Source organism: Dactylosporangium sp. NPDC005555 (assembly GCF_040605635.1).
Taxonomy (GTDB): domain Bacteria; phylum Actinomycetota; class Actinomycetes; order Mycobacteriales; family Micromonosporaceae; genus Dactylosporangium.
Map to the genome: position 1 here is coordinate 1 of NZ_JBEXDG010000044.1, position 57,671 is coordinate 57,671.

Here is a 57,671-nt window from a genome sequence, read left to right on the forward strand (position 1 = left end):
CCGGCGCGGCCTCCAACGCCACCAGGTCCCGATCGAGCTGATCCAGGTTCTCGTGCGACTCCACGAGAAACTCCTGAACGATGTCACCCAAGTCGTCGCTCACTGCCACGCTCCCCTTCTCCGACGGCCCAATCGACCGTCCGAGGGGGAACCTGAGCAAAGCGACCGGCGTGCGGCGCCGGCGCGTTGCAGCTCGACGACCACGCCGGGATCAGCAGCGGGTTACGCTGGATCGGAGGCGGCCCCATGGGCGCCCCGATGTGGAGCGGCAGCACGGGCACAGTCCCCGCGCGTCGACGCCGCGCCTGCACCCCCAACGACAGTCCACAGTAGAGTGAAGCTGGACGACGGGGAGGGCGGCTCCGATGGAGTAGCATTCGCCGCTAGGTGCGCCGGGAAGTCTGGTCGGCAGGACAGGAAGAGTCTGCCCGCTGGAGGTTTTCCGATGGCCCGTGGCACCGCACGCCGCATCGACATGCTGCTGGAGTTCCTCCGTCTGGAGACGACCGGCGGCCGGCTGCTCATGGTGGCGACCGCGTTCGCCCTGCTGTGGGCCAACCTGCCGGGTGGCACCTATGAGCAGTTCTGGTCCCTGCGCCCACCGTCGCCGGCGGTGCTGGACGCGCTGCACCTGGACCTGCCGCTCGCCTCCTGGGTCACCGACGGGCTGCTGACGATCTTCTTCTTCGTCGCGGGCCTGGAGGTCAAGCGCGAGCTGACGGTCGGCGAGCTCGCCGGGTGGCGGGCCGCGGCGCTGCCGGTCGCGGCGGCGCTCGGCGGCATGGTGGTGCCCGCGGCCGTCTCGATCGTCGTGTCCGGCGGCGAGGCCGTGCACGGCGGCGCGTGGGCGATCCCGGTCGCCACGGACATCGCGTTCGCGCTCGGGGTCCTGGCCCTGGCGGGCTCGACGCTGCCGTCCGGGGTGCGCGTGCTGCTGCTGTCCCTCGCCGTGATCGACGACCTCGGCGCGATCGCGCTCGTCGGCGTGTTGTTCGCGCACGACGTCCGCGTGTGGTGGCTGGCCGCCGGTCTGGCGCTGTGTCTGCTGTACGGACTGCTGCAGCGCATGCGGTGGACGCCGGCGTGGCTGGTCGTGCCGATCGCCGTCGCCGCCTGGGTGTGCGTGCACGCCGGCGGGGTGCACGCCACCGTGACGGGCATCCTGCTCGGGCTGCTGACGCCGGTCCGTACACCTGACGGCGCCGGGGAGTCGCCCTGCGACCGGCTGCTGCATCGGCTGCACCCGGTGTCCGCCGGCGCGATCGTGCCGATCTTCGCGCTCGCGGCCGCCGGCATCCCCCTCGCCGCGGCCGCCGACGCCTTCGGTGACCCGCTCGCGCGGGGCGCCGCGGCCGGGCTGCTGCTCGGCAAACCGGCCGGCATCATGCTCGGCGCGTGGCTGGCGGTGCGGATCGGGCTCGGCACGCTGCCGCCACGGGTCCGCTGGGGTGACGTGCTGCCGGTGGCCATGCTCGGCGGGGTCGGCTACACGGTGAGCCTGCTGATCGCGCGCCTGTCGGTGCCCGGCCACGGCTCGGACGCGGCGGCGGCAGCGGTCTTGGCGGCGTCGGTCGTCGCGGCGGTCCTGGCGACGCTGGTGGTGCGGTGGCGGGGCAACACCCGCACGTGAGTCGATGCGCGGGCCGGAGAAATGGTGAGACCGGCATCCACGGGGGAAGACGCCGGTCTCGTTGAAAACGATAAGGCCCGCAGCGGGTTTGCGCCACCCGTGCGGGGCCTGATTCCGCCGTCCTGCGCGCGCTCGTCGCGCCGGAACCGGTTACGGGCCCGGGATCGACACGGGACGGTACTGTGTCGGTCCCGTGTCGATCCAGGCCCCGGACATTGGAGAGTGATGTCGACGTTGCTCGTGGTCGGGCTCGGCCTGCTCGGGCTGGCGCTGCTGACCATGGGCGCCGATCAGGTGGTGGTGGGCGCGAGCCGCCTGGCGACACTGCTGCGGGTCGCACCGGTGATCGTCGGCGTCGTCGTGATCGGCCTGGGCACCAGCGCCCCCGAGTTCGTGGTGTCCGGCACCGCCGCGGTCCGCGACAACGCGGGCCTGGCGCTGGGCAACCTCGTCGGCTCCAACATCCTCAACGTGACCCTGGTCCTGGGCGTCGTCGCGGTCGTGTCGCCGGTGGTGGTGCGCTCGTCGGTGCCGGTGCGGGAGGCGCCGCTGATGGCCGCCGCGGTCGCGGTGTTCGGCGCGTTCGCGCTCGTCGGGCTGAAGTTCGTGGCCGGGTTGCTCCTCGCGGTGCTCAGCGTCCTGACGCTTGCTCTGCTCGTGCGGCTTTCGCGGGTACAGGACGGGGATCCGCTGCCGGACGACGTGGCGGCGTTCGTCTCGGCCCGGACCCGCAGGTGGTGGGTGGAGGCGCTGCGGGCCCTCGTGGGGCTCGCCGCGACCCTCGGCGGGGCGCAGCTCGTGGTCGCCAACGCGGTCACGCTCGCGCACCGGTGGGGCGTCAGTGACCAGGTGATCGGCTTCACGCTGGTCGCGTTCGGCACGTCGCTGCCGGAGCTGATGACGTCGGTGCAGGCGCAGCGGCGCGGCGAGGGCGATCTCATGGTCGGCAACCTGCTGGGCAGCAACATCTTCAACAGCCTGATCGGTGGCGCGGTCGTCGGTCTGGCCGCCGGCAGCTCCACGATCGCGCCGTTCGGCTTCGCCGCGGTGACCGCGATGGTGGCCGCCGCGGTCCTGGCCTGGCTGCTGCTGTGGCGGGGCAGCAGGATCACCCGCCCGGAGGCTTGCGTCCTGCTGGCGGCGTATGCGTGTGTCCTGCCGTTGCTCATCTCCGCCAACCCGTGAGTGTCCGGTGTCCGTGGTGGCGGGGTTTCCGTCAGCGCTGACTGGGTACGCGACATGAATGGGCGACGCGATGGTCCGGACACACCGCTCCGGAGATGCACTTGTGGTGGAAGTGTTAGGCCCCTTGGAAGCCGCGACGGTCGGCGCGCTGCGGTCGGTGGTGCTCGACACGATCGACGTCCAGCGGCCGGCGGTGCTCACCGTCGACCTGCGGCGGGTCCCGTTCATGGACTCGATCGGCATCGGCACCCTGGTCTCGATCAACAACAAGACCCGTGACGTCGGGGGCCGGATGGAGGTCCGCAGCCCCTCACCGTTCGTGCACCGGCTGCTGCAGGTGACCGGGCTGACAGAGCTGTTCGGCCTGCCGGATCTTCCCGTCGACGCGCCGGTGTCGGGCGCCGGGATGATCCTTCCGTCGTCCTAGTACCGGTCCACCACAACGCTGGAGACGCCGGCGGCGTTGTCGATCTCGAACCGGTCCTTCGCGGCGACGTCGCCGCTCTGGAACACGGCACCGCCGCCGACCCCGTCGTGGCGGGTGCCGTCGAGGGTGACGCTGCCGGCGCCACCACCGGCGACGACCTTCACGGGCCGGCCCTGCGGCAGGTGGACGCGGAAGGTGCCGGCGCCGCCGTTCATCCGGACGGGGACGGTGCCCTTCGCTGCGGGCAGGCTCAGTTCGATGCTGGAGACCCCGCCGACGTATTCGACGCCGCCGATCTCGCGCAACCCGCGCAGGTCGGCGGTGTTGCTCGTGGCGCCGGCGGTGAAGCGGACGGTCCAGCGCACGTCGCGGTTGAGCTCGACGGAGACCGCGCCCCGGTCCGGGGTGCCGTTGCCCGTGTCGCTGAGCTGGACGCCGACCCGGTCGTCGAGGTCGGTGACGCTGGGGACCATCCGGCCGTCGCCGGGGGTGCTGACCCGGTAGAGGATGTCGCCGAGGTCCGCGGCGGTGACGGTGACCGCGGTGACGCCGCTGAGCAGGTCCAGCGTCGCCGCGTCACGACCGGACACGGCCGCGGTGACGGTGTGCGAGGCGCGGTCGACGGACGCGTGCCGGACCCGCCAGACGGCGATGGTGACCGCCGCGAGGATCAGGACCGCGAGGAGGATCATCCCGCCGATGAGCCACACGGTGCGTGGGGGCGGCCCGGCGGCGTGAGCGGGAGCGGTGGCGCGCGGACGAGCGGTGGTCACCATGTCGATGTGGTCTCCGCGGGCGCGCATATCGAAACGCGTCAGGCCCGCCGGCTCAAGACCGGGGCCGCCGCCACGGGGGAAGCGGCGGCCCCGGCGTCCTTGGGATGCAACGCAATGTACTCCCAACGTGAGCCACTGCACAGCCCCAAACCGTGCCGTCTTAACGGCTCGGCCCACCTGCGCCGACAGACCGTCCAATGTGGAACATCCGACCCGACGCGATCGCACAGATTCGCACACCACCGTGGTGGTGCCGCTGGTTTTTCAGCGCAGGGCGGCGGCGCGGCGGCCGACCTCCGCGGGGGTCAGCAGCTCGCCGTCGAGGACGACGGCCCAGAAGGCGGACAGCGGGATCCGCTCGAACAGCGGCGAGCCGAGCCCGTCGTAGACCCGCTCCGGCACCAGCTTCAGCGACGTGGTGACCACGATCGTCGGGATGCTCTGTGCGAGCGCCAGGGTGCCCTTGATGTTGAGCACGCTGGTGGGGCTGATCGCGTCGGCGCCGGCGATGCCGGTCACTGGCTGCAGGCCCTCGGTGCCGGGCGCGTCGACGGTGCCGACCGGCAGCTGGGCGGCGACGGCCTTGACCAGCGCGCTGCTGGGGGCGGTGCGGGCCCAGCCGCCGCGCTGGTGCAGCAGGCGCGTCGCGGTGGCGACGCTGGCCTCGACGTCCCGGTCGAGCTGTTCGCGGATCGCGCGCAGGGCCGGGCCCGGGTCGTCGCTGTTGGCGGCGCGGGCGATGTGCCACATCGAGGCGTACCCCGGCAGCAGACCCGGCAACGGCGCGGCGACCTCACGCAGCGTCGCCGGGTCGTGGACGAACTCGGCCAGGCCGTCGAGGACCTGCCGGGCCACTCCGGTCGCTCCGGATGTCCGGTCCTGCACCGCCGCGGTAAGTAGCGGCGACAACGTTGGCGCGCTCATGAAAACCGGTCTCCCCTGTCAAAACGGACAACGACCCCAGATGGACCTCATGTATGAGACAGCCGGGGTCGATCTCCGTCAAGGTACAAACGAGCAAGAACCGGTTGACGCTGCGGGTCTTTACCGAGCAGCAATCGGCGCGTAATCGCGCGCGCCGTAACCGATGTACACCTGCCGCGGGCGGCCGATCTTCGTCTCCGGGTCGTTGATCATCTCGCGCCACTGGGCGATCCAGCCCGGCAGCCGGCCGAGGGCGAAGAGGACGGTGAACATCGTGGTCGGGAAGCCCATGGCCTTGTAGATGAGGCCGGTGTAGAAGTCGACGTTCGGGTACAGCTTCCGGGAGACGAAGTACTCGTCGGACAGCGCGATCTCCTCGAGCTGCATCGCCAGGTCGAGCAGCGGGTCGGGCTTCGCCATCCGGCCGAGGACCTCCTGCGCGGCCTTCTTCACCAGCGCGGCGCGGGGGTCGTAGTTCTTGTACACGCGGTGCCCGAAGCCCATGAGGCGGGTGCTGGTGTCCTTCTTGTCCTTGACCCGGTTGACGAACTTGGCGACGTCGCCGCCGTCCTCGCGGATCACCTGGAGCATCTCCAGGACGGCCTGGTTGGCGCCGCCGTGCAGTGGGCCGAACAGCGCGTTGACACCCGCGGAGACCGAGGCGAACAGGTTGGCCTGGCTGGAGCCGACGAGGCGGACGGTGGAGGTCGAGCAGTTCTGCTCGTGGTCGGCGTGCAGCAGCAGGAGCATGTCGAGGACCTTGACCGCGACCGGGTCGATCTCGTACGGGGTCGCCGGGACGCCGAACGTCATGCGCAGGAAGTTCTCGACGTAGCCCAGCGAGTTGTCCGGGTACAGCATCGGCTGGCCGATCGCCTTCTTGTAGGCGTACGACGCGATGGTCGGGACCTTCGCCATCAGCCGGATCGTGGAGATCTCGACCTGCTCCTGGTCGAACGGGTTGAGGCTGTCCTGGTAGAACGTCGACAGCGCGCTCACCGCGGAGGACAGCACCGCCATCGGGTGCGCGTCGCGGGGGAAGCCGTCGAAGAAGCGGCGCATCTCCTCGTGCAGGAGCGTGTGGTGCTGAATGCGGCTGGTGAAGTCCGAAAGCTGTGCCGGCGTCGGCAGCTCGCCGTGGATCAGCAGGTAGGAGCTCTCCAGGAAGGTCGAGCGCTCGGCGAGCTGCTCGATCGGATACCCGCGGTAGCGCAGGATGCCGGCGTCGCCGTCGATATAGGTGATCGACGATACGCACGAGGCGGTGTTGACGAAGCCGGTGTCGAGGGTGACCTGACCGGTGTCCTTGAGCAGTTTGCCGATCTCGAGACCGGCGGGCCCCTCGGTCGCCTTGCGGGCCGGCAGATCGAGTTCGCCGTCCGGGTATGTGATCTTGTACTCACTCATGCGCGTCGTTCCCGTCTCGTCCCGCAGTCCGGCTTCTGGTTGCGGCCTTCATTGCCCGCGACCGGCGCTTATGGCGCCGACGCGCAGGATTTCAGATGCGCGAGCCCTTCCGCACGGCGGGGCGCTCACGTGCGATATTTCCTACTCGTTGCGACTCTTTCTGGAAGCTTTCCACTCTATCAGCCGAATTCCTACGCCCAGGGTGTTCAGCGGTCACCCCACCGCGACGGCCAATGGGAGCATGCGAACACTCCTGCTGTCCGGCGCCATGCTCGCCGGCACGACGGCCGCGCTCGCCCTTCCCGGCGCCGCGTCGGCCGAGGGCGCCGGTACGGTCACCCCCGGGACCGTGAAACCGGGCGGGCGCGTCACGTTCAGCACGGTCTGCGCCGACGGCGTGAAGTCCGCGGACGTCGCCGGGACCGCGCTCGGGCTGCCCGCTCGCATCCCGATGGAGGCGGGCAAGTCGCCCGGCACGTTCTCCGTGGCCGTCGACATCCCCGGGACGACCAGCGCCGGCACGTTCAACGTGAGCATCGACTGCGCGGACGGCAGTTCCTCGGTGGTCCAGCTCGTCGTCTCACCGACCGGCGGGGTGCCGACCGGCGGCGGGTCGACGGCGCGGGGACCCGACCGCACGCTGATGGCCGCCGGGGGTGGGCTGCTGCTGGTCGGTGCGGCGGGCGCGATGATGCTGCGCCGCCGGACGGCGTGAGTCCTGCCGGCCGGCACCGTCCCGGGCACCGTCCCCGGCACCTCCTGGTGCGGTCGAACGGGACCTGGCGGGCCGGCACGGCCGTCGGCGTGATCACCCTGGCCGTGACCGGTGTCTCGCTCATCGGCGCCGGCTACGGCACCTCTTCGGTGCCGCCCGTCGTCGAGGCCAGCGGCTCGGCGGGGTTCGCCGGGGCCGTCGCGCGTGCTCCGGCGTCGGCGCCGGTCGGGCTGCGCATCGACGCGATCTCCGTCGAGGCTCCGGTGGAGGACGTCGACGTCGACCGGGACGGCACGCTCGTCCCGCCGTCGCTGCGGGAGGCGTCGAAGGTCGGCTGGTACCAACGCGGACCGACACCGGGCGAAACCGGCAACGCGGTCATCGTCGGTCACGTCGACACCGCCGGCAGCGGGCCCGCCGTGTTCTACCGGCTCGGGCGTCTGAAGCCGGGCGATCCGGTGACCGTGACCAGGCGCGACGGCTCGGCGGTCACGTTCGCCGTGGACAGCGTGCGGCTCTACTCGAAGCACGAGTTCCCGGCCGATCTGGTGTACGGGCCCGCCGTCCGCCCCCAGCTGCGGCTGGTCACGTGCGGCGGGACGTTCGACCGGGCGACGAGCACCTACTCGGGCAACACCGTGATCACCGCGACGATGGTGTCGTGGCGATCGTGAGCCGGTCCAGGGTCACGGCGTGGATCCGGCCCGCCGGCACCGACCGCTCCAGCAGCATGTTGCGCATCACGCCGACGCCGAAGGGGGTGCCGCACAGGTAGACGTCGTGCGAGGTCCACTCGGCGAAGTCGACGACGACCTGCGGCAGGGATCCGCTGAGGTACGGGTGCGCCGGGCCCCTCGCCACGACCGCGTGCACGGTGGCGTGGGCGCACTGGCCCGCGTGCTCGCGCAGCGACTCCAGGTCGTACAGGTCGTCGCGGGTGGACACGCCCCAGAACAGGTGCACGACCCGCTCGTCCCCGCGCGCCGCGAGCTCGTCCAGCAGCCCCTTCACCGGTGCGACGTGCACGTCCTCGGCGACGATGAGGATCGCCCGGCCGTGCGGCTCGATGACGAACTCGCCCTCGGCCCGGTGCAGGCGCAGCGCGTCGCCGACCCTGGTGCCGTGCACCAGCGCGCCGCCGGTCTCGTCGCCCGCGCCGGCCTGGACGTGCAGCTCGAGGCGGTTGTCGCCGGTGGGCGGGGCGGAGATCCAGCAGGTCCGCCACGCGCCGGGCACCATCGGGTGCTCGATCACGGCGCGTTGGCCGGCGCGGGCCGGGTACGGCAGGTCGGTGGCCAGGCGGAGCACGGCCACGTCGTCGCGGCGCTGGTCGTGGGCGACGACGGTGGCGGTCCAGAAGGGCGTCCCGTCGGGCTGGAGCGACTTGCCCTGACGCAGCCAGCCGACGACGAACCGCCAGCCGTCGCGCCACGCGCCCGCCGTTTCGTCCCGCCGCTCCGGCTTTTCCCCTTTTCCGGACGTTTCGATCACGGCCTCGACCAGTGCCTCGCCGAAGAGGTCCAGCTGCCGGCTGCGTGGCCCGATCAGCGCGTCGAGCGCCGGTGCCAGCTGAGCGAACTGCGGCACGACGGCGCTCGGCTGGTCGAAGTGCTCCAGCAGCCACACGAACCCACGCTCGGCCGCCGCCGGGTCGGCCGCGATCGCGCTGTGCAGGACGGTGCGCTGCTCCTGCGGCGCCTCGGCGAGCCGCGCCACGACCGCCCGCACGTCGCGCACGCTGTCGCGCAGCCGCTGCTGCAACTGCGCGAGATAGCCCAGATCGCCGGGTTTCGGCCCTTCATCCGGTCCGTCCTGTGCAAGACTGTCCTTTGGCTGATCTTGGTGCCGCCTGGGCCGCGGTGACGCCGCCCGTTCCTGGCCGTTCTGCTCCAGCTGGGCTTGTCTCCATGCCCAGAGCACCGTCAACGGTTCGCCACCATGCCCGACTGGTCCCACGTGCGCCACGCCCTCCAGTCTCCCGGGTTCAGCGCGGCAATGTTGCCAATTCCGACATACCCCCGCGTTTTGCCCGACTGCAAAATGTCGTACCGCTTTCGTAGAGTGCGGTGCATGTCGTTGGATTTGCTCGAGCTGCTCCCCGCCGGCTGGCGGGACCTGATGAAACCGCACCTGGATCTCGAGATCGTGCAGAAGCTCGAGACGTTCGTGGAGGCGGAGTATGCGGCCGGCCCGGTCTATCCCCCGCTTCCGGACCTGTTCACCGCGTTCCGGCTCTGCTCGCCCGAGGCGGCCCGGGTGCTGATCCTCGGCCAGGACCCCTATTTCAAGGAGGGCCAGGCCCACGGGCTCAGCTTCTCCGTGCGCCCCGGCGTGTCGATCCCGCCGTCGCTGCGCAACGTCTACAAGGAGCTCCGCGACGACCTCGGCGTCACCCCGCCGGCCAACGGCGACCTCACCGGCTGGGCCAGCGACGGCGTCCTGCTGCTCAACGCGGTGCTCACCGTCCGCGCCGGCAAGGCCGCCTCCCATGCCAACAAGGGCTGGGAGCACTTCACCGACGCCGCGATCGCCGCGCTCAACGCGATGCCCCGCCGGGTCGTGTTCGTCCTCTGGGGCGCCTATGCCCGCAAGAAGGCCGTCCTGGTCACCGACCCGCAGCACACGATCGTCGAGGCGGGCCACCCCAGCCCCATGAACCCGGCCGGCTTCCTGGGCTCGAAGCCCTTCAGCCAGACCGACGCCGCCCTCGTCGAGGCCGGCCTGCCCCCGGTCCGCTGGGTCTGAGCACGCCATGAAGGCCCTCGAGGGACCGTTGTGGCGGGCGCTGCTCGTCTTCCGCATCGCCGCGCTCGGCTACGCGGCGGTGCTGATGATCGGCAACTTCCAGCACTACCACTGGCCCCTCGGCGGCTGGCTCGTCCTGTCCGTCATGGCCGCCTGGACGGTGGTGAGCAGCCTGGCCTATGCGCGCCCCGAGCGCCGCGGATGGCCGCTGCTCACCGCCGACCTCGTCGTCACCGCCGGCTGCCTGCTAGCCACCCGCTGGATCGTGCAGCCCGACGGCCTCGGCGTCGGCGCACCCACCCTGCCGATGGCGTGGGTGGCGAGCCCGGTCGTCGCCTGGGCCATTTCCGGCGGCCGCCGTCGCGGCGCGATCGCCGCCCTGCTGATGAGCGCCGCCGACGTGGTCGTCCGCGACGGCTTCTCCCAGGCCACCGTCAACGGCCCTGTGCTCATGCTCCTGGCGGGCGTCGGCATCGGCCACATCGCCCGCCTCGCCATCGACGCCGAGGCCCGCCTCCAGCGCGCGACCGAGTTGGAGGCCGCCACCCGCGAGCGCGAGCGCCTGGCCCGCGGCATCCACGACTCCGTCCTGCAGGTCCTCGCCCTCCTCCAGCGCCGCGGCGCCGAGCTGGGCGGGGAGGCCGCAGAACTGGGCCGCCTCGCCGGCGAGCAGGAGGCCACCCTGCGCACCCTGGTCACGTCCAGCGGCCCGCCCTCGGCCACGACCCGCCCCCGCCGCACCACCCAGCCGGCCGCGGGCCGCGGCCCGTTCCGCCTGCCGGCCAGCCTCTCCCGCACCCCAGCCGGCTCCTCCGCCCGCATCGCCAAGCTCTCCGGCGCGCCCGGGCTGCTGACCCGTCGCGACGCCGCCGACGCCGAGCCCGAACTCGTCGACCTGCGCCCGCTGCTCGACCGGCACAGCACCGCCGGCGTCAGTGTCGCCGCCCCCGCCACCGAGGTGCTCCTGCCGGCGCCGGTCGCCGCCGAGGTCGCCGCGGCCGTCGCCGCCGCCGTCGACAACGTCCACCTCCACGCCGGCCCGGATGCCAAGACCTGGCTGCTGATCGAGGAGCTCGACGACACCGTCGCCATCACCATCCGCGACAACGGCGCCGGCATCCCCGCCGGCCGCCTCACCGAGGCGGAGCAGGCGGGCCGGCTCGGCGTCGCCCAGTCGATCCGCGGCCGCATCCGCGACCTCGGCGGCACCACCACCGTCACCAGCAGCCCCACCACCGGCACCGAGATCGAGCTCCAGGTCCCCCGCTGACCCGGCTGCGACGTTTCGCCCCCTCCCCGTCTTCCCCCGCTGCATTTCCGCCGGCCCTCCACGCCGCGGTCGAGGTCTCGGACGCATTCGGCGCCCCCCGCGAGGGTCTGGTCGCCTGGCTGTCCTGACTTCCTGGTCGCGCCCCCTGCCGTGCTGCTGTCTGCCTTGGCCTCTGGCCGTCCGGGGTGCTGTTCGCGGTCGTCCCGGCGCCCGGCGCCGCGGTCGACTTCGGCGGCGGGTGGCTGCTCGCGGCCCGGCGTTGACGGGCTCCTCGACGGAGCCGGTTCCCGGCCGGCGGAGCGGCCCTCGCAGTGGCCTTGCTCGCCGGCCTGCCACTGTTCGACGCATCTCCGGGGCACGGCGGCACGCCGCTCGGCACGGTCGCCGTAGGCCTCGGGCGGTCGGCTCATCGCCCTGGGCGTTCGCGCGCGGCCTCGGCAGCCATGCGAACCGGGTGGCGTGCCCGAGGTGACCTCCCGTCCGCGCGTGGCTCCTGCCGTCGAGGTTTGGTGATGCCACCACCACCGCTGGTTTCCCAAACCCTCGGGCGTTGCGCGAAGCGCGACAACCCGGTGGATCGGTGGTTCGCTGACCCCAGCGATCCACCGGGTAGTCGAGGTTCTTGTCGGGGTACAGCAGCGGTCCGGGGATCACGGGTGGGGCGATGGTCTCCGGCGGGCCCGGCGGCGGCACGCGAATGTCGCGGGCGGCCGGTGAGGAAGCGGGCCTATAGGGTGCTGGTGTGGACGCAGCGGGACGACTTCGGGTCATGGTGGTCGATGACCATCCGATGTGGCGCGAAGGTGTCGCCCGGGATCTGGCCGAGGCGGACTACGAGGTGGTCGCAGCGGTCGGCGAAGGAGCGCAGGCGGTCCGGATCGCGGGGTCGGTGCGGCCTGACGTCGTCGTGCTCGACCTGCAGCTGCCCGACCGGTCCGGGGTCGAGGTCATCCAGGGGCTGCTCGCGTCGTGCCCCGAGGTGAGGATCCTGATGCTGTCCGCGAGCGGCGAGCAGCAGGACGTGCTCGACGCGGTCAAGGCAGGCGCCACCGGATACCTGGTGAAGTCCGCGGCCAGGGAGGAGTTCCTCGCGGCGGTGCGCCGGACCGCTGAGGGTGACCCGGTGTTCACTCCTGGGCTGGCGGGGCTGGTGCTCGGGGAGTTCCGGCGCCTGGCGACGGTGACCCGGGCCGAGGACCCGGACGCGCCCCGGCTGACCGAGCGGGAGACCGAGGTGCTGCGCCTGGTCGCGAAGGGCGTCACGTACAAGGAGATCGCCGAGCGGCTCGTGCTGTCGCATCGCACGGTGCAGAACCACGTGCAGAACACCCTCGGCAAGCTGCAGCTGCACAGCCGCGTCGACCTGGTGCGGTATGCGATCGAGCGGGGCCTGGACGAGTAGTCCGGGCGCGGTCACACGCCGTAGATGTCCAGCAGGTAGTGGCCGAGGACGGTCTCGGTGCGCAGGTCGAGGACGAGGACCAGGAAGACGTTCGGGGTCTCGCAGTTGACGAGGACGTGCTGCAGCCCGCCACCGGGCATCTGCCACGCGTAGTTGACGCCGCCCTCACTGAAATCATGGCCGCCGAGGTGTTCCTCGGGGATCGCGTCGAAGTAGGGCCAGAAGTCGAAGGGCGGCTCGTCGTCCGGGCCGATCTGCACCGGCTCGGGCTCCATCGTCGCCTTGTACTCAGCCTCCGTGAGCAACCGCATCCAGCCAGCATGCCGCGTCGCTCACCGGACAGGAAGATCCTGTTACTCAGTCGAGGATGAGTAGGGCAACCGATACCTGCAACCACCTTGCGACGTCATCATGATCGGCATGATGACGTATCCGTGCCCGTTCTGCGGCGGCCAGGCCGACCTGGAGGCCGGTTGCTCCGGCTGCGGTCGCGCCCCGTTCCCGGACGCCGCCGAGGTCGTGCGGCTGGGCACGCGCGCCGACGAGCTGCTCGTCGAGGTCGAGGCGGCCCGCGCGCAGTTCGACGAGGCCCGCTCCAGGTACGACGCGGCGGTCCAGCGGCTGAACGCGGTGCGCGCACAGCGCAACATGCTTGCGGCGCGGGTGAGCCAGGCGGTGGAGGCCGCGAAGCGCGCGCTCGGATCCGCGGCTCCTGTGCCGGTACGCCCAGCGCACGCTCCCCACCCGGCGGCCGCGCCCGTGCCTGGCCCGAACGGGCCGGTATTCCACGGACCGCCGGCTGTGCCCGCGGCGGCTCCGGCTTCCGCTCCCACCGCGGCCTGGACTCCGGCTTCCGCCGGGGCCTGGGCTCCGGCATCCGCCGGGGGCTCGGGCTCGGGTTCGGGTTCGGGTGAGGCCAGTCCCCGCACGGTGCAGAATCTGCTGTTCATCCTCGGTGGTCTGCTGCTCGGCAGCGCGGCGATCGTGTTCGCGGCGGTCGCCTGGGCCAGCTTCGGGGTGATGGGACGGGCCGCGATCCTGGCGACGGTCACACTGATCACCCTGGCCGTGCCGCCGTTCGCGCTGTCGCGTGGCCTGCGGTCGACCGCCGAGACGTTCGCGGCGCTGGGGCTGCTGCTCGTGCTGCTCGACGGTTACGCCGCCTGGTACGTCAACCTCGCCGGACTCGCCGACACCACCCGGCCGAGCACCTACACGGGGCTGGTCTGCGCGGTGACCGCCGTCATCGCCGGTGGGTACTCGCTTGCAACAGGCTTGCGCGGTCCCCGCTTCGCCGCCATCCTCACGGCCCAGCCGGTGCTGCCCCTCCTCGCCGCCGAGCGGTCGTTCGAGGCGACGGGATGGACGGCCACGTTCGTCGCGGTGGCGGCCCTGGACGTGCTGCTCGCCCGCACGGTGGAGAAGGCCGCCTGGGTCGGCGCCGGGATCGCCGTCGCGGTCGCCGGGCCGCTCGGGCTCCTCGCGCTGTCCACCGTGGACGGCGTCGCCGGCGCGCTCGGCGCGGGTGCCGTGATGCTGGCGCTGGCGGCGGTCATCATGGCGGCGGGCCTCGCCCACCGGGTCACGGCACACATCGCCGCGGCGGTCGCGACCTGCATCGTCGCGCTCGTCGCGGTGCGGATCCTCGCGGAGGCCATTCAGGGGTGGCAGGTCCTCACGTTCGCCTTCGTGCCGGTGCTCATCGCGCTCGCCGCCACGGTGCTGCCGGACCGCGTCCGCACGGGCGCCCGCGTCGGCGCGTTCATCGTCGCCGGCGTGGCGGCCGTGCCCTTCGCCGTGGCCTCCCTGCTCGCCGCCGGCAACGCCGTCGACAAGGCCCTGCCCGTGTGGCACGGCCCGGCGTCCAGCTTGGAGCGGTTGTTCTCCTGGCAGGTCCCCGCCGCTCTGGTCGCCGTCGCCGCTGCGTTCCTCGTCCTGACCCGGTCCCGCCTGGTGGTTTGGCCGCTGCTCGTGTTGGTCGCGCTCGCCGCGCCGGGCTCCTTCGACGCTCCCCTGCCGGTCGTATCGGTCCTGGACTTCGCGGCCCTCGCCGGTCTGGCCGTCGCCGCCCTGCTCTGGTCCGCCCGTGCCGGCACTCCTCCTGAGGTGCCACTCGCCGCCACACCACCTGCAACGAACTTCCCGAGCGGCGCCCCCACGGACGACACCGCCCCAGCCGCCGCGGGCCACCCAGCCGCCGCCGGACAGCCGAGTGCCGCGGGCCACCCGGGTTCCGCGGGACTGCCGGGTGCTATGGGACGGCAGCCAGGTGTCATGGGTTCGGCGCGGGCCGGTGTCACGGGTCCGGCGCGGACGGGTGTCCCCGCCGGATGGTGGGCGGCGCTGGGCCTGCCGGTCGTGGCGGCGCACGCGGTGCTCGTCGGGCTGGACACTCCGCTGTCGACGCTGCTCACCATGGCCGGGCTGATCGCGGTCTGTGCCGTCTTCGCGGTGCGGGGCACGAGGACCTGGTTCACGGCCCCCGCCGTCACGTTCGGGCTCACGGGGCTGCCGTTGCTGTTCGCCGCGGCGGTCCGGCTCGTCACGGCCGGCGGCACGCTGTCGGTCCCCGCGCCGATGTTCGGTGCCGTGGCCGGGCTGGCGCTCGCAACGGCGCTCGTCACCCTGGCCCGCCGCACATCCTCCGTTGCACCGCCCTCCGTCGCGCAGCCCTCCGTCGCAGGGGCGTCCGGCGTCGTGGCACCTGATTCAACGAGGCAGAGCATCACCGGCCCCGGCGCCATGGGGTCGAGCGTCACGGCATCCGGCGCGGGCGGGGCCGCAAGGGGCCGGGCCGGAACGGGCGGGGTGTCCGGGGCGGCGGGGGTGTTCGGCGTCGTGCTCGGAGGGCTGGGTGTGACGCTGGCGGCGGTCGGGTTGTCCGCGGCGGGTGGTGGGCGGCTGCCGTTCGGGGTGTTCGCGGCCGTTGCCGTGCTGTCGGCGTGGTTCGCGACGGTGGGCGTGGCCCGTCGGACGCCGGCCGAGGGCGGTCCTACCGCAGGTGGATCGCTGCCCGCATGGTTCGTGCCGGCGACGTTGCCCGCCGTCATCCCTGCGATGGTCACGCTGATCGCGGTCGCGCCGGGGGTGGTGGAGGCGTTGCTGCGGCCGTACCGGTGGCTCGGCGCCGTCTGGCAGGGCACGCCCGACGGGGTGGGGCTCGACCCGACCGGGCGGTGGTGGGCCGGTGAGGCGCAGGCGTTCGGGGCGGGACCGGCAGCGGTGGCGCTCGGGCTCGTCGCGGTGCTGGCGGTGCTCGTCGCGCGGCGCACCCGGACCGCGGTGTGGACGCTCGCCGGGGCGCCCGCGACCCTCGCCGTCGTCCTGGGCTGTGTCGCCGCGGAGGCGCCGTGGCCGGTGGTGCCGGCCGTGACGCTCGCCGGTGGGCTCGCGACCGCACTCGCGGCGGCACTGGTCAGGCCGGGGGCCCGGGCGACGCGGGTCAACGTGGGGGCGTTCACGTGCTGGTTCACCGCGGGGGCCGGGTTCGCCGGCTGCCTCGCGACGAAGCCCGTGAGCCTCGCCGCGCTCGCCGCCGTGCTCGTGACCGCCGCCGTCATCGGTGTCGCGGGCCGGTCCGCTGCGGCCAGGACGCTCGGATGGCTGGTCGGTGCGGTCAGCGCGGGCTGGCTGGCGTTCGCCGCGGCCCGTGCGGCGGAACTGCCACTGCGCTGGGCGGGCTACTGGGTGCTGCTCGCCGCCGCCGTCGTCCTCGCCACGTCGGTCGTCATCCGCCGGCTGCGGACGGCTGCAAGCGCCGTGCGGTCAGGCCCCGTGCCGATCAGCGCCGCGCGGACCTGGGCACCGCCGACCGGCGCCGCGCAGACCGGGGCGCCGCAGACCGGGGCGCCGCAAGCCGGTGCGGGCCAGACCGGTGCGGGCCAGACCGGTGCGGGGCTTGCGAGTGCCGCGCAAGCGAGTGCGGGGCAGGCGGACTCCGCTCCGGGGAGCAGCGCGCGGGGCAGCTTCGGGCAGCCGGGTGTGACGTGGGCGAATGTCACGCAGGCAAGCGGCTTGCAGGCAAGCGGCGCCGGGGGTGGTGAGGGGCTGGTGCTGGAGGTGGTCGCGCACGCCATGGCGGTGGTGGCGTTCCTGCTGACCGGTGGGGACCTCGCGGCGATGGCGGGGATCAGCAGCCTCTGGGGGCTCGCCCTCGGGTTGCGGGCGCTGGCCGGGGGGCCGAGGGTCGCGTTCGCCGGGGTGGCGGGTGCGGCGCAGCTGGTCGCGTACTGGCTGGTGCTCGCGTCGAACGAGGTTGCGCTGCTGGAGGCGTACACGTTGCCGGCGGGGGCGATCGCGGCGGGGATCGGGTGGTACGCGAGCCGCAGGCGGCCGGTGGGGGCGAAGGCGCTCGGGAGCTGGGTGGCGTACGGGCCGGCGCTGTTGGCCGCGTTCGGGCCGAGCCTGGCGTCGGTGCTGGTGACCGAGGGCGAGCCGGTGCGGCGACTGCTGCTCGGGGCCGGCGCCCTCGCCGTCGTCGTCGTGGGGGCGGTGCGCCGGCTGCAGGCTCCGACCGTCGTCGGCGCGGTGGTGCTGACGGTCGTCGCGTTGCACGAGATCGCCGTGTACTGGGACCTGCTGCCGAGGTGGGCGCCCCTGGCGGTGGCGGGCCTCGTCCTGGTCGCCCTCGCCACGACGTATGAGCGGCGCATCCGCGATGTGCGCCGCATCCGCTCGGCCGTGACGAGAATGCGGTGACCGCAAAGCCACAAAAGCCACAAAGCCCAAAGGTCCAAAGCCAAAAGACCAAAGGACCAAAGGACCAAAAGGCCACGAGGCCGGTGACGGACGGCAGAGCGGAAACCGCTAGACGGACACGATCATCTGGGTGCGGCGGGCCTGGTCGGCGGCGGTCAGGATGCCGGTGATGGTGGCCGCGTAGCGCACGTCGCACGGGTGGGGGGTGCCGGCGGCCGCGGCGATCAGGGCCGTCACCGCGTGGCCGAAGGCCTCGACGGGGGTGTCGGTGCCCCAGGCGGGCAGGGTCAGGGCGCCGTGCTCGCCGAAGTACGAGAAGCCGAACGACGTCGCGTCGGGGGCGGCGTCGAGGGTGAGCGACAGCGTGCTCGCGGCGCCGCTGTCGTGCCTGAGGAGGAGGTGCACGGTGTCGTGGGGGCCGTCGGCGGCGCTGAGGTCGACGACGGGGCCGAGCAGCGGCAGGACCACCGAGAGGGCGTGCGGGCCGAGGTCCCAGAGCCCGCCGTGCTCCTTGCGCCAGGTCGAGCCCGCATAGGGGTTTCCGGGCTGGAAGATCGAGGCGTACATGGTCGCGTGCGCGGCGTACCACCCGCCGAGGGCGGCGTTGGTGCGCAGGAAGGCGTCGACGGCCGGGACGAACCGGTTGGTGAAGAAGACGACCGACGCGACGCCGGTGGCGTCCGCCGCCTCGACGACCGTGGCGGCGGACTCGACGGTCAGCGCGAGGGGCTTGTCGAGCAGGAGGTGCTTGCCCGCGCGGGCGGCCCGGGCGGCGAGCCCGGCCTGGATCTCCGGTGGGAGCGCGATCGCGACCGCGTCGACGGTGTCGAGGAGGGCGTCGACGTCGTCGTACGCCGTGGCGCCGAACGACTCGGCGAGGGCGGCGGCCTTCGACGGGGTGCGTCCCCAGACGCCGGCGAGCGTGGCCCCAGGGTGCGCGGCCAGCGCCACCGCCTGTGTCTTCGCAGCCCAGTGTCCCGTACCCAAAAGCCCGAATCGCATCCGGCCATTCTCCACGAACGCGGCCCCGCCCGACGCAAGAGGGTTACGGAGCGGGGCGGTGCTGGTCGATCCACGCGTCGATGCGGGCCCACCACTCGTACAGCCAGTCGACCCGCTGCTCGTGGCCCTCCGGCACTTCGAGCGCGTCCACGGACCACCAGCGCATGGTGATCGTGAGGTCGAGCGGCAGGTGGCGCCACACGTCGCCGGCGGTGAGGAGCTTGTCGAGGCCGGTGTGCGCGACCCAGATGACCCCGGCCTCCGGCGCGGCGTCGAGCGCGGCGAGGGTGCCGCCGGGGCGGGGGGCGAGGACGTGCCGGAAGCGGGCGGCGCGTTCGGCCATCGCGTGCAGGCCGAGGTCGCGCAGCCGCTGGATGGCGCGTTCGCGGCGGGTCGGGGTGAAGTTGCCGCCCTCCGGGAAGAGGACGAGGACGTCGTTGTCGTCGAGGCCGGTGGCGAGCCGGGCGACGTGCGACGGGTCGCCGCCGGCGGTGAGGAAATGGTTCGGCAGCCGGTTGAGCATGACGTCGATGACGGGGTCCCACTGCAGGGTGTGCTTGAGGACGATGCGCGGCTCGCGGTCGAACCAGTTGACCAGCGCGTGGATGAGCAGGAACGAGTCGCCGGGCCCGGCGTGCCGGCAGAAGACGAGCTCGGGCCGGCCCGGCGCGGCCACGTCGGGGTCGGTGCCGACCATCGCGACCTTCACGCCGAGCGCCCAGCGGGCCTGGCCGTACAACACCCGCACGAACCTGCCGGTGAGCACGTAGTGGATCCGTTGCATCCGCGGGCCGCGCAGCTTCCAGCCGAACCCGCTGCCGACCCAGAGCCCGAAGAGCACCACCAGCGCGACCGCTTCCAGCAGCAGGTAGACGGCGAGCATCCAGGTGACCCGCAGCGCGCGCAGCCGTCCGGTCCCGAACGGTGCGGACAGTGCCGCGACCAGCAGCCAGACCGGCATGGTGAGCAGCACCGCGACGATGAGCACGAGGAAGACGGGGGTGAGCACGACCCGGCGCAGCCAGCGCGGCGGCATCAGCAGGCGTCTTGCAGGTAGCGGCTCGACGCGTCATACGCGCGGTCGATGCGGGCACGGGCGAGGGTCATGTTGCGGTAGGACAGCGGCGAGTCGTCGCGGGTGCTGCCACCGCCGGTCGGCAGGACGTGGACCCGCACGGAAGGCGGCGCCTCGGACAGCTCCCGGGCGAAGCGGTGCCGGCGGGCGACCTCGAACGCGACCTGGGCGACCTCCCACGGCCGGCGCGGCGGGCGCAACGGCCGTTCGATGCGGCCGACCTGCATGACGAAGACGGTCCTGGCGCCCAGGGTGACGGCGCGGCCGACGGGGACGGAGTTGACGATCCCCCCGTCGATGTAGTGCTCGTCCCCGAGGCGGACGGGCGGCAGGATGCCGGGCACGGCCGAGCTGGCGAGGACCGCCTCCACGAGCGGGCCCTTGTCGAACCAGTGCTCGGCGGCGCGTTCGATGCTGGCGGCGCAGCACTGGAACGGCACCGGCAGGTCGTCGAAGGTGGTGTCGGCGCCGAGCTCGCGGGTCAGCAGCCGGCGCAGCGGCGCCGGGGAGTGCAGGTGGGTGCGGCGGGCGAAGCGGCCGAGCTGCCGGGGCAGGGAGTCGCCGTAGACGGTGCGGGCCTCCGGCGACACCCACAGCTCGGTCAGCCGGTCGGCGACCCGCTCGTCCGGGGAGGCGGCGACGGCCGCGCCGTTGAACGCGCCGATCGACGTGCCGACGACGAGGTCGGGGCGGATCCCCGCGTGCAGCAGGGCGCGGGCCATGCCGACCTCGACGGCGCCGAGGACGCCGCCGCCGCCGAAGACGAAGCCGACAGGGCCCGGGAAACGTTCATGCACGGTTCTGAACGTAACGCGACGGCGTCACCGTCGCAGCGTTCGCGGGACGGCTGCCGGTCGGGCGCGGGCCACCGCCGCCACCGGGGTCGTCGAACCCGCCGGGCGGGGGGCCCGGCGGCGGGCCGTTGGGGTCCCCGCCGGGCGGCGGGCCGTCGAAGCCTTCCGGCGGCGTGGTGGACGTCGGGCGCTTGCCGGTGTCCGGCGCGGGGACCAGGTCCGTGATCGGCGGGAGGCTGGTGCCACGCCGCAGCTCGGCCCAGCGGACGTCGCAGGCGACGTCGTTGACGGAGAAGCTGGTCGGCATCGGCATCACGCCGTTGGCGCCGTTCAGCCCGACGGTGACCGCCTTGCCGGGCGGGATCGCGTAGGCGCCGGTCATCCGCACGCCGCCGCCGGCCCGCTCCCAGTTGGCCAGGCCGCCGTTGACCTGCACGACGTCCTGCCCGCCGGGCAGCAGGAAGCGCAGCGTCCACGGGTTGACGGGCCGGTTGCCGGTGTTGGCCACGACGATCCTGGCGGCGAATCCCCGGTCCACGCCGTCGACCGGCTCGGGGCGGCTGTAGTAGTCGATGCCGCAGGCGTACCGGGGTACCCACGGCTTCCAGATGGCGAGCCCGCCGGCGCCGACGGCGAGGGTCACGGCGACGACCGACCCGGCGAGGGCGCGGCGGCTGCGGCGCTTGGCTGCGCGGCGGCTGCGCGGGATCGTCACCTCCCGCCCGAACATCGGCTCGACCGGCTCCCGGTGCCGGGGCAGCGGGGTCGCCGGGGCGTGCACCTCCTGGGTGGAGGAGCCGTCCTCCCCGGGGAGGACGACGTGGATGCCGGTGGCGGCGGCGAGTGTCCGGGCGACGTACGCCGCCGGCGGCCGCGTGTCGGGGTCCTTGGCGAGGCACTGCCCGACGAGCTGGGCGATGCCCTCGGGCAGGCCGGGGATGTCCGGCAGCGGGTGCGGCGGTTCGTAGACGTGGTTGGCGATCATCTGCGTCGGCGTGTCCGCGTGCCACGGCAGGCGGTCGGTGAGGCAGCGGTAGACGAGCAGGCCGACGGTGTAGACGTCCGTCGCGGGGATGACGCCGCCGCCGAGGAGCCGCTCCGGCGCGAGATAGGCGGGTGTACCGAAGACGGTGCCGTCCTCGTCGTCGGGGTCGAACGAGCCGGTGAGCCCGGCGACGCCGAAGTCGAGGATCTTCGCGCCGGCGGAGGTGAGCATGATGTTGCTGGGCTTGATGTCGCGGTGCACGACGTGCCGCTCGTGCGCGGCGGCGAGGCCGGCGGCGACCTGGGCGCAGATCTGGGTGGCGCGCCGCCACGACATCGGCCCGCTACGCAGCCGGTTGGACAGCAGCTCGCCCTCGAGGAGCTCCATGACGACGTACGGGCGGCGGCCGTGCCGGCCCGCGTGCGGGTCACCGGCCTCGCCGTAGTCGTGCACGGCGGTGATGTTGGGGTGCTGGAGGCGGGCGACGACCTGCGCCTCGGCCCGGATCCGCTCCCGGTTGCCGGGTTTGTTGGCCAGCTCCTCGGCGAGGAGCTTGATGGCCACGTCCCGGTCGAGCACCAGGTCCTGGGCCCGCCACACGACCGCCATGCCGCCGGTGCCGACGGGTGCGATGAGCCGGTACCTGTTGCCGAGGACCTCGTCAGCCGTCCCGCTCACCCATCGCCGTCCTGATCGATTCCGGTCGCTGTACCCCAGGAACCCTAATCGCCTTCCGGCCGGGGCGCGAGACCCCAAATGCGAACAGCCCCGGCAAACTTCCTGCCGGGACCGTTCAAAGATGCGACTCAGATGGTCAGAAGGTTGCCGTCCGGCACGACGATCTGCGGCCGTCCGTGCTCGAGGACCGCGGCGGCCTGCCTCGCGGCGAAGCCGGGCGCCTCGGTGATGGCCGTGCGGTACACGTCGGCGGTGCTGGCCGCGATGGTGGACCAGCCGTACTTCTGGCCGACCATCGTGCGGGCCCGCTTCGCCACCCGGCGGGCGAACGGCTCGTCGTCCAGCAGGGTGCCGACGGACGCGGCGAGCGCGTCGGGGCTCTTCGCCGGGAAGGTGACGCCGGTCTCGCCGGGCTCGACGATCTCGGCGAGGCCGCCGGTCGCGGCGACGGCGAGGGGCGCACCCGCGGAGGCGCCCTCGAGGGCCACCATGCCGAACGGCTCGTAGATGCTCGGCACGACGAGGGCGTCGGTGGCCGCCATGAGCGCTGGCAGCTCGCCCTCACCCATGAAGCCGGCGAAGCTGACGGCCCGTTGCAGCCGCAGCCGCCGCACGTCCTCCTGCAGTTCGGCGCGGTGCGGGCCGTCACCGGCGATGACGACCCGGAGGCCGTTGTGCCTGGCGCGCAGCTCCGGCAGGGCGGCGATCAGGTCCTGCACGCCCTTCTCGTAGACCAGGCGGCCGGCGTAACCGAGGAGCGGGCCTTCGCCGGCGAAGCGGGCGCGGGCGGCGTTGACCGCGCGGGACGGGGCCTTCCAGACGCTGGAGTCCACGCCGTTGGCGACGACGGAGACGCGGGCGGGCGCCAGGTCGAGCAGGCGGGTGACCTCCCAGCGCATGTACTCGGAGCAGACCACCACACGGCAGGCCTCGTGCCCGAGCCACCATTCCACGGAGTGGATGCACTTGTTCATCTCGTCGGGCAGCCAGCCCTGGTGCCGGCCCGCCTCGGTGGCGTGGATCGTCGCGACCAGCGGCAGGTCGAGGCATTCCTTGAGGGTCACGGCGGTGTGCGTGACGAGCCAGTCGTGGGCGTGGATGAGGTCGTACTCGCCGGTGGCCGCGGCGCGCAGGGCGGCGCGGGTCAGCGTGTGGTTGAACGCCATCGTCCACGCCAGCAGGGTGGAGGTCGCGAGGGGGAACAGCGGCGGGTCCTCCGCCGCGCGGACGACGCGGACGCCTTCGGAATACTCCTCCAGCGGGGCGCCGGGCGCGTGCCGGGTGACGACGGTGACCTCGTGGCCCGCCGTCACCAGCGAGGTGGCGAGGGCGTGCACATGCCTGCCCAGCCCGCCCACGACGACGGGTGGATACTCCCACGAGAGCATCAGGATTCTCATCGGTCTCGCCGCATTGCCGATGGTCTGGTCCACGTGGCCGCCCCCACAGTTGAGTCGTCGATCAAAAACGCCCGCCCGGTACCCACGCGCGCCAACGCTGACACACGCAAATCGGACTCACGTGTGACGCGGTGGGTGGGCTTGAGACTCATCCTGCCGGGCGAGGATTACCGGGGAGGCAAATCTCATTTCTAGGGTGTAACGGTCAACCGAAATTTCGCCGGACCCGCAGTGTCTCCGCGACGGACCAGGCCTGGAACGGGCATCCGGTGGCCCGGTGCGGCGCCTGTCCGTCAGCGGTCTCGCTGACCGAACCCACCCCCCACTCCCACAGATGCGCCTCGATACCGGCCAGCAACGCCCGGTGATCCTCCCGCGGACCGTGCCGTGCCGCGTCGACGTACGGGCCGATCAGCCAGGGCCATACCGTCCCCTGGTGGTAGGCCCGGTCGCGGTCGCCGGGCGACCCGCGGTGCGCGCCGCTGAAGGCCGGGTCGCCGGGTGCGAGCGAGCGCGGCCCGAGCGGCGTGAGCAGGCAGGACAGCGCCTCCGGCAGGGGGGTGCCGCGCAGCGGGCCGGACGGGAGGCTCCACGCGAGGAGCTGGTTGGGGCGGGTCGCCGGGTCGTCGCCGTGGGGTCCGTCGACCACGTCGTAGAGGGGTGCCGCATCGTGCACGGCGCTTGCGGCGCGCGGCATCCGGTAGCGCGACCCGAAGCTGACGGCGGCCCGCTCGCGGAGCCGGTGCAGCCCGGCGGCGTCGCCGCCCAGCCGCTCCTTGAGCGCCGCGACGGCGGCGAGGCCGTTGATCCACAGCGCGTTCACCTCGACCGGCTTACCGAGCCGGGGTGTGACGGGGATCCCGTCGACGCGCGCGTCCATCCAGGTGAGCGCGACGCCGGGGGCGCCCTGTGTGACGAGACCGTCGGCCGGGTCCACCCCGATCCCGTACCGGGTGCCGGCGACGTGCGCGGCGACGACCGCCTCCAGGCCGGGCAGGACCTCCCGGGCGAGGTCCTCGTCGTCGGTGGCGGTGACGTGCCGCTCGACCGCGTGCAGGAACCACAGCGTGCCGTCGACGGTGTTGTACTCCGTCTGACCGGTGTCGGCGGTGTTGGCGAGCATCCCCTCGGACAGCGTGGCGGCGTAGGCGCGCAGCAGCTCGCGGCCCTCGTCGCACCACCCGGTGGCCAGGAACAGGCCCTCGTAGCTGGTCATCGTGTCGCGGGCCCAGGTGCCGAACCACGGGTAGCCGGCCACCACGTCGGGGGCGCCCTGCGCGCCGGCGACGACGAACGCGTCCGCCGCCAGTACCAGAGCGGCATCCACCGCGTCGGAGGCGTCGTGCGTCAGCGCGCGGTTGCGCTCCTGCGCACGGACGACGATCCGCTCGGCGCCGCGCGCCTGACCCTCACCGGCCCACGCCTCGACCTCCATGGCCTCACCGGCGCGGAGTTCGGCGCTGAACTCCCCCGCATACCAGAGGTCCTCGGTCGCGTTCAGCCCGCGGGCCGCTTCCTCGCGGGCGTGGGCACCCCGGTACCACTGGCCGCCGGGCCGCCAGGAAGGGCCTTGCAGCCGGAACGCCCGGTCGACGACGGCGCCGTCGCCGGTGGACGTCACGACCGGCGGCGGGCCCGAGGCGCCGCGCTCGCCGTGGGCGTCGCGCCAGGTGACGAGGGCCTTGAGCGTGAGCGTCACCGGGCCGGGCGCGCTGATCAGCCGGTGCACGACGCCGACGTGCGGACGGCCATGGATCATCGCGAGACTGCGCTCCAGGACGACCGCGCCGAGCCGCCAGCGCCAGCGGGGCAGCCCGTCGGCGAGCTCGAAACGCTCCAGGAGGGTGTGGCCCTCGGGGCTGATCACGCCGCCGTCCCACTCGTGGGTGGCGAGCGACACAGTGACGCCCGACTCCAGCGTCAGGACGGGGTCGAGGGCTGCCAGGCCCATGTGCCGGCGGGCCGGTTGCCCGGGCTCGGCGACGACGAGGAGACCGTGGTACCTGCGGGTTCGCAGACCGGAGACGGTGCCCATCGCGTAGCCTCCGGTTCCGTCCGGAACCAGCCACTCACGCTCCGCACCAGCCGACAAATCACCGCATACCTGCGCACCGAACACCACCATGGGCACAATCTTGGTGGCAAGGAGTGGCAGGACGCGAGCGACTCGCGACAAGATTATTGATCAAGGCAAGATTGGACCACTGACAAAAGCGACATCAGCCGACTACAGGACCGCGCTCAACTTGAGCGAAACATCTGCGACGGAGAATGACTTTCGTGATCGAGGACGATGGGAACGCCGAACGCCGACGGCTCGCTGAGGCCGACAGCGGGGAGCGCCCATGGCGGGGCTGGGGGCCCTACCTGTCCGAGCGCGCCTGGGGCACGGTCCGCGAGGACTACAGCGCCCACGGCACGGCCTGGGACCACTTCCCGCACGACCAGGCCCGGTCCCGCACGTACCGGTGGAACGAGGACGGGATGGCGGGCATCTGCGACGACCGTCAGACGTTCTGCTTCGCCCTCGCCCTGTGGAACGGCAAGGACCCGATCCTCAAGGAGCGGATGTTCGGCCTCGGCGGCGACCTCGGCAACCACGGGGAGGACGTCAAGGACTACTGGTGGTATCTGGACTCCACGCCCACCCACTCGTGGATGAAGTGGCGCTACCACTACCCGCAGCAGGCGTTCCCCTACGACGACCTGGTCGCCGAGAACTGCCGCCGCGGCCGCGACGAGCCCGAGTACGAGCTGGTCGACACCGGTGTCTTCGACGAGAACCGCTACTGGGCCGTCGAGGTCGACTACGCCAAGGCCGGCCCGACCGACATGTGCGTGCGGATCACGATCCAGAACATGGGTCCGGAGCCCGCGACCCTGCACCTGCTGCCGACCCTGTGGTTCCGCAACACGTGGGCGTGGGGGCTGCCCGGCCGCGACTACATGCCCGAGATCCGCGCGAAGGACAACGGCCTGCTCGCCGAGCACCGCCTGCTGGGCCGGCTGGCGCTCACCGGCGACGGCACGCCGCGGCCGCTGTTCTGCAACAACGACACCAACGGCGACCGCATCTGGGGCAAGCCGGGCCGGGAGTACCCGAAGGACGGCATCAACGACCACATCCTGCACGGCAAGGACACCGTCAACCCCGACCTCGTCGGCACCAAGGCCGCGCTGCACTACCTGATCTCCGTGCCGGCCGGCGGCACCCACGAGATCCGGCTCCGCCTGAATCTCAACGCCCCCGGCGCCAAGGACCTCGCCCCCGCCGACCTGCGCACCGACTTCGACACGACGATGTCGCGCCGCTCGGCCGAGGCGGACGCCTACTTCGCCGACCTGGTGCCGCCGACCGCCACCCCGGAAGAGGTCATGATCGTCCGGCAGGGCGTCGCCGGGCTCATGTGGGGCAAGCAGTTCTTCCACTTCGACGTGGCCCGCTGGCTGGAGGGCGACCCGGTCTCCGAGCCGCCGCCGGACAGCCGCCGCCACGGGCGCAACAGCCACTGGTGGCACATGAACAGCTGCGACGTGCTGTCGATGCCCGACCCGTGGGAGTATCCGTGGTACGCCGCCTGGGACCTCGCGTTCCACTGCGTCGCCATCGCCCGCGTCGACCCGGGGTTCGCCAAGGACCAGCTGCTGCTGCTCCTGCGCGAGTGGTACATGCATCCCAACGGGCAGATCCCGGCGTACGAGTGGGCGTTCGGCGACGTGAACCCGCCCGTGCACGCGTGGGCGGCATTGCGGGTCTTCGCGATCGACGGCTCCAAGGACTTCGACTTCCTCGCCCGGACCCTGCACAAGCTGCTGCTGAACTTCACCTGGTGGGTCAACCGCAAGGACGCCGAGGGCAACAACGTCTTCGAGGGCGGCTTCCTCGGCCTGGACAACGTCGGCCCCTTCGACCGGTCGGCGGCGCTGCCGGTCGGCGGTCGTCTGGAGCAGTCCGACGGCACGGCGTGGATGGCGATGTACGCCCTCAACATGCTGGACATGTCGCTCACGCTCGCCGTGCACGACCGCGTCTACGAGGACATCGCCGCCAAGTTCCTGGAGCATTTCGCGTACATCGCCGACGCCGCCTACGAGTTCGGCCTGTGGGACGAGGAGGAGGCCTTCTTCTACGACGTGCTGCGCACCGCCGACGGCCAGCGCATCCCGCTGAAGGTCCGCTCCGTCGTCGGCCTGCTCCCCCTCACGGCGACCACGATCATCAGCTCCTCCACGCTGCGCCGCCTGCCGGACGTCGCCGCGCGCCTGCGCTGGTTCCTCACCAACAAGCCCGAGTACGGCGACGTGGTCGGCGCGAAGAAGAGCCGCGGCGGGCAGCAGCTGCGCCTGCTGTCGATGGTCGGGCCGGACCAGCTCATCCGCATCCTGCAGCGGATGCTCGACGAGGAGGAGTTCCTGTCGCCGTACGGGCTGCGGACCCTGTCGAGGGCGCACCTGGACGAGCCGTTCACCGTGCACATCGGCGAGGCGGACTACACCGTCGGCTACGAACCCGCCGAGTCGACCAGCGGCCTCTTCGGCGGCAACTCCAACTGGCGCGGGCCGATCTGGTTCCCCGTCAACTACATCCTCATCGAGGCGGTCCGCCGCTTCTCGGAGTTCTTCGGCGACGACCTGCAGGTGGAGTACCCGGCGGGCAGCGGCAAGATGGCCACGCTCGCCGCGGTCGCCGACGACCTGTCACGCCGCCTGGTGAACCTCTTCCGCAACGACGACGCCGGCCGCCGCCCGATCTTCGGCGACGTCCCCCTGTTCCAGAACGACCCGGCGTGGCACGACCTGCTGGTGTACTACGAGTACTTCCACGGTGACACGGGGGCGGGGCTCGGCGCGGCGCACCAGACGGGCTGGACGGCACTGGTCCTCGACCTGATCCTGACCCTGCACACCCCACCGCACCCCCGCCCCGCCGACTACTGACCGGCCGCCTCCTCCCGCATGATCTGCGAAGACTTCGTGCCGCCAGGGCGACATGAACTCTTCGCAGATCATGCGGAACCCCGGCTCGGGCACCGTCAGAAGAGGCGGGCCCGATGGCCTTCCAGATAGGCCTCGACGTGCTCGGCGTGGTCGGGGCGGCTCAGCAGGAAACCCTGGCCGAGGCGGCAGCCCGCGGCGCGGACGACGTCGACGTGGGACTCGGTCTCCAGGCCGCAGGCGACGACGTCGATGCCGAGGCGGCGGGCCAGGCCGACCACGACGTCGACGATCGGGGTGGCCGGGGCCCGCTGGCCGGCGGGTTCGCCGAACAGGACCTGGTCGATCTTCAGGACGTCGACGGGGAGGCGGCGCAGGTGCGCGAGGGCGGTGGGGCCGGTGCCGAAGTGGTCGATGGCGGTGCGGACGCCGAGGGCGCGCAGCCCGGCGAGCTGCTCGACGGCGCCGGCGTCGTCGGGCAGTGACGCCTCGGCGACCTCGATGATGAGGGACTCGGCGGGGACGCAGTGGGTGTCGACGGCGGTGGCGACGGTGGCGAGCCAGCCGGGGGCGGCGAGCTGGCGGGCGGAGGCGTTGACGGACATCCACAGGTCGCGGCCGTCGGCGCGCCAGCGGGACAGCTGGCGGCACGCCTGGTGCAGGGCCCATTCGCCGAGCTCGTCGGCGAGGCCGAGCTCCTCGGCGACGGGCAGGAACTCGTGCGGCGGGACGGCGCCGAGGCGGGGGTGGCGCCAGCGGAGCAGAGCCTCGGCGCCGACGGGGTTGCGGGTGGTGAGGTCGACGACGGGCTGGTAGACGAGGTCGAGCTCGCCCCGGCCGACGATGCCGGGCAGCTGCTGCTCCAGGTCGGTGCGGCGGACGAGGGCGGCCTCGAAGGACCTGTCGTAGCACTCGACGCGGCCGCCGTCGCGGCCGCGGGACAGCTGCCGGGCCCGACGGCGGGCGATGCCGGCGCGGCGCAGGACGTCCTCTGCGTCGGTGGCGCCGAGCAGGTCGGCGACGCCGACGTCGGCGGTGAGGTGCACGGTGTGGCCGGGCAGGTGGAAGGGCTCGGCGAAGGCGGTGGCGAGGCGGGTGGCGAGTGCGAACGCGTGCACGAGCGGCGCGTCGGTGAGGACGGCGAACGCGGCGCCGGCGAGACGGGCGGGCAGGTCGTCGTGGCCGATGGCGGCGCGCAGCCGGCGGGCGGCCTCGATGAGGACGGCGTCGGCGACGGTGGGGCCGTGCAGGTCGGCGACGCTCTCGAAACGGTCGAGCTCGGCGACGAGGACGGAGCCGGCCTCACCGGTGGCGCCGCGGTGGGCCTCGGCGACACCGGCGAGGAAGCGGCGCCGGTTGGCGAGGGTGGTCAGGTCGTCGGTCCAGGTGATCTCGTCGAGGCTGCGCTGCAGCTGGGCGCGGTCGCCGATGTCGCGGACGTGGACGACGACGCCGCCGACCTCGGGTGCGGCGCGCTGGTCGCTGACGGTGGACTCGGTGTCGCGCCAGCGGCCGAAGCCGTCGCGGAGCCGGGCCTGGACCAGGACGTGCTCGCGGCCGTCGAGGACGGCGCGCAGCGCCTCGGTCGCGGGGGCGGCGTCGGCGGGGTGCAGCAGGTCGGTGAGCGGGCGGCCGAGGACGTCCTGGTCCGACAGGCTGAACTGGCGGGCCGCGGCCGGTGACTGCCACCGCACGACGAGCCCGGCGTCCAGGACGATCGCGACGTCGGTGGATCCGGCGACGAGCGTCCTGAAGTGCGCCTCCCGGGTCGCGAGTGTGCGTGCATACCGCCGGATGTCCCGCGCGGCGAGCGCCTCACGCAGCGCGACCGCGACCGCGGCGGTCATGCCGAGCCCGACGGCGGCGGGGTCGAAGCGGCCGCCGGTGAGCAGGTGCACGACGGACACCGCGACGGCGAGCAGGACCGGGCCGATGAGCAGCGGATAGCCGGCGAGGGTGCCGGTCTCGTCGGCGGCGTGCGGGCGGGTCGGCGCGTCGCCGGCGCGGCGGGCCCCGGCGAGGATCAGGAACGGCCCGGCGACGAGCGCGAGCCCGGCCGCGGCGAGGCCGACGGAGACCCAGCCGGACGCCGGGCCGAACGGGTCGTGGCGGCGCAGGTCGGCCAGCAGGACGGTGAACACGCCGAGCCCGACGACGCACAGCGCGGACCCGCCTGCGCAGGCGAGGGCGGCGGGCCGGTGCCGCACGGCACGCAGCCCGGTGACGACGGCCACGGAGACCGCGACGCAGCAGGTCACGGCGACGGCGAGGGGCAGCGGCCCGGCCAGCACCGACGTGGCGGGCGCGGACGCGAGGACCCAGACGCTGTAGCAGAGGGTGACGCCGATGCCGGCGCCGTCCAGGAGGCGGCGCAGGCGGGCGCGGACCGTGGGTGCCGTGCCGGGCAGCAGGAGCAGGCCGAGCAGGAACATCGGCGCGGCGACGAACGTGGTGACGGCGGCGGCGAGGCCCGGCGCCGCGATCGACGGGGTCAGCGCGACGAACCCGGTGACGCCGGCGCCCGCGCCGGTGAGCAGGGCGCCCATGCCCAGGAACCCGGCGCCGCGGCACGGGCCGAAGTCGCGGCGGCCGTGGTGGATGCGCAGGGCGAGCCGGATGAGCGACACCGCGTGGACGAGGGAGCCCACGGTGACGCCGGTGGCGACGGCGCCGAAGGACAGCACCGGACCGGCGGCGGCCGCCGCGCTGAACGCGGCGGCAGCGGTGACCAGGACGAGCCAGAACGTGCGCGGGTTGCTGACCACGGTCGTGTCGCTTTCGCGAGGGGCGGGCACGGGGGGATTCGTGCTCAAACCGCCTAACGATCCGAGCGGCCCGAGGTTACCGCCGGGTTGTGACATTTTCGTGGCCCTGATCCGGCTGACGCCGGACCGCGCCGACGACCTCAGGCCGGCGTCAGGCCGGCAGCCGCGCGCCGTTGACCTCGTCGCGGCTCAGCCACGACTTCAGCCGGTGCCGCAGGCCCTTCGGCTCGGGCACGTCGTCGCCCACGATGTCGGCGACGACGGCGGTGATGTTGTCCGGCCCGCCGCCCCGCATCGCGAGGTCGACGAGACGGTCCGCGCACTCGCCGACGTCGTCGTATTCGCGCAGGACCTCCTCGATCGTCTCCGCGCGCAGGACGCCGGACAGCCCGTCGCTGCACAGCAGATACCGGTCGCCGGCGCGGGCCGGGACCACCGAGTAGACCGGGTCGGTGGGCTGCCCCTGCAGGACCCGGCTGACCAGGGACCGCTGCGGATGCGTCGCGGCCTCGTCGAGGGTGATGCGGCCCTCGTCGACCAGCATCTGCACGTAGGTGTCGTCGCGGGTCACCTGCCCGAACTCCTCGCCGCGCAGCAGGTAGGCGCGGGAGTCGCCGATGTGCACGAGCCCGACCCGGTCACCGGAGAACAGGATCGCGGTCAGGGTCGTGCCCATCCCCTGCTTCTCCGGGTCGGCCTCGACCTCGTCGCGGATGCGCCGGTTGGCGTCGGAGACCGCGGTGCGCAACGCCGTCAGCAGGTCGCTGCCCGCGAACTCCTCGTCCAGGGGCGTCATCGCCTCGATCGCCAGCCGGCTGGCGACGTCGCCGGCGGCCATCCCGCCCATGCCGTCGGCGACCGCGAGGAGCCTGCCACCGGCGAACATCGAGTCCTGGTTGCTGCTGCGGACCATCCCGACCTCGGTCCGGGCGGCCCATTCCAGCGCGAGGGGGCGCGGCTGCGACTCTTCCATGGCCGCAAGCGTGCCGGATCGGCACACACAGCGTCTGTACGCACTTCTGCGTATCGTGGCCGCATGCCCGCCACCCCGTTCATCGGCCGAGCCGAGGAGCTCGCCGAGATCACGGGCGCCTGGGCGGCCCAGTGTTCCCAGGTGGCGACGGGCCGGGCCGCGGCCACCGGCCCACGGGTCGTGCTCGTCACCGGCGAGGCGGGCAGCGGCAAGAGCCGGCTCGTCGCGGCGGTGCTCGACCGGCTCGATCCGCGGCCGCCGGTCGTGCTCGCGGGCGCGGCTCGTACCCTCGGCGCGGCCCCGCACGACTGGCTCGCCTCCGTCCTCAGTGGTCACCCCCTAGACGGCGGCGTCCCGCCGGAGCTCGCGCAACGCTCCCCCGCCCCCGGCGCCGCCTCCCGCATGGCCCCCGCCGCGATGCTCAGGGCAGCGGTCGACGTCGTCCGGACCCTCCTGTCCGGGCGGACCGGCGTCCTCGTCGTCGAGGATCTCCACGACCTCGACCCGGCCAGTCTGACCCTCATCGGCGAGCTCGCCGCGACCGCCGCCCTGCCCGCACTGCTGCTCGTCACGAGCCGCCCGCCGCAGGAGGCCGCGTTCGCCCCGGCCGCCGCCCGCACCCTGCGCCGGCTCGGCGGCGCGCCGTCCGTGGTCCGGGCGCACCTGGCGCCGTTCGACGCCCGCGAGACCGCGGAGCTCATCGAGGCGCACCGCGGCGGCACCCCACCACCGGAGACCGTCCGGGCGCTGCTGACCCGCACCGGCGGCAACCCCTTCTGGCTCACCGAGCTCGTCACCGCCCGCGGCGACCTCGCCGGGGCGCCGCTGCCCGCGCACGTCGCCGGCCTGCTCGTCGAACCCCTCGCCGGCGAGCCGGGCCTCGTCGGGCGGGTCGCGCGCGCCGCCGCGCTGCTCGGTGACCCCGTCGAGACCGACGTGCTCGTGCACGTCTGTGAGGGCGAGATCGAGCCCGCGCTGCGCCGGCTGCTCGATCTCGGGATGCTGGTCATCGCCCCCGACCTGGCCCCGGCCGGGCCGCTGCGCTTCCGGCACCCGCTGCTGCGCGAGGCCCTCGCCGGCAGCGCACTGCCCAGCGAACGCGCGCGTGTGCACGGCCTGGCCCGGACGCTCGCCGTCGAGCTGGGCGACGACGCGGCCCTCGCCAGGCACGCGGCGGCGCTGGGCCGTCTCGCGGAAGCCGGTGCCGCCGCGGTACGAGGCGCGCAGGCCAACCTGGCCGCCGGCCTGCCGGACGCCGCCCTCGACCTGGTCGACGTCGGCATGCGGGCGGGCGACCTGCTCACGGCGGACGGGCACCGGGAGCTGGCGCGGGCCGGGGCCGTCGCGGCGTTCGTGGCGGGACGGTTCACGGTCGCCGAGCGGCACGCCGCCGACTGGCTGCGCCTGGCCGTGGACGCGGTGGAGACGTCCGACGCGCACCGGCTCCTCGCCGAGATCCGCTGGTGCCTGGCGGACCGCGCCGGCCACCACGCCGCCCTCGCCGACGCCCGGGCCGCCCTGACCGCTCCGGCGGCGCTGCCCGCTCCGACCGGCGCCCCGGACGGCGGGACACCGGCTGTCGGGGCCGCCTGGGCCCGGCAGGCGGCGGCGGAGGCGGCCGGCGCGCTGCGGACGGCCGGACCGGCCCTCGTCGTGCCGCTCGCGGAGGCCGCGATGGTCGCCGCCGAGCGGACCGGGGAGAGCATCGCGTCGGCCGGGGTCACGCTCGGCACCGCCCTCGCCCTCGGCGGCACGCAGGACAGGGGCGTGGCACTGCTGCACGCGTGCCGGCAGATCGCCGAGCACGACCGCGACCCGGTGACCGCCGGCCGGGCCGTGCACAACCTCGTCGCCGTCTGCCTGCCCGGGCTCGGCGACGTGACGGGACGGCGGCTGTTCGACGAGGCGATGGCCGCGCTCGGCCGGGCGGGCCTGGAGTTCTGCGCGGGTCGCACGACCGCGCTCGGCATCGCGCACGCGCTGCGGACCGGCGACCTCACCCGTGCCGAGACGCTCACCTGGTCGCGGCTGCCGATCGAGACCGACCCCCTCGAACGCGTCAGGTTCGCGGCGACCGCCGGGCTCCTCGCCGTCGAACGCGGCGACGACGCCCTCGCCGTGCGGCTGCTCGCCCGCGCCGACGGGGAGGGTCGCGACGTCGGCCTCGTCCGGGTCCTCCGGGTCGCCGTCGCGGCCCGCGGCGTGCACCCGGTGGATCCCGCGCTGGCGCTCGCCGAGTGCGTCGGCCACTGTCACCCCGCCCGTCTCGTCGAGGCCGCCCGGTGGGCGCTGCACGGTGGGGTGCAGGCCGCGACGGTCGAGGACCTCGTCGGCGACGCGGTCGGCGCGGCACCACAACTGCGGCTGCTGCTGGCGGTGGCGGCGGGCCGGGACGCGGCCGCCGTCGCCCTGCTCCCGGCCGCCCTCCACCACGCCCCCGCCGCCACCCGCCGCGGCGACGCGGCAAGCACCGTTCATCACGGCGAACCAGCCGGTTCCGGTATTCCGCCCCTACCTGGTGAGCCTGATGCACCAGGCGGTCCGGCCCGCCCAGGCGGTGCCGGCAACGGCCCGGCGGCCGCGTCCGACCGTCGTGGCGGCGGGGTGGCGGTGTCCGACCGTGGCGGCGGCGGGCGCGGCGAGGTGGTGGAGGCCGCACCGTACGACGCGGCCGTGCACACCGCCGCGGCGCACGCGCTGCTGCGGCTCGGCCGGGCCGGCGACGCGCGGCAGCACGCGGAGCGGGCGGTGGCGCTGCTCGCGCACTGGCCCGGCTGGCGGCTCACCGAGGCGGAGACCCTCCTGCACAGCCTGCGCGCGGGCGGGGACCTGACCGCCCGGGAGATCGAGGTGCTCGGCTGCCTCGCCGCCGGCATGTCCAACCAGCAGGTCGCGAGCTCGCTGGGGATCTCGATCCGGACCGTCACCGTCCACGTGTCCAACCTGCTGCGCAAGACGGGCGCGGCGTCGCGGACCGAGGCGGCGATGTGGGCGGTCCGGCACCGGGTCATCACCCCGACCTGAGCACCCGGCCCGCCCCGACCTTGAGAACCCGGCCCGCCCGGTCTGCGCCGGTCAGGCGCCGCTGAGCGAAGCGCCGAAAGCGGCGACGGCGGCGTCGAGCTCGTCGTAGGCGCCGCGGCTGATCGACTTCTCCATCTCGCGGCTGCGGAGCTGGCCGCGGAGCCGTTCGATGCGCGGCCCGGGGTCCACCGGCTGGTTCATGATGTTGTTGATCTGGTTGCGGATGTCCTCGCCGACGTCGGAGCGGATCTCGCCGGCGGCGGAGCGCCGGTCGACGACGTCGAGGACCGCGCGGCCGGCCTGCTGTGGTGTGAGCCTGGGCCCGGCCGGGGACAGGGACGCGGACGGGGACACCGCGCCCGGGGTCGTGGCGGCGGGTGAGGTACGACCGCGGGTCGGCGCCGGGGTGGCGCCCGGGGATGGCTGGACGGTGACCGGGGGCGGGATCGACACGACGATGCTGACCGTCGGCGCGGGAGCGGCCGTGTCGCCACGGTCCCTGGTGGTCCACACGAGCGCGAGCCCAGCCAGTACACCGGCAACCACCAGCAGCGCGAGGGCCGGAATCCACCGGCGGCCGCGGCGCTGGGCCGAGGTTTCCAGGGTGGCGGCGACCTCGGCGGCGGTGGGGCGCTCCGTGGGGTCGGTGGCGAGGCAGCGCAGGCAGACGGTGGCGACGGCGGGCGGGAGGCCGGGCACGTTGAGGGTGGGGCGGTGGCCGGTGGCGATGGCGCGTTCGAGCTCGTCCCACGTGGCGGCCTGCACGGGCGGGTGGCCGGTGAGCAGTTCGTAGAGCAGGACGCCGAGGGCGTAGACGTCGGTGGAGCCGCTGGCGGGCGCCCCGACGAGGCGTTCCGGCGCGACGTACGGCGGGGTGCCGAAGGTGAGGGTGTCGCGCTGGCCGACGTCGGCGGCGATGCCGAAGTCGAGGAGCTTGACGCCGTCGGTGGTGAGCATGACGTTCTCGGGGGTGACGTCGCGGTGCACGACGCCGCGGCGGTGGGCGGCGTGCAGGACGTCGGCGACGGTGGCCGTGACCGCGACGACGTCGGACAGCGGCAGGGGGCCCTCGGCGAGGCGGCCGGCGAGGGAGACGCCGTCGAGGAGCTGCATGACGACGTACGCGGCGATCCGGCCGTGCGTGGTGACGGTCTCGCCGTAGTCGTAGACGCCGATGGCGTTGGGGTGTTCGATGCGGGCGGCGGCGCGGGCCTCGCGGCGGATGCGGTCGCGCTGGCCGCCGTCGGTGCCGATGGGGCCGTCGAGGACCTTGACGGCGACGGTGCGCTCCAGCGTGCTGTCCCAGGCGCGCCAGACGACCGACATGCCGCCCGCGCCGACGGGTTGTCTCAGGATGTACCGGCGGGCAAGGACATCGCCCTCCCGGAGCTGACCGTCGCTCACGTCGTTAACTTGAGGCCCGCACGATGAGCTCGGTCGGCAGCACGGGGCTGTCGTCGGAGCCTTCCAGCAGCAGGGCTGCGGCGACCGCGCCGAGCTCGGAGACCGGCTGGCGCACGGTCGTGAGCGGCGGCGTGGTGTAGGAGGCGAGGGGCGCGTCGTCGAAGCCGACGACGGCGACGTCCTCGGGGACCCGGCGGCCGGCCTTGCGCAGGGCCTGCAGCGCGCCGGCGGCCATGGCGTCGGAGGCGACGAAGAGGGCGTCGAGGCGGGGCATGCGGTCCAGGAGCCAGGCAGCGGCGTGCCCGCCGGAGGCGGTGGTGAAGTCGCCGTAGGCGACGGCGGGGACCCGGCCGGCGGCCTCCATGGCGCGGCGGTAGCCCTCCAGGCGGTCCGCGGCGGCGGGTGAGTCCGGCGGGCCGGCGATCGCGGCGATGCTCCGGCGGTGGCGCAGGATGAGGTGCTCCACGGCTTGCCGGGCGCCGTCGTTGTTGTCGACGTCGACGTACGGGATGTCGAGGCCCTCGGCGGGCCGGCCGGTGGCCCGCAGCGGCACCCGGGACGCGGCGAGGGAGACCGCCAGGGGGTGGCTGCTGTGCCCGCCGAGGAGCAGGACGCCGCCGACGCCGCCGGTGGTGAGGAACTGTGTCGCCGACGCGATGGTGCCGCGGGTGGCGGACATCGTCAGCAGCGGGACGCCGTGGCGGGTCAGCTCCTCCTCGGCGCCGGCGAGGAGCCGGGCGGAGAAGGTGTCGTGGAAGAGCCGGGCGGTCGGCTCGAAGACGAGGGCGGCGACGGGGAGGTGCTGGGGCAGCCGGTCAGGGCGGCGCGGCCCGCGGTGGCGGACGTAGCCGAGCTGGGCGATGGCGTCGTGCACCGACACCCGGGCCGAGGTGCTGACCCTGACCCGGCCCGTGAGGACGCGGGACACGGTGGCCGCGGAGACCCCCGCGGCGGCGGCGACCTCGGTGACGGTTGGTGGCGATGGCTCGTCAGGCATCCCGTCTCCTGTTGGAGCGATTCCTGCGGCCAGCGTCAGCCACGGTTACCCGGATGTCAACTATGGGTTTCGATCGGCTGTGCGGATCCTTTGGTTCACCCGACATATCCGTATTTATGATATCGACACGGTCTGTGGCAAACGTCGCTGGGACTTCCGCGATCGGCAGCTATTAGGGAATAGTCGGCGATTGTGTCGGAGATCGAGCTTGGCCGCAGGGTGCTGGAGCGCTTCCTGCTGGTCCGCCCGATCGCCCGCGGCGGCATGTCGCTCGTTTACGAGGCCGTCGACCTGGAGCAGCTGCGCCCGGTCGCGGTGAAGGTCCTCGCGCCGGCGTTCGCGAACAACAGCAGGGCCTGCCACGCCGCGCGCCGCGAGCCGTTGCTGATGCAGCGGATGCGGCACCCGACCGTGCCGAAGATCTTCGGCTACGGCGAGCTGGACACCGGCCGGGCGACCGTGCCGTGCGTCGCGATGGAGCTGCTCAACGGGGTACCGCTGACGAAGCGCCTCGCGGAGGGCCCGCTGCCGTGGCAGCACGCGGTCGAGATCGCCGCGTCCGTCGCCGAGCTCCTGGCCGTCGCGCACCGCCGGGGCATCGCGCACCGGGACCTGACCGCCGACAACGTCATGCTGACCACCGCCGGTGTGAAGATCATCGACTTCGGCCTGGCGGTGCCGTTCGCGCATCCCGCGGCCTCGCGCGTCGAGCACGCCCCCGCCTGGGACGTCTATGCCCTCGGGGTCCTGCTGTACCAGATGCTGACCGGTCGCTCGCCGCACGCGCCGGGCGCCAGGTTGCTGCAGCCGGCGGCGACCCCGGTCCTGCTCGCACCGGGCCTGCCACGCTCCGTAGCGGAGCTGTGCCGACAGTGCATGGCCAAGCGGCCGGCGGACCGGCCCGAGAGTGCGAGCGTCGCCCTGTCGCTCTGGGCGGAGTTCGCAACCGACTGGCAACACCCCGAGTCCTTCACTGAGAGCTACCGCACACGGTCTGGCCACTCTGCGTAGCGGTCGCATTTTGCCTGCGTAAACGCTCTGTCAGGTCGTTGGGCGGACTTGGTCCGCTCGGATGCATCCGACCATGCTCACCCATTGTGATTGCCCCTCGGCCCGGCCAAGCTTTCTGGACAAGGTGCACAACGGTTGCCGACAAGGAGCCGCCAGGCACCGCCGGAGAGATAGCCGAGGGGAAGCTGTCATGTCAGGTACGAAGGTCACCGGCGTCATCGTGACCGGCGGATCCACCGCCGCGTCGCTGCCAGTCACCGGAAGCCCCGTCTACGCCATCGTCGTCGCAGGTGTCGCGCTCGTCGTCACCGGCTTCCTGATGGTGCGGGCATCCCGCTTCAACCGCAGCGCAGCCTGACGCATGACGGCGATCCTTCTGGTCGGCTTCGCGCTCCTGACGCTCTGGCCGGCGTACAACCTGGCACTGGTGGCCTTCACCACCAGTGACTCGGCCACCGCCGGCCGGCGTCGCCGGCGCGACGCAGTCGCGCCGAACGAGCACGAACCGCTGACCTTCTGGATCGTCGTGCCCGCCCTCAACGAGGAACGGGTTGTCGGCCGGACCGTCTCCGCAGCACTGGCGCTGCAGGGCCCGGCAGGCACACGCACCAGGGTCCTGGTGGTCGATGACGGATCGGACGACGGCACCCCGGACGTGCTGGCCGCCATCGACCACCCGGGATTGACCGTGCTGCGCAGGGACTTCCCCAACGCCCGCAAGGGCAAGGGCGAGGCGCTCAACGCCGCCTTCCGGACCATCCGGGACCTGACCCTGGCCCACGGTGAGGACCCCGCGCTGGTCGCGGTCGGTGTCATCGACGGCGACGGGCGGGGCAGCACCAACATCCTCACCGAGGTGTCGAAGCAGATGCGTGACCCGCGGGTCGGCGCGGTGCAGACCCGGGTGCGGATCCACAACCGCAACCGTGTCCTGGGCGCCGTGCAGGACCTCGAGTTCGCCGCCATCGCCAACGCCAGCCAGCTGCTCCGCAACGCCGCGGGGACGGTCGGGCTGGGCGGCAACGGGCAGTTCGCCCGGCTGTCGTCGCTGGTGCGGCTCGGCGACGCGCCCTGGTCGCACTGCCTCGTCGAGGACCTCGAGCTGGGCCTGCGCATGCACCTCAACGGCGAGCGCATCCGGTACACCTCGATGGCCAACGTCAACCAGCAGGGTCTCGTCGACGTGAAGCGGCTGACCCGCCAGCGCACCCGGTGGGCGCAGGGCAACCTGCAGTGCATCGGCTACGTGCCGAAGCTGATCGCCTCCCGGCAGATCCGCAACCACGCGCTGCTGGAGATGCTGTACTACCTGCTCGCGCCGTGGATGAACGCCTTCGGCACGGCCGGCGTCTTCGGCCTCTGGGGATACGCGATGTGGCGGCTCGTCCCCGGGCACGGCCAGACCTTCATGATCCATTCCTGGGCGCAGATGGGCGAGGTCGCGCTGTTCTGGGCGATCGGCATGACCGTCCCCGGCCTGGTCTGGGCCATCGTCCACCGCGTCCAGCTCGGCGACGAGAAGCTCTGGCGACTGCTGGTCGCCGCCGTCGCGTACCCCTTCTTCCTCCTGCTCGGCCTGGTCTCGACCTGGCGGGCGATCGGCCGGCAGATCAGCCGGCGACAGGCCTGGGCGAAGACCGAACGCCTGGTCGAAGAGCCGGTTCTCTCGTAAAGGACGTCTGCAAATGTCTCCCGAAGTCTTCCTCATCGCCGGTACCCGTCCCGAGGCCATCAAGCTGGCGCCCGTCGCCGCCGCGATGCGTGCCGCCGGCCGGCTCACCCCGGTGCTGGTCGCCAGCGGGCAGCACCCGACGATGGTGACCCAGGCGCTCGACGCGTTCGAGGTCCAGGCCGACGTGACGCTGCCGCTGCGGCGGGTCACCGGCAGCCAGCCCGAGCTCCTCACCGAGATGATCAAGCAACTCGACGCCCTCCTGGAGGAGCGCAGGCCGGCCGCGGTCGTCGTGCAGGGCGACACCACCACGACGCTCGCCGGCGCCATGGCCGCGTTCTGGCGGCGCATCCCGGTCGTGCACCTGGAAGCGGGGCTGCGCTCCGGCGACCTGGACTCGCCCTTCCCGGAGGAGGCCAACCGCAAGCTCGTCGGCCAGCTCGCCGCGCTGCACCTGGCGCCGACGGCCCTCGCCGCGACGAACCTGCTCGACGAGAGCGTCGCCCCGGCCAACGTCCTCATCACCGGCAACACGGTCGTCGACGCGGCGCTGGAGATCGCCGGCAAGGCGCTGCCGTTCGAGGACGCCCGCATCGCCGCCGCGGTGGACGCCGCCGAGCACGGCCGGGCCCGCGTGGTGCTGGTGACCGCACACCGCCGCGAGTCCTGGGGCGAGCCCCTGGACCGGATCCTCTCCGCGGTGCGCCGGCTGATCGAGGCGTACCCGGACATCCGGGTGGTCCTGCCGGCGCACGCCAACCCGGCGGTCCGCGCCCAGGTCGAGGCCGGCCTCGCCGGGGTGCCGCGGGTGACGGTCACCGACCCGCTGCCCTACCCGGCCCTCGCCCGGCTGCTGTCGCGGGCGTACCTGACGCTCACCGACTCCGGCGGCATCCAGGAGGAGGCGCCGTCGTTCAAGGTGCCGGCCCTGGTCCTGCGTGAGGTCACCGAGCGCGTCGAGTCGCTGCACGCGGGTTGCGCCAAGCTCGTCGGCACGGATGAGGACCTGATCGTCGCCGAGGCCGCCCGGCTGCTCGACGACCCGGTCCTGCGCGAGTCGATGACCGCCAACGGCAACCCCTACGGCGACGGTCTCGCCTCGCAGCGCACCGAACAGGCCGTCGCCGCGATGCTCGGGCTCGCCACGCACCCCGCCCCCATGCCGACCACCGTCTCCGTCTGAGTTAGGGATCTCGTACCGACATGCGCAAGCTGATCAGTTCGCTCGCAGCCGTCACCGTGGCCGCGTCGCTCGCCCTCACCGTGCCGGCCACCCAGGCCTTCGCCGCCGCGCCCACCGCGACCCGCTCCGGCACCGGCGCCCCCGGCTCCAACGCCGCGACGAAGACGCTCGTCCTCTACGACAACACCGGCCCGTACTCGTGGCTCGGCGAGGACTACGGCACGATGGCGACGAACCTCGTCTCCCACTTCGGGTCCTGGACCGCGCACCCGGTCGGCGCCTACAAGGCCGGTGAGATGTCCGCCTACTCCGCCGTCGTCTACGTCGGCTCCACCTACGACGAGCCGCTGCCGGCCGCGTTCCTCGACGACACCCTCGCGGGCACCAAGCCGGTGCTGTGGATGTACAACAACATCTGGCAGCTGACGGCCCGCTCCGCGGACTTCGTCGCCAAGTACGGCTACACCTGGAAGGGCTACGACACCTCCCCCGTGTCGCAGGTCGAGTACAACGGCACCACGATGACCCGCGACGTGCGCAACGGCGGCGGCATCATGGACTACGTCATCTCCGACCCGGCGAAGGCCGTCCCCGTCGGCACCGCGGTCCGCGCCGACGGCACCACCTTCCCGTGGGGCATCCGGTCCGGCAACCTGACCTACCTCGGTGAGATCCCGCTGTCGTACATCACCTCCAACGACCGCTACCTCGCCTTCTCCGACCTGCTCTACTCGGTGCTCGCACCGCAGACCGCCGCGCGGCACCGCGCCCTGGTCCGCATCGAGGACGTCGGCCCGGACGCCGACCCTGCCGAGCTGCGCGCCATCGCCGACTACCTGTCGAGCAGGAAGGTCCCCTTCACCGTCGCCGTCTACAGCCGCTACCGCGACCCGAAAGGCGTGAACAACAATGGCAAGGCCGAGGACTACACACTGCGCCAGCGGCCACTGGTGGTCAGCGCCCTGAAGTACATGCAGAGCAAGGGCGGCACCCTGCTGCAGCACGGGTACACGCACCAGCTCGACGCGATCGACAACCCGTACGACGGCGTCAGCGCCAACGACTTCGAGTTCTTCATGGCGCACGTCGACGCCAACGACGCCGTCATCTACGACGGTCCGGTCAAGAACGACTCGGCGGCCAACGTCACCGCCCGCGTCCTGGCCTCCCGCGCCGACTGGGCCCTCGCCGGCCTCAAGCAGCCGACCATCTTCGAGTTCCCGCACTACGCGGCGAGCGCTCTGGACTACAAGACGATCAACACCCTCGTCGGCGTCCGCTACGAGCGTGGCCTGTACTTCCCGGGCGTGCTGTCCGGCGGCACCGTCGACAACAGCACCGCGCACATGGTCGGGCAGTTCTTCCCCTACACGGTCCGCGACGTCTACGGCTCGACCGTCATCCCGGAGAACATCGGCAACATCGAGCCCGAGCCGTTCAACCAGCACCCGGCGGTCCTGCCCGCCGACCTGATCGCGAACGCGAAGACCAACCTGGCGGTCCGCGACGGCGTGGCGAGCTTCTTCTACCACCCCTACCTCGGCACCGGCTACCTGAAGCAGACCGTGGAAGGCATCCAGGGCCTGGGCTACACCTTCGTCTCCGCGGCGGCGATGTCCTGACCTGATTGAGTTGTCAACCGGCCGGGTCCCTTCGGGGGCCCGGCTTTGCACTGTCTCCCGCCGCACACAACGGTACGGCGCCGGCGCCCCTCACGGCAGCCGCGACCCGGAGCAACCGAGGTGCAGGCCGGGTGCCTCAGGTCTCCAGCAACAGGTCGGGCATGAGGCGCTCGACGGCATACAGGTCGTAGACCCGGCGGACCTCGGCGATCAGGCCGGACTCCGTCAGCACCAGGAACTCGGCGAGCCGGAACCGCTCGGCGTCCACGGCGCAGTCGTAGACGAGCGCGACCCGCAGGTCGATCACGGTGCGGGAGAAGACCGACACGGCCGTCAGGGCGGCGGCGTAACCGGTGAGCTTCTCGATGAAGTCGCCGTCGGGGTCGAGGTTGGACTCGACGCGGGCGCCGGCGGCGAGCAACGTGAACAGAGTGCTGGTGCGGCCGGTGGTCCAGGCCGCGACCCAGCGATCGGTGACTTCCTCAACAGCGGTCGCGTCCATCACGCGCCATCCTGCCACGAAGCGGACCACCGTCGCCCCGGGGTCACGAAAGCGGTCCGCGCGGGGTTCTCAGGAAAGCGCTTTCCCGTTATCCTCTGCCCATGTTGCGCATCGATGACGGGCTCGCGCCCAAGGATCTGCTGCCCGCGGTCGCCCGGATGTGGGAGCTGTCCGCAGGGAAGATCGACGCGATCGACGCGTCCTGCCCGCCGGGCGGCGAGCAGGGAGCGCCCGTGTTCACCGTCGACGGGCGCTACACCGCGCGCGGCTGGACCGAGTGGACGCAAGGGTTCCAGGTGGGTTCGGCGCTGCTGCAGTTCGACGCGACCGGCGACCGGCACTTCTTCGAGCAGGGCCGCCGGCACACGTTCGGGGTGATGGCGCCGCACGTCAGCCACATCGGCGTGCACGACCACGGGTTCAACAACGTCAGCACGTACGGGACGCTGCGCCGCCTCATCCTCGAGGGCCGCGCCGGCGAGGAGGACCTCACCGCGGCGGAGCTGGCACTGAAGGTCAGCGGCGCCGTGCAGGCGGCCCGCTGGAGCAGGACCGCGGACGGCGGCGGCTACATCTACTCGTTCAACGGGCCGCAGTCGCTGTTCGTCGACACGATCCGCTCCTGCCGGTCCCTCGCCGTCGCGCACCGGCTCGGGCACGTCCTCATGGGCGAGCACGACGAGCGGGTCGACCTCCTGGAGCGGCTCACCCGGCACGCGGAGAGCACCGCGAGGCACAACGTCTACTTCGGCGAGGGCCGCGACGTGTACGACGTCCGGGGCCGCACGGTGCACGAGGCGCTGTTCAACGTCAACGACGGGCGTTTCCGGGCGCCGAGCACGCAGCAGGGCTACTCGCCGTTCTCCACGTGGACCCGCGGACTGGCGTGGGCGATGCTCGGCTTCGCGGAGCTGCTGGAGTTCTGCGGGTCCGAGGGGACCGACGGGTCCGAGCGGTCCGACCTGCTCCGCACGACCGCGCAGGCCACGTGCGACTTCTACATCGAGCACTCCCCCGCCGACGGGATCCCCTACTGGGACACGGGCGCGCCCGGCCTGGTGCACCTGGACGTGGACGCGCCCGCCGACCCGTTCAACGCGTTCGAGCCCGTCGACTCCAGCGCCGCCGCGATCGCCGCGCAGGGCCTGCTGCGGCTCGGCCACGCGACCGGCGAGGAGCGCTACACCCAGGCAGGACTGACCGTTGCAAGGACCTTGCTGGCCGAGCCCTACCTGTCGGTGGACCCGCGGCACGAGGGGCTGCTGCTGCACTCCGTCTACCACCGGCCGAACGGCTGGGACCACGTTGCGCCCGGCCAATCGGTGCCGAACGGCGAGTCCAGCATGTGGGGCGACTACCACCTGCGGGAGCTGGCGCTGTACCTCGGCCGGCTCGTCGACGGCCCCTACTACACGTTCTTCGGCGGTGCCGAGTGAGCGGCCAGCGAAGCGGCTCGGGCCGCTCACCATCGGATCAGTTTGAGCTCAGGCCGACGCCTGGAGCGCAGCGGAAGGTGGCGGCATGAGCGCCGCACTCGTCACCGGCGCCTCCCGCGGCATCGGGCGGGGCATCGCCCTCGCCCTGGCGGGCGCCGGCTTCGACGTGGTCGTGAACTACGCCTCCAACCTGGCCGCCGCCGCGGAGACCGCCGCGGAGATCGAGCGGCGCGGCGCGCGGGCCGCCCTCGTCCGCGCGGACGTCGGCGACGCCGGGGACCGTGCACGGCTCGTGCGGGAGGCGCACGACGCGTTCGGCGGGATCGACCTGCTCGTCAACAACGCGGGCGTGGCCCCGTCGGTCCGCGCGGACCTCCTGGAGGCGACCGAGGAGTCCTTCGACCGTCTGGTCGGCATCAACCTCAAGGGACCGTACTTCCTCACCCAGCAGGTCGCGCGCCGGATGGTCGACGCCGGCGTCCAGGGCAGGATCGTCACGATCTCGTCGATGAGCGCGTACACGGCGAGCGTCAACCGCGGCGACTACTGCGTGACGAAGGCCGGCCTCGGCATGATGACGAAACTGTTCGCGGCGCGCCTGGCCGAGCACGGCATCACCGTGTTCGAGGTCCGGCCCGGCATCATCGCCACCGACATGACAAGTGCCGTGCAGGGCAAGTACGACAAACTCATCCTTGAGGAGGGGGTCACGCCGATCCGGCGCTGGGGCACCCCCGAGGACGTCGGCCGGGCGGTGGTGGCGATCGCGACGGACCTGCTGCCGTTCTCCACCGGCCAGGTCATCGACGTGGACGGGGGATTTCATCTACGGACTCTGTAGCGCGCTCCCGGAGCAACGCATGCACCGCCCCGATGTCCGCCGGGGCGGTGCGGGACGCGAGCCAGTACATGACGCCGGTCGGGATGAAGAACACCTGGAAGGCGGCGAGTCCGACGGCGAGGTTCGTCGGCGGCGGGAAGCTGCGCGCGAGCGCCGCGAACACCGCCCCGACGAGCCCGTTGCCGGCCGCCCGGCCGACGCCGTTGACGAGGTTCCCCAGTGAGTACACGGTCCCGCGGTGCTCGGGCGGGTTGACGTCGGCGATGAGCGCGAACCAGTTCGGCGAGTTCGCCGACGTCAGGGCCAGGGCCAGCAGCGCGCACAGGAACGCGGCCAGGAGGCTCGGCGTCGTGAACAGCGCCTCGACGACCAGGATCGTCGCCGACCGGCCGTCGGGCGCCGGGAGGGTCAGCGGGGCGAAGAACAGCACCACGTACAGCGGCACCCCGGCGAGGATCCCGATCGCGGCGACCTTCGCCCGGCCGCCGGGGTCGCGCCGCTGCCAGCGGTCGCCGATCAGCCCGCCGACGACCGACAGCACGCCGCCGAGCTGGAAGAGGGTGGCGAGGATGCCGCCGATCGCGATGGCGGTCGACTCGTCGTAGCCCTGCGCCTCCGCCTTCGCCTGGAACAGCCGCGGCAGCCACACCAGGGACCCGAACGCGGCCTGCGCGGTGAGCCCCTGCAGGATCAGCCACACGTTGGTGCGGCGGGCGATGATGCCGGGCAGGTCGCCGCGGGAGATGCGGTGCTCGTACTCCTCCCCGGCGGCGAAGACCGCGGCGAGGTCCGGTTCGCTCTGCCCGCGGCGGATGTCGGCGGTCGTGAAGTACGCGGCGGAGGCGAGGATCCCGAGGACGGCGAGGACCTCGAACGGGCGCCGCCAGTCCGCGCCGCCGAGCTGGCTGGCGACGAGGACCCCGGCGAGGGTGCCGACGCCCTGCGACAACCCCCACAGGCTCATCACGAGGCCGCGGCGGCGGGGCGAGATGAGGTCGCTGACGACGGAGAACCCGACCGAGCCGACCGCGCCGAGGCCGACGGCCGCGACGAGCTGCGCGGCGAGGAACGTCCAGTAGCCGCCGGCGAGGACGGTGCCGTACGTGCCGGCGGACCAGATGAGGGTGCCGGCCATGAGGACCGGTTTCCGGTCGGTGCGGTCGCCGGCGTACGCCCAGCCGACGGCGGCGACCGCGGTCACGAGATACCCGACCGCGGTCACCACGCCGAGCGCTCCCTCGCCGACGCCGAGGGAGCGGCTGATCGGCGAGTAGAGCGGCGGCACCAGGCTGATCGCCACGTTGTCCAGCGACGCCAGCACGATGAAGACGGCGACGCTGTACACGCGGTGGAAGTTCACGTGCGGACGTTAGCCCGTCTCGCCCGCGACGGCGAACGTGCGCAGCTTCTGCACGGCGAGCGCCGTCATCCCGACGGTGAACACGCCGGCCATCACGAAGCTCACCGGCACCGACACCGTCCCGGCGAGCACGTCGGTCGGGGCGAGCCAGTCGACGATCGTCTGCACGTACTGCTGGATGCTGAGCTTCGCCGTCCCGGACAGCAGGTTGCCGAGCAGGCCCTCCCACAGCACCACGTACACCAGACCGAGCAGCACCGGGCGGCGGGTGATGACGCTGATCGCGAGGAACAGCGCCGAATACGCGAGGGCTCCGACGAACGCGCCGACGACGAGCGCGAACGCGAGCGGCACCGAGTCGGCGAGCAGGCCGCAGACGAACAGCGGCACCCCGGCGAACCCGCCGGTGACACCGACGGCGACGAACAGCTTCGTGAACACGATCTCGGAGCGCGGCAGCGGCTTGGACAGGATGTGGGTGATCGTGCCGTCGTCGATCTCGGAGCCGAGGACGCCGGTGCCGACGATGAGCGCGATGACCGGGAGCACGGCGGTGAAGCCGAGCCCGACGATGACGGGCTCGCCCCAGCTGACCGGCGGCTCGCCGAACGCGCGGGCCGCCCAGGCGAAGCCGATGAGGATGACCGGCAGCGGCACGAGCAGCCAGATCCGGCGGCGACCGAGCAGGCCGCGCAGCGTGATGCGGGCGATGGTCGGATTCATCAGGCACCCACCAGGTAGGAGAAGACGCTTTCCAGGGACTCGTCGGCGGGCAGCAGTTGCCGCACCCGCACGCCCTCCTTGAGCGCGATACGGGGCAGCGCACGGGTGAACGTGCCGTAGTCGGACGCCCGGACCTGCAGGCCCGTCGTGTCGAGGTCGACACCCGCGACGGACGCCTCGCCGATCAGCGCCACCGCCAGGCGGCGGTCGTCGCTGGAGCGGATCGAGAACACGTGCGGCCGGTTGGTCATCAGCCGGCGGATGGTGCGGAAGTCGCCGGAGGCGGCGAGCCGGCCGGCGACCATCACCTGGACGGTGCCGGAGACCTGCTCGACCTCCTCCAGGATGTGCGAGGAGAACAGCACGGTGCGGCCGTCGTCGCCCATCTTGTGCAGCAGGTCCATCATGTGGAAACGCTGGCGCGGGTCCATGCCGTTGAACGGCTCGTCCAGCAGCAGCACCCCCGGGTCGTGCACGAGCGCGGCCGCGACCCGGATCCGCTGCCGCATGCCCTTGCTGTAGGTGTCGATGCGGCGGTCCTGCGCCGGCTCCATCTCCACCAGCGCCAGGGCGCGGCGGGCGGCCTCCTCCGGGTTCGCGAGGCGGAACAGCTTCGCGCTGGCGACCACGAACTCCTTGCCGGAGAGGAACCCGTGCACGGCCTCGCGCTCGCTGACGAGGCCGAGGGTGCGGTACACGTCGGGGTTGCGCCACGACGGCGCGCCGTCGACGGTGAGCGTGCCCTTCGACGGGGCCAGGAACCCCGACATCATGTGCAGCAGCGTGGTCTTGCCGGCGCCGTTCGGGCCGAGCAGGCCCGTCACCCCCGGGCCGAGGGTCATCGTCACGTCGTTGACGGCGACGACGTTGCCGTACCAGCGCGACACGTGCTGCAGGTCGACGGTGCCCATCAGGCGGCCACCTTCCGGTAACGCAGGAGCAGGAGCGAGACGCAGCCGGCGAGCAGGACGAGGACGGCGACGAGGTAGGCGGGACCGTAGTCGCCGATCGGCATCGCGTCGTTGTCCGGCGTACCGAAGATCCACTGTTCGACCCCGATGAGCAGGGTCATCGGGTTGACGATGAACGAGAGGCCGGCCAGCGCGCTGCCCTCGCCGCCGATGACGTTGAGGATGCCGACCATCGGCGCGGTGATGATGAACACGCCGACGATGAACGCCGCCGCGAACGCCCGCCGGCCGGTCAGCGACGCGACGAGCAGCGCGATCGCGGCCAGGATCAGCGACCGGATGACCGCGCCGCCGAGGCCCGGGCCCATGTCGCCGAGCTCCTTCATGGCGCCGGAGAATCCGTCGGTACGGGTGAAGACCGCGCCGACGTAGATGAGCAGCTGCGGCACGGCGAGCAGCAGCAGGACCACGGTGGCCAGCGCGGCGTACTTCGTCAGGGCGTAGTCGGTGCGGGCCAGGGGCCGGCTGAAGTACAGCGGCAGCGTGCGGTCCCGCAGGTCACGGGAGACCAGCTCGGGCGCGACGATGGCGAGGAACAGCATCACCGGGAACGAGATGGTCGCCGCGAACCCGCGGTAGCTGATGAACGACTGGTCGGTGAGCGACCGGACCGCGATCTCGATGACGGCGACGCTGAGCGCGATGCCGATCACCAGCCACGGGAAGATCTTCGCCTTGGCGCCCCGGCCGATGCCGAACGCGGTGCGCATGCTCTGCTCGTACAGGGAGCGGTTGGCGTACCCGCGGCCCAGCCTGGGGCCTTTGTAGCGCTGGTAGCCGATGTCATGGATGACGCTAGTTGGCTGCGCCATGGCCGACCTCCTGTGCTGCCGGTCCGGCCGGTCCGGTCACCGATGGGGTTTGGAAGAGTTCAGCGACGCGGTGGCGGCGCTGGTCGAGGCGGTGCAGGGGCAGGTCCAGCTCGGCGACCGCGACGAGGATGCGGTCGTACACGTCGTCGCTGTCCATCGGCACCATGAGCGCGGCGCCGTCGCGGGTCACCGGCAGGCCCTGCTCGGCGAGGCGGGCGATGAGCAGCTCGACGCCCTCGCTCACCTCGACGGTGAGCACGTCGCGGCTGGTCGTCATGTCCGACACGGTCGCGGAGCGCAGCAGTTTGCCGCCCTCGATCGCGATCAGCGACGTGCAGATCCGCTCGACCTCGCCGAGCAGGTGCGAGCACACGACGATCGAGATGCCGAACTCGGTGCCGATGCGGTGCACCAGCTCCAGCATCGCGTCCCGGCCGGCCGGGTCGAGGCCGTTGGTCGGCTCGTCCAGCAGCAGCAGGTCCGGGTCGTGCGCGAGCGCCTGGGCCAGCTTGACCCGCTGCTTCATGCCGGTCGAGTAGCCGCCGATCTGGCGGTACCGCTCCTCGTAGAGCCCGACGTGCCGCAGCGCCTCGGAGGCCCGCTCCCGGGCGGCGTTGGCGGGCAGGCCGCTCATCCGCGCCAGGTGCGTCACGTACTCGGCCGCCGACGTCTCGCTGGGCAGGCAGTCGTGCTCGGGCATGTACCCGACGCGCTGCCGCACCTCCACGGACTGCGTCGTCGGATCGAGCTCGAGGACCCGCAGCTCGCCGCCGGACGGCTGGAGAAGCCCGAGCATGATTTTGATGAATGTGGACTTGCCGGCGCCGTTCGCGCCGACCAGCCCGATGATCCCGGGCTCCACCGCCAATGTCAGTTCCGACAGCGCGGTGACGCCACCTCCGTAGCGCTTCGTCAGCGCACGCGTCTCGATGAGTGCCACGACGCCGACCTTACGGACCGTGAACCCCCAGGACTATCCGGAACGCACCTGAAAGCCGTCACCTAGGGGTTCAACCTGAGATTCTCCTCAGGTTGGCTCAGATCCTTCTCAGGTTCGGTTACGGGCGGTCGACATTGGGGCGTGGACCTGCCCCTGCTCCGTTTCCGGCGCAGCATCGAGTGGGCCGGACTGATCAGCCGGTTCGGCTCCGTGCTGTGGGTCGTGTGCACCGTGGTGCTGCTCCCGGTGCCGAACACGCTCATGCTGTGGGCGGTGCCCCTCGCACTCACCAACGTCCTCGCCTGGCACGCGCTGCGCAGCGTCGGACAGATCACCTATCCGCGGACGAGCGCGGTCCTGGTGACGCTGGACACCGCGACCACCATCGGCGCGGTCATGGGCACGATCCTGTACACCGACGTCACCCTGTGGCCGATCTTCGTCATCCCCATCGTCGTCGGCGCATTCCGCAACCAGCTCACCGGCGCCCTGCTCACCTGGCTCGCGACGTCCCTGAGCTGCGTCGCCATGTTCGTCTGGGCCGAGCCGCTCACCGGCCGGCAGCTGCCCAGCGAATGGGTCACCCTGGCCCCGGCCCTGCACCTGGTCGTCGCCGTCCTGGCCGGCCTGCTGTCGCGCGGCCACCGCACCCATATGCGCCAGCTCGGCGAGGCCCGCGCGGAGCTGCGCCAGCAGGCGCTGCACGACCCGCTGACCGGCCTGGGCAACCGCAACCTGCTCGACGAGTACACCCGTACGGGTCTGGCGCCCGGTGCCCCCGCGTCGGTGCTCGTCCTGGACCTCGACGGCTTCAAGGCCGTCAACGACACGCTCGGCCACGCGGCCGGCGACGAGCTACTGCGGGTCGTCGGTGCCCGGCTGCGCGCGCACGCCCGCGACGGCGACCTGGTCGCCAGGCTCGGCGGCGACGAGTTCGTCGTCCTGCTGCCCGGCACGACCGCCGACGACGCCGCGGAGGTGGCGGCACGGCTGCGGTTCGCGCTGATCGCCCCCATCCGCCTCGACGGGCGGTTCGTCCAGATCGACGCCAGCATCGGCGTGACGACGGCGACCGGCGGGACCCTGGACGACATGATGCGGGCCGCCGACGCCGAGATGTACCGCGAGAAGGCGAACCGCCGGCCGGCCGCCCACGCCATGTGAGCCGGCCGCGTGGTGGCGTATCCTCGGTGCCATGTCGTGGTCGCTGACCACCCTCCTCGCCGCATGGTCATCCGTGACGTCCTCGGTGACCTCGTCGGCCGACGCCGTCGCCGTGGCGACAGCGGTCCTCGCCGCGCTCGCGATCGTCCTCGCGGCGCGCCTGCTCACCGGTGCGCCCACGGCGCCGCGGCGGGCCGTGCCCGTCCCGGCGCGGGCCCGGTCCCGGCGGGCGCAGCCGACCCGCGCCATGGACCCCGACGCGGCCGGACGGCCGCGCCCCCGCGCGCCCGGACAGCGGTAGTCCCTCCTTCCTGACTCCCGCTCGTCCATCTCCGCGCGCTCCTCCTGCCCTGCCCCGCCGTGCGGCTCCGCCGTGCGCGCCGTGCGGCGGCCGGCGCCTGCGCGCGTCCAAGCCGAAGGGCTCCTGTCGTGCTGCACCATGTCCTCGTCCTGCTCGCCTCCTCCACCGGGTCGGTCGCCGCCGCCATCGTCATCGCCACCCTCACCGTCCGGGCCGCCCTGCTGCCGCTGAGCCTGCGGGCGTACCGCGCGGAGAAGGTCCGCGCCAGGCTCGCCCCGCAGCTGACGAAGCTGCGGGAGCAGCACGCCAAGGACCCGGTCGTCCTCGCCGAGCAGACCACCGCGCTCATGCGTGCCGAGGGCTCGGGCCCCCTCGCGGGCATCCTGCCGATGCTGGCCCAGGCGCCCGTCGTCTGGCTGCTGTACCGCGAGTTCACCGGTGACGCGGTCCGCGGCCACACCCTGCTCGGCACCGACCTGACCGTCAAGCTGCTCGACCACCCGGCCGCCCTCGCCGGCTGGCTGATCGTCGCCGCGCTCGCCGCCATCGCCGGCTGGAACGTGCGGCAGCTGCCCGAGGGTTCGCCGGGCTTCGTCCGGGCGCTGTCGTTCGGGACCGTGGCGTTCGCCGCGATCACCCCCGTGGCCGCCGGGATCTACCTGGTCACGTCCGGGTTGTGGACCGCCGTCGAACGCGCCGTCGCCCGGCGCTGACACCTTTTGCACGCAAGCGCGGAAAGTTTTTTTGGTTTGTAGAAAAGTTCGGTTGGCACTGGCGGAAGGAGTCGGCGAGTTCTACGCTCCCAACTCAGCGACAGTCGGGTGATGTCGCCCACAAGGTCGTCACACAAACTCCAACCGCCATTTGGGAGGGCCCGGTGCAAACGGGTGTGTGGCTGGTAGGCGCGCGCGGTTCTGTCGCCGTCACCAGCATCGTCGGTGCTGCCGCTGTGCGCGCCGGGCTCACCGAGCCGATCGGTTGTGTCACCGAACATCCCGTGCTGCGCAGCGACGCACTGCCCGGGTTCGGCGACCTCGTCTTCGGCGGCCACGACGTCGCCACCATCTGCGTGGCGAAGAAGGCGGAGGCCCTGGCCGACGCCGGGGTCGTGCCCGCCCGGCTGGTCGCCGGCCTGCACCCGGAGCTGACGGCGGTGGACGAGGAGATCCGTCCGCTGCCGCACGGCACCGCGGCCGAGGTCGCCGCCGCCATCACCGCCGACCTGCTGGACTTCCGGCGGCGGCACAACCTCGAGCGGGTCGTGGTCGTCAACGTCGCCTCCACCGAGGCCGCCGCGGCGCCGCACCCCGCGCACGCGTCGCTGGAGGCGCTGCGGGACGCGCTCGACACCCTCCCGCCGAGCTCGCTCATGGCGTATGCGGCGTTCGAGGCGGGCTGCTCGTTCGTCGACTTCACCCCGTCGACCGGCGCCCGCCTGCCCGCCCTGCACGAGCTGGCACTTCTACGGAATGTCGCTTATGCCGGTCATGACGGGAAGACCGGCGAGACGCTCATCAAGTCGGTGCTCGCGCCGATGTTCGCGATGCGCAACCTTCGGGTGAAGTCCTGGTCCGGGACCAACCTGCTGGGCGGCGGCGACGGCGCGACCCTCGCCGAGCCGGCCGCCAACGCGGCCAAGTCCGCCAGCAAGCAGCGGGTGCTCAGCGAGACCCTCGGCTACCAGCCCGACGGGCACACCCGCATCGAATACGTGCCCGACATCGGCGACTTCAAGACCGCCTGGGACCTGATCACGTTCGCCGGGTTCCTCGGCACGCCGATGCGCATGGAGTTCACCTGGCACGGCTGCGACTCGGCCCTGGCCGCGCCCCTGGTGCTGGACCTGGCCCGGCTCACGGCGGCGGCGCACACGGCCGGACGGTCGGGGCCGCTGACCGAGCTCGCGTTCTTCTTCAAGGACCCGCTCGGCCAGGTCGACCACGCCCTGGGCGCGCAGTTCGAGGCCCTCGCGACGTTTGTACGGTCGCTGTGAGGCCCGACTGGAAGACCCTGGCGGAGCTGGTCCGTGCCCCGGCGGCGCTCAGCGTGCCCGGGGACGTCGTCGCCGGCGCCGCGGCCGCGGGGACCCTCGGGGCACGCACCCCTGCCCTCGCCGGGTCGTCGGTCCTGCTGTACTGGGCGGGCATGGCCGCCAACGACTGGGCCGACCGCGACCTGGACGCCACCGAACGCCCCGAACGCCCGATCCCCTCGGGCCGCATCACGCCGGGGACCGCGTTCGGGGTCGCGGCCGGGCTGACCGCCGCCGGGGTCGCCCTCGCCGGGCTGGCCGGCGGCCGGCGTGCCCTCGCCGTCGCGGTGCCGCTCGCCGGCGCCGTCTGGGCCTACGACCTGAAACTCAAGAACACCCCGGCGGGGCCCGCCGCGATGGCCGCCTGCCGGGCGCTCGACGTGCTGCTCGGCGCGAGCGGCGGTCGGCTGCGGACGGCCGCCTACCCCGCGGCGACGGTCTTCGCCCACACGTACACCGTGACCGCCCTGTCCAGAGCGGAGGTCCACGGCGCCACGCCGTCGCTGCCGGCGGCCACCCTCGCCGGATCCGCCGCGGTGGCCGTCTCGGCGGCACTGCCCGGCCGGCCGGTCGGCCGCTGGTCCTGGATTCCCGCCGCGCTGTCCGGCTGGTACGCGAAACGCTACGGCGAGGCGCAGCTGAAGGCCCTGGAGAAACCGACCGCGGGCAACATCCGGGCGTCCGTCGGCGCCGGGATCGTCAACCTGCCGACGCTGCAGGGCGCGCTCATCGCCCGGGCCGGCGCACCCCTCGCCGGGATCGCCGTCGCGGCCGCCGCGCCGCTCGGCCGGCACCTCGCGAAGCGGCTGTCGCCGACATGAGCCTGCGGTTCGGGTACGGGACGAACGGCTTCAGCAACCACCGCCTCGACGACGCGCTGACCGTCATCGCCGAGCTCGGCTACACCGGCGTGGCACTCACCCTCGACCACCATCACCTGGACCCGTTCGACAGCAACCTGTGGCGGCACGTCCGGGCGCTCGGCCACCGCCTCGGCGAGCTCGGCCTCGGCGTCGTCATCGAGACCGGCGCCCGCTTCCTGCTCGACCCGTGGCACAAGCACGCGCCGACCCTGCTCGACGACGACCCCACGGCGCGGATCGACTTCCTCAGCCGGGCCGTGCGGATCGGCACCGACCTCGGCGCGGAGGCCGTCAGCTTCTGGGCCGGGGTCCGCCCGGCCGACCTCCCGCCGGACCTCGCGTGGCGGCGGCTCGTCACCGGCTGCGCCGAGGTCCTCGCCGCCGCCGAGGCCGCCGAGATGATGCTCGGCTTCGAGCCGGAGCCCGGGATGCTGGTGGAGTGCATCGACGACTGGGAGCGGCTGCGCGCCGACCTCGGTGCGCCCGTCCACTTCGGACTGACCCTCGACATCGGCCACTGCCGGTGCCTGGAGCCGATCCCCGCCGAGGACTGCGTGCGCCGGGTCGCCGGGTGGCTCGTCAACGTGCAGATCGACGACATGCGCCGCGGCGTCCACGAGCACCTCGAGTTCGGCACCGGCGAGGTCGACTTCCCCGCCGTGCTGCGCGCCCTCAACGACACCGACTACGGCGGCCTCGTCGCCGTCGAGCTCCCCCGGCACAGCCACGCCGCGCCGGCCGTCGCCCGCGACTCCCTCGCCTTCCTGCGCGCCGCCGAAGCGCAGTCACTGGACCGATTCCAGGAGGTGCCATGAACCTGTACGACTCCCTCACCGCCGAGCTGACGGACACGGTGTGGCTCGACACCGCGTGCGAGACCGTGGCCCGCCAGCCGTCCGCGATCGGCCGGCTGTTCCCCGCCGCCGGCCGCCGCTGCGGGCGGTGGGCCCTCACCGGGCTGCCCGGCTGGACCGTCGACGACGCGGCCCGCGTCCTGCTGCTGACCCGGCTGCCGGACCCAGCCGTGGCGACCGAGGTGGAGCCCCTGTACCGCTACGGCGACGCCGCGGAGAAGCGGGCCGTCCTGCGGGCTCTGCCGCTGCTGCCCGCCCAGGACTTTTTCCAAGGGCTCCTGCTGGACGCGTTGCGCACCAACGACACCCGGCTCGTCGCGGCCGCGCTCGGCCCGGCCGCCGCGGGCCTGCCCGACGCCGCGTGGCGGCAGGGCGTGCTCAAGGCCGTCTTCATGGGCCTGCCCCTGGACGGCGTCGCCGACCTCGACACGCGCGCCGACGCGGAGCTCGCCACCATGCTCGCCGGGCTCGTCGAGGAGCGGCACGCCGCCGGTCGCGCCGTCGCCGACGACGCCACCGCGCTGCTGCACCGCCTCCAGGAAAAGGTTTCGTGATGCGCATCTTCGACCCGCACATCCACATGACGTCCCGCACCACCGACGACTACGAGCGGATGGCCGCCGCCGGCGTGCGCGCCCTCGTCGAGCCGGCGTTCTGGCTCGGGCAGCCGCGCACCAGCGTCGGCTCGTTCACCGACTACTTCGACTCCCTCGTCGGGTGGGAGCCGTTCCGGGCCTCGCAGTTCGGCATCCGGCACCACTGCACGATCGCGCTCAACCCGAAAGAGGCAAACGACCCGCGGTGCCGCGAGGTGCTGTCGGTGCTGCCGCGGTACCTGGAGAAGGACGGCGTCGTCGCGGTCGGCGAGATCGGCTACGACTCGATGACGCCGGAGGAGGACGAGGTGTTCGCCGCGCAGCTCGCCCTGGCCGTTGCCCATGACCTGCCGGCGATGGTGCACACGCCGCACCGCGACAAGGCCCGCGGCACCGACCGGACCATCGCCGTCGTCCGCGAGTCCGGCATCGACCCGGGCCGTGTCGTCGTCGACCACCTCAACGAGGTCACCGTCGCGCGGGTCGCCGAGAGCGGCTGCTGGATGGGCTTCTCGATCTACCCCGACACGAAGATGACGCCGTCGCGGATGGTCTCGATCCTGCGGGAGCACGGCCTGGACCGGGTCCTGGTCAACTCCGCCGCCGACTGGGGCCGCTCCGACCCGCTGCTGACGCTGCGGACCGGCGAGGCGATGCTGGAGGCGGGGTTCACCTCCGACGACGTCGACCGGGTGCTGTGGCGCAACCCCGTCGAGTTCTACGGCCAGTCGAAGCGTCTCGACGTCTCGGACCTGCTCGATGTCGACGCCACGTTCGAGGGGAACTCGATCCTCCGCGGCGGGTCCTGATGCGGCTGCGGCACCCCGACGGCCAGGTGGTCCACCTGGCCTACGGGACCAACGTCCACCCCGCGGAGGACCTCCCGGGCATCATCACGCAACTCGATGTCTACGCGGCGCGGGTCAGGTCTGCCCTGGACACCCCGGTGCTCGGCCTCGGGCTGTGGCTCGCCGCCGATGTGGCGGCCTCGCTCGCGGGCGACCCCGCGTTGCGGCGGCGGTTCCGCCGCGAACTGGACACGCGCGGCCTGGAGGTCGTCACCCTCAACGGCTTCCCGTACGAGGCGTTCCAGGCGCCGGTCGTGAAGAAGGCCGTCTACCTGCCGGACTGGGCCGACCCCCGGCGGCTGCGGTACACGATGGACCTCGCCCGGATCCTGGTGGACCTGCTGCCCGACGACGCTGTGCGGGGCTCGATCTCCACGCTGCCGCTGGGCTGGCGCGACCCGTGGGACGGGCCGCAGGTCGCCGCCGTCAACCGGGCCCTGGACCAGCTCGCCTACGGGCTGTCGTTCCTGGAGCGGCCGGTCCGGGTCGCGTTCGAGCCGGAGCCCGGCTGCGTCATCGAGAACACCCTCCAGGCGACCGTGCACCTGTCCCGCGTCGATCCCAGGTACCTCGGGGTCTGCATGGACCTTGCACACCTCGCCTGCGCCTGGGAGGACCCGGTCACCGCGGTGCAGCGGCTCACCCGCGCCGGGCTGCCCGTGGTGAAGATCCAGGTGTCGGCGGCGCTGTCCGTCGACGACCCGACGGCACCCGCGCTCGCCTCCTACG

At 72.9% G+C, this 57,671-nt stretch carries 47 protein-coding genes and 1 pseudogene (1 of these 48 running past the window's edge); 27 read left to right on the forward strand and 21 right to left on the reverse strand.

Annotation, left to right across the window (positions count from 1 at the left end):
* The first annotated feature begins 445 nt into the window (after positions 1-445).
* The 3 genes from nhaA to ABZS58_RS35840 all read left to right on the forward strand — a co-directional run bounded on the left by nhaA (position 446) and on the right by ABZS58_RS35840 (position 3,242).
* On the forward strand, positions 446-1,630 hold the full coding sequence (gene nhaA, locus ABZS58_RS35830) for a Na+/H+ antiporter NhaA (RefSeq protein ID WP_354787708.1): 1,185 nt from the start codon (positions 446-448) through the stop codon (positions 1,628-1,630).
* Positions 1,631-1,855: 225 nt separating this feature from the next.
* Positions 1,856-2,815: a sodium:calcium antiporter gene (locus ABZS58_RS35835; protein ID WP_354787709.1), complete on the forward strand. Its 960-nt coding sequence runs from the start codon at positions 1,856-1,858 to the stop codon at positions 2,813-2,815.
* Between the two features lie 70 nt (positions 2,816-2,885).
* Positions 2,886-3,242: an STAS domain-containing protein gene (locus ABZS58_RS35840; RefSeq protein WP_354787788.1), complete on the forward strand. Its 357-nt coding sequence runs from the start codon at positions 2,886-2,888 to the stop codon at positions 3,240-3,242.
* Here the strand turns inward: ABZS58_RS35840 and ABZS58_RS35845 are convergent.
* From ABZS58_RS35845 to ABZS58_RS35855, 3 genes are all read right to left on the reverse strand, one after another.
* Positions 3,239-4,018 carry a hypothetical protein gene (locus tag ABZS58_RS35845; RefSeq protein ID WP_354787710.1) on the reverse strand — a complete coding sequence of 260 codons (780 nt, stop codon included), beginning with the start codon at positions 4,016-4,018 and terminating at the stop codon, positions 3,239-3,241. The two genes, ABZS58_RS35840 and ABZS58_RS35845, sit on opposite strands and share 4 nt — an antisense overlap.
* Before the next feature lie 264 nt (positions 4,019-4,282).
* Positions 4,283-4,942 carry a hypothetical protein gene (locus ABZS58_RS35850; protein ID WP_354787711.1) on the reverse strand — a complete coding sequence of 220 codons (660 nt, stop codon included), beginning with the start codon at positions 4,940-4,942 and terminating at the stop codon, positions 4,283-4,285.
* A gap of 120 nt (positions 4,943-5,062) precedes the next feature.
* Positions 5,063-6,349, reverse strand: a complete 1,287-nt coding sequence (locus ABZS58_RS35855; protein WP_354787712.1) for a citrate synthase — start codon at positions 6,347-6,349, stop codon at positions 5,063-5,065.
* A gap of 241 nt (positions 6,350-6,590) precedes the next feature.
* Between ABZS58_RS35855 and ABZS58_RS35860 the strand changes: the two genes are divergently transcribed.
* Positions 6,591-7,064, forward strand: coding sequence for a hypothetical protein (locus ABZS58_RS35860; protein WP_354787713.1), 474 nt, complete (start codon positions 6,591-6,593; stop codon positions 7,062-7,064).
* A gap of 47 nt (positions 7,065-7,111) precedes the next feature.
* Positions 7,112-7,738, forward strand: coding sequence for a class F sortase (locus tag ABZS58_RS35865; protein ID WP_354787714.1), 627 nt, complete (start codon positions 7,112-7,114; stop codon positions 7,736-7,738).
* Here ABZS58_RS35865 and ABZS58_RS35870 read toward each other — a convergent pair.
* Positions 7,707-8,825 carry a hypothetical protein gene (locus ABZS58_RS35870; protein WP_354787715.1) on the reverse strand — a complete coding sequence of 373 codons (1,119 nt, stop codon included), beginning with the start codon at positions 8,823-8,825 and terminating at the stop codon, positions 7,707-7,709. The two genes, ABZS58_RS35865 and ABZS58_RS35870, sit on opposite strands and share 32 nt — an antisense overlap.
* A gap of 309 nt (positions 8,826-9,134) precedes the next feature.
* Between ABZS58_RS35870 and ung the strand changes: the two genes are divergently transcribed.
* From ung to ABZS58_RS35885, 3 genes are all read left to right on the forward strand, one after another.
* Complete coding sequence (gene ung / locus ABZS58_RS35875; protein WP_354787716.1) at positions 9,135-9,809, forward strand: uracil-DNA glycosylase; 675 nt, start codon at positions 9,135-9,137, stop codon at positions 9,807-9,809.
* 7 nt (positions 9,810-9,816) lie between these two features.
* Positions 9,817-11,079, forward strand: a complete 1,263-nt coding sequence (locus tag ABZS58_RS35880) for a DUF5931 domain-containing protein (protein WP_354787717.1) — start codon at positions 9,817-9,819, stop codon at positions 11,077-11,079.
* A gap of 769 nt (positions 11,080-11,848) precedes the next feature.
* Positions 11,849-12,481, forward strand: a complete 633-nt coding sequence (locus tag ABZS58_RS35885) for a response regulator transcription factor (protein WP_354787718.1) — start codon at positions 11,849-11,851, stop codon at positions 12,479-12,481.
* Between the two features lie 11 nt (positions 12,482-12,492).
* Here the strand turns inward: ABZS58_RS35885 and ABZS58_RS35890 are convergent, their stop codons facing one another.
* The gene (locus tag ABZS58_RS35890; protein WP_354787719.1) at positions 12,493-12,792 is read right to left on the reverse strand and encodes a hypothetical protein; all 300 of its coding nucleotides are present in this window, start codon (positions 12,790-12,792) and stop codon (positions 12,493-12,495) included.
* Between the two features lie 109 nt (positions 12,793-12,901).
* Between ABZS58_RS35890 and ABZS58_RS35895 the strand changes: the two genes are divergently transcribed.
* The gene (locus tag ABZS58_RS35895; protein ID WP_354787720.1) at positions 12,902-17,179 is read left to right on the forward strand and encodes a hypothetical protein; all 4,278 of its coding nucleotides are present in this window, start codon (positions 12,902-12,904) and stop codon (positions 17,177-17,179) included.
* Between the two features lie 108 nt (positions 17,180-17,287).
* On the opposite strand, the gene ABZS58_RS35900 is transcribed toward ABZS58_RS35895, so the two are convergent.
* The 6 genes from ABZS58_RS35900 to ABZS58_RS35925 all read right to left on the reverse strand — a co-directional run bounded on the left by ABZS58_RS35900 (position 17,288) and on the right by ABZS58_RS35925 (position 25,244).
* Positions 17,288-18,181, reverse strand: coding sequence for a Gfo/Idh/MocA family oxidoreductase (locus ABZS58_RS35900; protein WP_354787721.1), 894 nt, complete (start codon positions 18,179-18,181; stop codon positions 17,288-17,290).
* A gap of 43 nt (positions 18,182-18,224) precedes the next feature.
* Positions 18,225-19,223 (reverse strand): 1-acyl-sn-glycerol-3-phosphate acyltransferase, encoded by a 999-nt coding sequence (locus ABZS58_RS35905; protein ID WP_354787790.1) that lies wholly within the window; start codon positions 19,221-19,223, stop codon positions 18,225-18,227.
* Positions 19,217-20,053, reverse strand: a complete 837-nt coding sequence (locus ABZS58_RS35910) for a patatin-like phospholipase family protein (RefSeq protein ID WP_354787722.1) — start codon at positions 20,051-20,053, stop codon at positions 19,217-19,219. Before ABZS58_RS35910 ends, ABZS58_RS35905 begins: the two co-directional genes overlap by 7 nt.
* Complete coding sequence (locus ABZS58_RS35915) at positions 20,046-21,713, reverse strand: serine/threonine-protein kinase (protein ID WP_354787723.1); 1,668 nt, start codon at positions 21,711-21,713, stop codon at positions 20,046-20,048. The genes ABZS58_RS35910 and ABZS58_RS35915 overlap by 8 nt, the downstream gene beginning before the upstream one ends.
* Positions 21,714-21,841: 128 nt before the next feature.
* Entirely contained in the window at positions 21,842-23,113 is a 1,272-nt protein-coding gene (locus ABZS58_RS35920) for a glycosyltransferase family 4 protein (RefSeq protein ID WP_354787724.1), read from the reverse strand.
* Between the two features lie 205 nt (positions 23,114-23,318).
* Positions 23,319-25,244: an amylo-alpha-1,6-glucosidase gene (locus ABZS58_RS35925; protein ID WP_354787725.1), complete on the reverse strand. Its 1,926-nt coding sequence runs from the start codon at positions 25,242-25,244 to the stop codon at positions 23,319-23,321.
* Positions 25,245-25,393: 149 nt separating this feature from the next.
* On the opposite strand from ABZS58_RS35925, the gene ABZS58_RS35930 reads away from it, so the two are divergent.
* The gene (locus tag ABZS58_RS35930) at positions 25,394-28,051 is read left to right on the forward strand and encodes a glucosidase (protein WP_354787726.1); all 2,658 of its coding nucleotides are present in this window, start codon (positions 25,394-25,396) and stop codon (positions 28,049-28,051) included.
* Between the two features lie 95 nt (positions 28,052-28,146).
* On the opposite strand, the gene ABZS58_RS35935 is transcribed toward ABZS58_RS35930, so the two are convergent.
* Positions 28,147-30,843: an EAL domain-containing protein gene (locus ABZS58_RS35935; RefSeq protein ID WP_354787727.1), complete on the reverse strand. Its 2,697-nt coding sequence runs from the start codon at positions 30,841-30,843 to the stop codon at positions 28,147-28,149.
* A 220-nt stretch (positions 30,844-31,063) separates the two neighbouring features.
* Positions 31,064-31,786, reverse strand: a pseudogene (locus tag ABZS58_RS35940) (protein phosphatase 2C domain-containing protein); the annotation flags it as partial.
* Positions 31,787-31,849: 63 nt separating this feature from the next.
* Here ABZS58_RS35940 and ABZS58_RS35945 point away from each other — a divergent pair.
* A complete protein-coding gene (locus ABZS58_RS35945; RefSeq protein WP_354787728.1) occupies positions 31,850-34,810 on the forward strand; it encodes a LuxR C-terminal-related transcriptional regulator in 2,961 nt (986 codons plus the stop codon).
* A 51-nt stretch (positions 34,811-34,861) separates the two neighbouring features.
* Here ABZS58_RS35945 and ABZS58_RS35950 read toward each other — a convergent pair whose 3' ends face one another.
* Positions 34,862-36,214 (reverse strand): protein kinase, encoded by a 1,353-nt coding sequence (locus ABZS58_RS35950; protein WP_354787729.1) that lies wholly within the window; start codon positions 36,212-36,214, stop codon positions 34,862-34,864.
* 4 nt (positions 36,215-36,218) lie between these two features.
* Positions 36,219-37,211, reverse strand: a complete 993-nt coding sequence (locus ABZS58_RS35955) for a substrate-binding domain-containing protein (RefSeq protein WP_354787730.1) — start codon at positions 37,209-37,211, stop codon at positions 36,219-36,221.
* A gap of 192 nt (positions 37,212-37,403) precedes the next feature.
* Between ABZS58_RS35955 and ABZS58_RS35960 the strand changes: the two genes are divergently transcribed.
* The 5 genes from ABZS58_RS35960 (at position 37,404) to ABZS58_RS35980 (ending at position 42,699) form a co-directional block, all read left to right on the forward strand.
* A complete protein-coding gene (locus ABZS58_RS35960; RefSeq protein WP_354787731.1) occupies positions 37,404-38,222 on the forward strand; it encodes a serine/threonine-protein kinase in 819 nt (272 codons plus the stop codon).
* A 190-nt stretch (positions 38,223-38,412) separates the two neighbouring features.
* Positions 38,413-38,580 (forward strand): LPXTG cell wall anchor domain-containing protein, encoded by a 168-nt coding sequence (locus ABZS58_RS35965; RefSeq protein ID WP_354787732.1) that lies wholly within the window; start codon positions 38,413-38,415, stop codon positions 38,578-38,580.
* A 3-nt stretch (positions 38,581-38,583) separates the two neighbouring features.
* A complete protein-coding gene (locus ABZS58_RS35970) occupies positions 38,584-39,894 on the forward strand; it encodes a glycosyltransferase family 2 protein (protein WP_354787733.1) in 1,311 nt (436 codons plus the stop codon).
* Positions 39,895-39,907: 13 nt separating this feature from the next.
* The gene (gene wecB / locus ABZS58_RS35975) at positions 39,908-41,077 is read left to right on the forward strand and encodes a UDP-N-acetylglucosamine 2-epimerase (non-hydrolyzing) (RefSeq protein ID WP_354787734.1); all 1,170 of its coding nucleotides are present in this window, start codon (positions 39,908-39,910) and stop codon (positions 41,075-41,077) included.
* Positions 41,078-41,097: 20 nt separating this feature from the next.
* Positions 41,098-42,699, forward strand: a complete 1,602-nt coding sequence (locus tag ABZS58_RS35980) for a polysaccharide deacetylase family protein (protein WP_354787735.1) — start codon at positions 41,098-41,100, stop codon at positions 42,697-42,699.
* Positions 42,700-42,835: 136 nt separating this feature from the next.
* Here the strand turns inward: ABZS58_RS35980 and ABZS58_RS35985 are convergent, their stop codons facing one another.
* Positions 42,836-43,204, reverse strand: coding sequence for a hypothetical protein (locus ABZS58_RS35985; protein ID WP_354787736.1), 369 nt, complete (start codon positions 43,202-43,204; stop codon positions 42,836-42,838).
* Between the two features lie 98 nt (positions 43,205-43,302).
* On the opposite strand from ABZS58_RS35985, the gene ABZS58_RS35990 reads away from it, so the two are divergent.
* Both ABZS58_RS35990 and ABZS58_RS35995 read left to right on the forward strand, forming a co-directional pair.
* Entirely contained in the window at positions 43,303-44,637 is a 1,335-nt protein-coding gene (locus ABZS58_RS35990) for a hypothetical protein (RefSeq protein WP_354787737.1), read from the forward strand.
* Between the two features lie 85 nt (positions 44,638-44,722).
* On the forward strand, positions 44,723-45,478 hold the full coding sequence (locus ABZS58_RS35995; protein ID WP_354787738.1) for a 3-ketoacyl-ACP reductase: 756 nt from the start codon (positions 44,723-44,725) through the stop codon (positions 45,476-45,478).
* On the opposite strand, the gene ABZS58_RS36000 is transcribed toward ABZS58_RS35995, so the two are convergent.
* From ABZS58_RS36000 to ABZS58_RS36020, 5 genes are read right to left on the reverse strand one after another with little or no spacing between them, the layout of a single operon-like run.
* Complete coding sequence (locus ABZS58_RS36000; protein ID WP_354787739.1) at positions 45,438-46,838, reverse strand: MFS transporter; 1,401 nt, start codon at positions 46,836-46,838, stop codon at positions 45,438-45,440. The two genes, ABZS58_RS35995 and ABZS58_RS36000, sit on opposite strands and share 41 nt — an antisense overlap.
* 9 nt (positions 46,839-46,847) lie before the next feature.
* On the reverse strand, positions 46,848-47,561 hold the full coding sequence (locus ABZS58_RS36005; protein ID WP_354787740.1) for an ABC transporter permease: 714 nt from the start codon (positions 47,559-47,561) through the stop codon (positions 46,848-46,850).
* Positions 47,561-48,472: an ABC transporter ATP-binding protein gene (locus ABZS58_RS36010; RefSeq protein ID WP_354787741.1), complete on the reverse strand. Its 912-nt coding sequence runs from the start codon at positions 48,470-48,472 to the stop codon at positions 47,561-47,563. Before ABZS58_RS36010 ends, ABZS58_RS36005 begins: the two co-directional genes overlap by 1 nt.
* A complete protein-coding gene (locus tag ABZS58_RS36015; protein WP_354787742.1) occupies positions 48,472-49,344 on the reverse strand; it encodes an ABC transporter permease in 873 nt (290 codons plus the stop codon). Before ABZS58_RS36015 ends, ABZS58_RS36010 begins: the two co-directional genes overlap by 1 nt.
* Complete coding sequence (locus tag ABZS58_RS36020; protein ID WP_354787743.1) at positions 49,328-50,284, reverse strand: ABC transporter ATP-binding protein; 957 nt, start codon at positions 50,282-50,284, stop codon at positions 49,328-49,330. The genes ABZS58_RS36015 and ABZS58_RS36020 overlap by 17 nt, the downstream gene beginning before the upstream one ends.
* 141 nt (positions 50,285-50,425) lie before the next feature.
* On the opposite strand from ABZS58_RS36020, the gene ABZS58_RS36025 reads away from it, so the two are divergent.
* The 9 genes from ABZS58_RS36025 to eboE form a co-directional block, all read left to right on the forward strand.
* Positions 50,426-51,448 carry a GGDEF domain-containing protein gene (locus ABZS58_RS36025; RefSeq protein ID WP_354787744.1) on the forward strand — a complete coding sequence of 341 codons (1,023 nt, stop codon included), beginning with the start codon at positions 50,426-50,428 and terminating at the stop codon, positions 51,446-51,448.
* A 31-nt stretch (positions 51,449-51,479) separates the two neighbouring features.
* Entirely contained in the window at positions 51,480-51,749 is a 270-nt protein-coding gene (locus ABZS58_RS36030) for a hypothetical protein (RefSeq protein ID WP_354787745.1), read from the forward strand.
* Positions 51,750-51,877: 128 nt separating this feature from the next.
* A complete protein-coding gene (gene yidC, locus ABZS58_RS36035; protein ID WP_354787746.1) occupies positions 51,878-52,462 on the forward strand; it encodes a membrane protein insertase YidC in 585 nt (194 codons plus the stop codon).
* Between the two features lie 164 nt (positions 52,463-52,626).
* Positions 52,627-53,742: an inositol-3-phosphate synthase gene (locus ABZS58_RS36040; RefSeq protein ID WP_354787747.1), complete on the forward strand. Its 1,116-nt coding sequence runs from the start codon at positions 52,627-52,629 to the stop codon at positions 53,740-53,742.
* Complete coding sequence (locus tag ABZS58_RS36045; protein ID WP_354787748.1) at positions 53,739-54,602, forward strand: SCO3242 family prenyltransferase; 864 nt, start codon at positions 53,739-53,741, stop codon at positions 54,600-54,602. The genes ABZS58_RS36040 and ABZS58_RS36045 overlap by 4 nt, the downstream gene beginning before the upstream one ends.
* Positions 54,599-55,459, forward strand: coding sequence for a sugar phosphate isomerase/epimerase family protein (locus ABZS58_RS36050; RefSeq protein ID WP_354787749.1), 861 nt, complete (start codon positions 54,599-54,601; stop codon positions 55,457-55,459). The genes ABZS58_RS36045 and ABZS58_RS36050 overlap by 4 nt, the downstream gene beginning before the upstream one ends.
* Positions 55,456-56,052, forward strand: a complete 597-nt coding sequence (locus ABZS58_RS36055) for an EboA domain-containing protein (RefSeq protein ID WP_354787750.1) — start codon at positions 55,456-55,458, stop codon at positions 56,050-56,052. Before ABZS58_RS36050 ends, ABZS58_RS36055 begins: the two co-directional genes overlap by 4 nt.
* Positions 56,052-56,903 carry a TatD family hydrolase gene (locus tag ABZS58_RS36060; RefSeq protein WP_354787751.1) on the forward strand — a complete coding sequence of 284 codons (852 nt, stop codon included), beginning with the start codon at positions 56,052-56,054 and terminating at the stop codon, positions 56,901-56,903. Before ABZS58_RS36055 ends, ABZS58_RS36060 begins: the two co-directional genes overlap by 1 nt.
* A protein-coding gene (gene eboE / locus ABZS58_RS36065) for a metabolite traffic protein EboE (RefSeq protein ID WP_354787752.1) crosses the window boundary here: on the forward strand, positions 56,903-57,671 show its 5' portion. Its footprint extends 362 nt past the window's final position; 769 of the gene's 1,131 nt are visible here — the first part of the coding sequence; the start codon lies at positions 56,903-56,905; the stop codon falls past the right edge of the window. Before ABZS58_RS36060 ends, eboE begins: the two co-directional genes overlap by 1 nt.

What these genes read in the sequence shown, in the direction of transcription:
- nhaA (WP_354787708.1), top strand. Translation starts at nt 446, where the DNA reads ATGGCCCGTGGCACCGCACGCCGCATCGACATGCTGCTGGAGTTCCTC.
- ABZS58_RS35835 (WP_354787709.1), top strand. Translation starts at nt 1,856, where the DNA reads ATGTCGACGTTGCTCGTGGTCGGGCTCGGCCTGCTCGGGCTGGCGCTG.
- ABZS58_RS35840 (WP_354787788.1), top strand. Translation starts at nt 2,886, where the DNA reads ATGGTCCGGACACACCGCTCCGGAGATGCACTTGTGGTGGAAGTGTTA.
- ABZS58_RS35845 (WP_354787710.1), bottom strand. Translation starts at nt 4,018, where the DNA reads ATGGTGACCACCGCTCGTCCGCGCGCCACCGCTCCCGCTCACGCCGCC.
- ABZS58_RS35850 (WP_354787711.1), bottom strand. Translation starts at nt 4,942, where the DNA reads ATGAGCGCGCCAACGTTGTCGCCGCTACTTACCGCGGCGGTGCAGGAC.
- ABZS58_RS35855 (WP_354787712.1), bottom strand. Translation starts at nt 6,349, where the DNA reads ATGAGTGAGTACAAGATCACATACCCGGACGGCGAACTCGATCTGCCG.
- ABZS58_RS35860 (WP_354787713.1), top strand. Translation starts at nt 6,591, where the DNA reads ATGCGAACACTCCTGCTGTCCGGCGCCATGCTCGCCGGCACGACGGCC.
- ung (WP_354787716.1), top strand. Translation starts at nt 9,135, where the DNA reads ATGTCGTTGGATTTGCTCGAGCTGCTCCCCGCCGGCTGGCGGGACCTG.
- ABZS58_RS35880 (WP_354787717.1), top strand. Translation starts at nt 9,817, where the DNA reads ATGAAGGCCCTCGAGGGACCGTTGTGGCGGGCGCTGCTCGTCTTCCGC.
- ABZS58_RS35885 (WP_354787718.1), top strand. Translation starts at nt 11,849, where the DNA reads ATGGTGGTCGATGACCATCCGATGTGGCGCGAAGGTGTCGCCCGGGAT.
- ABZS58_RS35890 (WP_354787719.1), bottom strand. Translation starts at nt 12,792, where the DNA reads ATGCGGTTGCTCACGGAGGCTGAGTACAAGGCGACGATGGAGCCCGAG.
- ABZS58_RS35895 (WP_354787720.1), top strand. Translation starts at nt 12,902, where the DNA reads ATGATGACGTATCCGTGCCCGTTCTGCGGCGGCCAGGCCGACCTGGAG.
- ABZS58_RS35900 (WP_354787721.1), bottom strand. Translation starts at nt 18,181, where the DNA reads ATGCGATTCGGGCTTTTGGGTACGGGACACTGGGCTGCGAAGACACAG.
- ABZS58_RS35920 (WP_354787724.1), bottom strand. Translation starts at nt 23,113, where the DNA reads ATGAGAATCCTGATGCTCTCGTGGGAGTATCCACCCGTCGTCGTGGGC.
- ABZS58_RS35945 (WP_354787728.1), top strand. Translation starts at nt 31,850, where the DNA reads ATGCCCGCCACCCCGTTCATCGGCCGAGCCGAGGAGCTCGCCGAGATC.
- ABZS58_RS35955 (WP_354787730.1), bottom strand. Translation starts at nt 37,211, where the DNA reads ATGCCTGACGAGCCATCGCCACCAACCGTCACCGAGGTCGCCGCCGCC.
- ABZS58_RS35965 (WP_354787732.1), top strand. Translation starts at nt 38,413, where the DNA reads ATGTCAGGTACGAAGGTCACCGGCGTCATCGTGACCGGCGGATCCACC.
- ABZS58_RS35970 (WP_354787733.1), top strand. Translation starts at nt 38,584, where the DNA reads ATGACGGCGATCCTTCTGGTCGGCTTCGCGCTCCTGACGCTCTGGCCG.
- wecB (WP_354787734.1), top strand. Translation starts at nt 39,908, where the DNA reads ATGTCTCCCGAAGTCTTCCTCATCGCCGGTACCCGTCCCGAGGCCATC.
- ABZS58_RS35980 (WP_354787735.1), top strand. Translation starts at nt 41,098, where the DNA reads ATGCGCAAGCTGATCAGTTCGCTCGCAGCCGTCACCGTGGCCGCGTCG.
- ABZS58_RS35990 (WP_354787737.1), top strand. Translation starts at nt 43,303, where the DNA reads ATGTTGCGCATCGATGACGGGCTCGCGCCCAAGGATCTGCTGCCCGCG.
- ABZS58_RS35995 (WP_354787738.1), top strand. Translation starts at nt 44,723, where the DNA reads ATGAGCGCCGCACTCGTCACCGGCGCCTCCCGCGGCATCGGGCGGGGC.
- ABZS58_RS36005 (WP_354787740.1), bottom strand. Translation starts at nt 47,561, where the DNA reads ATGAATCCGACCATCGCCCGCATCACGCTGCGCGGCCTGCTCGGTCGC.
- ABZS58_RS36010 (WP_354787741.1), bottom strand. Translation starts at nt 48,472, where the DNA reads ATGGGCACCGTCGACCTGCAGCACGTGTCGCGCTGGTACGGCAACGTC.
- ABZS58_RS36015 (WP_354787742.1), bottom strand. Translation starts at nt 49,344, where the DNA reads ATGGCGCAGCCAACTAGCGTCATCCATGACATCGGCTACCAGCGCTAC.
- ABZS58_RS36030 (WP_354787745.1), top strand. Translation starts at nt 51,480, where the DNA reads ATGTCGTGGTCGCTGACCACCCTCCTCGCCGCATGGTCATCCGTGACG.
- ABZS58_RS36050 (WP_354787749.1), top strand. Translation starts at nt 54,599, where the DNA reads ATGAGCCTGCGGTTCGGGTACGGGACGAACGGCTTCAGCAACCACCGC.
- ABZS58_RS36055 (WP_354787750.1), top strand. Translation starts at nt 55,456, where the DNA reads ATGAACCTGTACGACTCCCTCACCGCCGAGCTGACGGACACGGTGTGG.
- ABZS58_RS36060 (WP_354787751.1), top strand. Translation starts at nt 56,052, where the DNA reads ATGCGCATCTTCGACCCGCACATCCACATGACGTCCCGCACCACCGAC.